Origin of the sequence: Halobacillus halophilus, from assembly GCF_020171985.1 — a bacterium.
Taxonomy (GTDB): domain Bacteria; phylum Bacillota; class Bacilli; order Bacillales; family Halobacillaceae; genus Halobacillus; species Halobacillus halophilus_A.
This window is the reverse complement of sequence record NZ_JAIVAL010000001.1, coordinates 807,402-865,072: the sequence shown is the minus strand read 5'-3', so window position 1 is coordinate 865,072 and position 57,671 is coordinate 807,402. Positions and strand designations below refer to the sequence as shown.

51 protein-coding genes, 1 pseudogene and 1 other annotated feature (2 of these 53 cut by a window edge) are annotated in these 57,671 nt (G+C 40.4%); of the genes and pseudogenes, 39 read left to right on the top strand and 13 right to left on the bottom strand.

The genetic code is table 11. From position 1 onward, the window contains the following. Nucleotides 1-248 carry the start of a GNAT family N-acetyltransferase gene (locus LCM11_RS04445; protein ID WP_224893025.1) on the bottom strand. It extends 400 nt beyond the left edge of the window, so only the first 248 of its 648 coding nucleotides appear in the window; it begins with the start codon at nucleotides 246-248; the stop codon falls past the left edge of the window. A gap of 252 nt (nucleotides 249-500) precedes the next feature. Further along, a complete protein-coding gene (locus LCM11_RS04440; RefSeq protein ID WP_224893024.1) occupies nucleotides 501-4,241 on the bottom strand; it encodes a transglycosylase domain-containing protein in 3,741 nt (1,246 codons plus the stop codon). A gap of 123 nt (nucleotides 4,242-4,364) precedes the next feature. After that, nucleotides 4,365-4,571 (top strand) — a binding site (T-box leader). An 80-nt stretch (nucleotides 4,572-4,651) separates the two neighbouring features. Here LCM11_RS04440 and tyrS point away from each other — a divergent pair. Together tyrS and LCM11_RS04430 are read left to right on the top strand one after the other, a co-directional pair. Next, the gene (gene tyrS / locus LCM11_RS04435; protein ID WP_224893023.1) at nucleotides 4,652-5,917 is read left to right on the top strand and encodes a tyrosine--tRNA ligase; all 1,266 of its coding nucleotides are present in this window, start codon (nucleotides 4,652-4,654) and stop codon (nucleotides 5,915-5,917) included. A gap of 125 nt (nucleotides 5,918-6,042) precedes the next feature. Then, nucleotides 6,043-6,627: a kinase gene (locus LCM11_RS04430; protein WP_224893022.1), complete on the top strand. Its 585-nt coding sequence runs from the start codon at nucleotides 6,043-6,045 to the stop codon at nucleotides 6,625-6,627. A 53-nt stretch (nucleotides 6,628-6,680) separates the two neighbouring features. Here the strand turns inward: LCM11_RS04430 and rpsD are convergent, their stop codons facing one another. Further along, entirely contained in the window at nucleotides 6,681-7,283 is a 603-nt protein-coding gene (gene rpsD, locus LCM11_RS04425; RefSeq protein WP_014644034.1) for a 30S ribosomal protein S4, read from the bottom strand. 450 nt (nucleotides 7,284-7,733) lie between these two features. Next, on the bottom strand, nucleotides 7,734-8,213 hold the full coding sequence (locus LCM11_RS04420) for a GAF domain-containing protein (RefSeq protein ID WP_224893021.1): 480 nt from the start codon (nucleotides 8,211-8,213) through the stop codon (nucleotides 7,734-7,736). A 123-nt stretch (nucleotides 8,214-8,336) separates the two neighbouring features. Here LCM11_RS04420 and refZ point away from each other — a divergent pair, with 123 nt between their 5' ends. Continuing rightward, nucleotides 8,337-8,939: a forespore capture DNA-binding protein RefZ gene (gene refZ, locus LCM11_RS04415; protein ID WP_224893020.1), complete on the top strand. Its 603-nt coding sequence runs from the start codon at nucleotides 8,337-8,339 to the stop codon at nucleotides 8,937-8,939. On the opposite strand, the gene hisJ is transcribed toward refZ, so the two are convergent. Further along, the gene (gene hisJ, locus LCM11_RS04410; RefSeq protein WP_224893019.1) at nucleotides 8,922-9,731 is read right to left on the bottom strand and encodes a histidinol-phosphatase HisJ; all 810 of its coding nucleotides are present in this window, start codon (nucleotides 9,729-9,731) and stop codon (nucleotides 8,922-8,924) included. The two genes, refZ and hisJ, sit on opposite strands and share 18 nt — an antisense overlap. A gap of 159 nt (nucleotides 9,732-9,890) precedes the next feature. Between hisJ and ezrA the strand changes: the two genes are divergently transcribed. The 5 genes from ezrA to LCM11_RS04385 all read left to right on the top strand — a co-directional run bounded on the left by ezrA (nucleotide 9,891) and on the right by LCM11_RS04385 (nucleotide 16,107). Then, entirely contained in the window at nucleotides 9,891-11,582 is a 1,692-nt protein-coding gene (ezrA, locus tag LCM11_RS04405) for a septation ring formation regulator EzrA (protein ID WP_224893018.1), read from the top strand. A gap of 10 nt (nucleotides 11,583-11,592) precedes the next feature. Beyond that, nucleotides 11,593-11,910: a hypothetical protein gene (locus LCM11_RS04400; RefSeq protein ID WP_224893017.1), complete on the top strand. Its 318-nt coding sequence runs from the start codon at nucleotides 11,593-11,595 to the stop codon at nucleotides 11,908-11,910. Nucleotides 11,911-12,037: 127 nt separating this feature from the next. Next, nucleotides 12,038-13,180 (top strand): cysteine desulfurase family protein, encoded by a 1,143-nt coding sequence (locus LCM11_RS04395; RefSeq protein WP_224893016.1) that lies wholly within the window; start codon nucleotides 12,038-12,040, stop codon nucleotides 13,178-13,180. Nucleotides 13,181-13,183: 3 nt separating this feature from the next. Further along, nucleotides 13,184-14,392 (top strand): tRNA uracil 4-sulfurtransferase ThiI, encoded by a 1,209-nt coding sequence (gene thiI, locus LCM11_RS04390; RefSeq protein ID WP_224893015.1) that lies wholly within the window; start codon nucleotides 13,184-13,186, stop codon nucleotides 14,390-14,392. A gap of 128 nt (nucleotides 14,393-14,520) precedes the next feature. After that, nucleotides 14,521-16,107: an amidohydrolase gene (locus tag LCM11_RS04385; RefSeq protein WP_224893014.1), complete on the top strand. Its 1,587-nt coding sequence runs from the start codon at nucleotides 14,521-14,523 to the stop codon at nucleotides 16,105-16,107. Between the two features lie 50 nt (nucleotides 16,108-16,157). Here LCM11_RS04385 and LCM11_RS04380 read toward each other — a convergent pair whose 3' ends face one another. Further along, nucleotides 16,158-16,961, bottom strand: coding sequence for an NAD kinase (locus tag LCM11_RS04380; protein ID WP_224893013.1), 804 nt, complete (start codon nucleotides 16,959-16,961; stop codon nucleotides 16,158-16,160). A gap of 237 nt (nucleotides 16,962-17,198) precedes the next feature. On the opposite strand from LCM11_RS04380, the gene LCM11_RS04375 reads away from it, so the two are divergent. From LCM11_RS04375 to LCM11_RS04360, 4 genes are all read left to right on the top strand, one after another. Further along, complete coding sequence (locus LCM11_RS04375; protein WP_224893012.1) at nucleotides 17,199-18,191, top strand: class I SAM-dependent methyltransferase; 993 nt, start codon at nucleotides 17,199-17,201, stop codon at nucleotides 18,189-18,191. Nucleotides 18,192-18,313: 122 nt separating this feature from the next. Continuing rightward, nucleotides 18,314-19,504: an acetate kinase gene (locus tag LCM11_RS04370; protein WP_224893011.1), complete on the top strand. Its 1,191-nt coding sequence runs from the start codon at nucleotides 18,314-18,316 to the stop codon at nucleotides 19,502-19,504. A 104-nt stretch (nucleotides 19,505-19,608) separates the two neighbouring features. Next, nucleotides 19,609-20,460 (top strand): EcsC family protein, encoded by an 852-nt coding sequence (locus LCM11_RS04365; protein WP_224893010.1) that lies wholly within the window; start codon nucleotides 19,609-19,611, stop codon nucleotides 20,458-20,460. Then, nucleotides 20,441-20,956, top strand: coding sequence for a molybdenum cofactor biosynthesis protein B (locus LCM11_RS04360; protein WP_224893009.1), 516 nt, complete (start codon nucleotides 20,441-20,443; stop codon nucleotides 20,954-20,956). The genes LCM11_RS04365 and LCM11_RS04360 overlap by 20 nt, the downstream gene beginning before the upstream one ends. A 34-nt stretch (nucleotides 20,957-20,990) precedes the next feature. On the opposite strand, the gene LCM11_RS04355 is transcribed toward LCM11_RS04360, so the two are convergent. Further along, nucleotides 20,991-21,449 carry a universal stress protein gene (locus LCM11_RS04355; protein ID WP_224893008.1) on the bottom strand — a complete coding sequence of 153 codons (459 nt, stop codon included), beginning with the start codon at nucleotides 21,447-21,449 and terminating at the stop codon, nucleotides 20,991-20,993. A gap of 117 nt (nucleotides 21,450-21,566) precedes the next feature. Here LCM11_RS04355 and LCM11_RS20365 point away from each other — a divergent pair, with 117 nt between their 5' ends. Next, nucleotides 21,567-21,692, top strand: a complete 126-nt coding sequence (locus LCM11_RS20365; protein WP_263622300.1) for a hypothetical protein — start codon at nucleotides 21,567-21,569, stop codon at nucleotides 21,690-21,692. A 61-nt stretch (nucleotides 21,693-21,753) separates the two neighbouring features. On the opposite strand, the gene LCM11_RS04350 is transcribed toward LCM11_RS20365, so the two are convergent. Then, nucleotides 21,754-23,073: a purine-cytosine permease family protein gene (locus LCM11_RS04350; protein WP_224893007.1), complete on the bottom strand. Its 1,320-nt coding sequence runs from the start codon at nucleotides 23,071-23,073 to the stop codon at nucleotides 21,754-21,756. Between the two features lie 108 nt (nucleotides 23,074-23,181). Here LCM11_RS04350 and LCM11_RS04345 point away from each other — a divergent pair, with 108 nt between their 5' ends. Together LCM11_RS04345 and ald are read left to right on the top strand one after the other, a co-directional pair. After that, the gene (locus LCM11_RS04345) at nucleotides 23,182-23,940 is read left to right on the top strand and encodes an SDR family oxidoreductase (protein WP_318246135.1); all 759 of its coding nucleotides are present in this window, start codon (nucleotides 23,182-23,184) and stop codon (nucleotides 23,938-23,940) included. 157 nt (nucleotides 23,941-24,097) lie between these two features. Continuing rightward, a complete protein-coding gene (gene ald, locus LCM11_RS04340) occupies nucleotides 24,098-25,216 on the top strand; it encodes an alanine dehydrogenase (RefSeq protein WP_224893005.1) in 1,119 nt (372 codons plus the stop codon). 681 nt (nucleotides 25,217-25,897) lie between these two features. Here ald and LCM11_RS04335 read toward each other — a convergent pair. Then, on the bottom strand, nucleotides 25,898-26,869 hold the full coding sequence (locus LCM11_RS04335; RefSeq protein WP_224893004.1) for a bile acid:sodium symporter family protein: 972 nt from the start codon (nucleotides 26,867-26,869) through the stop codon (nucleotides 25,898-25,900). Between the two features lie 239 nt (nucleotides 26,870-27,108). On the opposite strand from LCM11_RS04335, the gene LCM11_RS04330 reads away from it, so the two are divergent. From LCM11_RS04330 to LCM11_RS04300, 7 genes are all read left to right on the top strand, one after another. Further along, nucleotides 27,109-27,621 (top strand): DUF4178 domain-containing protein, encoded by a 513-nt coding sequence (locus tag LCM11_RS04330; RefSeq protein ID WP_224893003.1) that lies wholly within the window; start codon nucleotides 27,109-27,111, stop codon nucleotides 27,619-27,621. 17 nt (nucleotides 27,622-27,638) lie between these two features. Further along, nucleotides 27,639-28,310: a PspA/IM30 family protein gene (locus LCM11_RS04325; RefSeq protein ID WP_224893002.1), complete on the top strand. Its 672-nt coding sequence runs from the start codon at nucleotides 27,639-27,641 to the stop codon at nucleotides 28,308-28,310. Nucleotides 28,311-28,384: 74 nt separating this feature from the next. Beyond that, nucleotides 28,385-29,059 (top strand): DUF4247 domain-containing protein, encoded by a 675-nt coding sequence (locus LCM11_RS04320; RefSeq protein ID WP_224893001.1) that lies wholly within the window; start codon nucleotides 28,385-28,387, stop codon nucleotides 29,057-29,059. A 14-nt stretch (nucleotides 29,060-29,073) separates the two neighbouring features. Beyond that, nucleotides 29,074-29,469, top strand: a complete 396-nt coding sequence (locus tag LCM11_RS04315) for a DUF350 domain-containing protein (RefSeq protein WP_224893000.1) — start codon at nucleotides 29,074-29,076, stop codon at nucleotides 29,467-29,469. 100 nt (nucleotides 29,470-29,569) lie between these two features. Then, on the top strand, nucleotides 29,570-31,120 hold the full coding sequence (locus LCM11_RS04310) for a polyamine aminopropyltransferase (protein WP_224892999.1): 1,551 nt from the start codon (nucleotides 29,570-29,572) through the stop codon (nucleotides 31,118-31,120). A gap of 32 nt (nucleotides 31,121-31,152) precedes the next feature. Then, a complete protein-coding gene (locus LCM11_RS04305) occupies nucleotides 31,153-31,833 on the top strand; it encodes a metal-dependent hydrolase (protein ID WP_224892998.1) in 681 nt (226 codons plus the stop codon). A 154-nt stretch (nucleotides 31,834-31,987) separates the two neighbouring features. Next, nucleotides 31,988-33,301 (top strand): DRTGG domain-containing protein, encoded by a 1,314-nt coding sequence (locus LCM11_RS04300; RefSeq protein WP_224892997.1) that lies wholly within the window; start codon nucleotides 31,988-31,990, stop codon nucleotides 33,299-33,301. A gap of 35 nt (nucleotides 33,302-33,336) precedes the next feature. Here LCM11_RS04300 and LCM11_RS04295 read toward each other — a convergent pair whose 3' ends face one another. After that, nucleotides 33,337-33,639, bottom strand: coding sequence for a YtpI family protein (locus tag LCM11_RS04295; protein WP_224892996.1), 303 nt, complete (start codon nucleotides 33,637-33,639; stop codon nucleotides 33,337-33,339). A gap of 126 nt (nucleotides 33,640-33,765) precedes the next feature. Here LCM11_RS04295 and LCM11_RS04290 point away from each other — a divergent pair, with 126 nt between their 5' ends. After that, the gene (locus LCM11_RS04290) at nucleotides 33,766-34,713 is read left to right on the top strand and encodes a DHH family phosphoesterase (protein ID WP_224892995.1); all 948 of its coding nucleotides are present in this window, start codon (nucleotides 33,766-33,768) and stop codon (nucleotides 34,711-34,713) included. A gap of 25 nt (nucleotides 34,714-34,738) precedes the next feature. On the opposite strand, the gene ytrI is transcribed toward LCM11_RS04290, so the two are convergent. Both ytrI and LCM11_RS04280 read right to left on the bottom strand, forming a co-directional pair. After that, nucleotides 34,739-35,236 carry a sporulation membrane protein YtrI gene (ytrI, locus tag LCM11_RS04285; protein ID WP_224892994.1) on the bottom strand — a complete coding sequence of 166 codons (498 nt, stop codon included), beginning with the start codon at nucleotides 35,234-35,236 and terminating at the stop codon, nucleotides 34,739-34,741. Then, nucleotides 35,236-35,568: a YtrH family sporulation protein gene (locus LCM11_RS04280; RefSeq protein WP_014644003.1), complete on the bottom strand. Its 333-nt coding sequence runs from the start codon at nucleotides 35,566-35,568 to the stop codon at nucleotides 35,236-35,238. The genes ytrI and LCM11_RS04280 overlap by 1 nt, the downstream gene beginning before the upstream one ends. A 123-nt stretch (nucleotides 35,569-35,691) precedes the next feature. On the opposite strand from LCM11_RS04280, the gene dnaE reads away from it, so the two are divergent. From dnaE to LCM11_RS04240, 8 genes are all read left to right on the top strand, one after another. Beyond that, nucleotides 35,692-39,051, top strand: a complete 3,360-nt coding sequence (dnaE, locus tag LCM11_RS04275) for a DNA polymerase III subunit alpha (protein ID WP_224892993.1) — start codon at nucleotides 35,692-35,694, stop codon at nucleotides 39,049-39,051. 125 nt (nucleotides 39,052-39,176) lie between these two features. Beyond that, nucleotides 39,177-40,415, top strand: coding sequence for an NADP-dependent malic enzyme (locus LCM11_RS04270; protein WP_224892992.1), 1,239 nt, complete (start codon nucleotides 39,177-39,179; stop codon nucleotides 40,413-40,415). A gap of 83 nt (nucleotides 40,416-40,498) precedes the next feature. Continuing rightward, nucleotides 40,499-41,095 (top strand): FadR/GntR family transcriptional regulator, encoded by a 597-nt coding sequence (locus tag LCM11_RS04265; RefSeq protein WP_224892991.1) that lies wholly within the window; start codon nucleotides 40,499-40,501, stop codon nucleotides 41,093-41,095. A gap of 102 nt (nucleotides 41,096-41,197) precedes the next feature. Beyond that, the gene (gene accD / locus LCM11_RS04260) at nucleotides 41,198-42,058 is read left to right on the top strand and encodes an acetyl-CoA carboxylase, carboxyltransferase subunit beta (RefSeq protein ID WP_224892990.1); all 861 of its coding nucleotides are present in this window, start codon (nucleotides 41,198-41,200) and stop codon (nucleotides 42,056-42,058) included. Continuing rightward, on the top strand, nucleotides 42,055-43,017 hold the full coding sequence (locus LCM11_RS04255) for an acetyl-CoA carboxylase carboxyltransferase subunit alpha (protein ID WP_224892989.1): 963 nt from the start codon (nucleotides 42,055-42,057) through the stop codon (nucleotides 43,015-43,017). Before accD ends, LCM11_RS04255 begins: the two co-directional genes overlap by 4 nt. A gap of 243 nt (nucleotides 43,018-43,260) precedes the next feature. After that, on the top strand, nucleotides 43,261-44,220 hold the full coding sequence (gene pfkA / locus LCM11_RS04250; protein ID WP_224892988.1) for a 6-phosphofructokinase: 960 nt from the start codon (nucleotides 43,261-43,263) through the stop codon (nucleotides 44,218-44,220). A gap of 31 nt (nucleotides 44,221-44,251) precedes the next feature. After that, nucleotides 44,252-46,015: a pyruvate kinase gene (pyk, locus tag LCM11_RS04245; protein WP_224892987.1), complete on the top strand. Its 1,764-nt coding sequence runs from the start codon at nucleotides 44,252-44,254 to the stop codon at nucleotides 46,013-46,015. Nucleotides 46,016-46,303: 288 nt separating this feature from the next. Continuing rightward, nucleotides 46,304-46,696, top strand: a complete 393-nt coding sequence (locus tag LCM11_RS04240; protein ID WP_224892986.1) for an FxsA family protein — start codon at nucleotides 46,304-46,306, stop codon at nucleotides 46,694-46,696. A gap of 32 nt (nucleotides 46,697-46,728) precedes the next feature. Here LCM11_RS04240 and ytvI read toward each other — a convergent pair whose 3' ends face one another. Continuing rightward, on the bottom strand, nucleotides 46,729-47,838 hold the full coding sequence (ytvI, locus tag LCM11_RS04235; protein ID WP_224892985.1) for a sporulation integral membrane protein YtvI: 1,110 nt from the start codon (nucleotides 47,836-47,838) through the stop codon (nucleotides 46,729-46,731). Between the two features lie 249 nt (nucleotides 47,839-48,087). On the opposite strand from ytvI, the gene citZ reads away from it, so the two are divergent. The 8 genes and pseudogenes from citZ to polA form a co-directional block, all read left to right on the top strand. Further along, entirely contained in the window at nucleotides 48,088-49,203 is a 1,116-nt protein-coding gene (citZ, locus tag LCM11_RS04230) for a citrate synthase (RefSeq protein ID WP_224892984.1), read from the top strand. Between the two features lie 113 nt (nucleotides 49,204-49,316). Beyond that, on the top strand, nucleotides 49,317-50,591 hold the full coding sequence (gene icd, locus LCM11_RS04225; RefSeq protein WP_224892983.1) for an NADP-dependent isocitrate dehydrogenase: 1,275 nt from the start codon (nucleotides 49,317-49,319) through the stop codon (nucleotides 50,589-50,591). 27 nt (nucleotides 50,592-50,618) lie between these two features. After that, nucleotides 50,619-51,557 carry a malate dehydrogenase gene (mdh, locus tag LCM11_RS04220; protein WP_224892982.1) on the top strand — a complete coding sequence of 313 codons (939 nt, stop codon included), beginning with the start codon at nucleotides 50,619-50,621 and terminating at the stop codon, nucleotides 51,555-51,557. Between the two features lie 77 nt (nucleotides 51,558-51,634). Further along, the gene (locus tag LCM11_RS04215; RefSeq protein WP_224892981.1) at nucleotides 51,635-52,111 is read left to right on the top strand and encodes a MaoC family dehydratase; all 477 of its coding nucleotides are present in this window, start codon (nucleotides 51,635-51,637) and stop codon (nucleotides 52,109-52,111) included. Between the two features lie 102 nt (nucleotides 52,112-52,213). Next, nucleotides 52,214-52,870 (top strand): annotated as a pseudogene (locus tag LCM11_RS04210) (RNA-guided endonuclease TnpB family protein); the annotation flags it as partial. 280 nt (nucleotides 52,871-53,150) lie between these two features. Then, nucleotides 53,151-53,846 carry a response regulator transcription factor gene (locus LCM11_RS04205; RefSeq protein WP_224892980.1) on the top strand — a complete coding sequence of 232 codons (696 nt, stop codon included), beginning with the start codon at nucleotides 53,151-53,153 and terminating at the stop codon, nucleotides 53,844-53,846. Next, nucleotides 53,847-55,595, top strand: coding sequence for a two-component system histidine kinase PnpS (gene pnpS / locus LCM11_RS04200; RefSeq protein ID WP_224892979.1), 1,749 nt, complete (start codon nucleotides 53,847-53,849; stop codon nucleotides 55,593-55,595). 238 nt (nucleotides 55,596-55,833) lie between these two features. Continuing rightward, on the top strand, nucleotides 55,834-57,671 hold the 5' portion of the coding sequence (gene polA, locus LCM11_RS04195) for a DNA polymerase I (RefSeq protein ID WP_224892978.1). The gene runs 808 nt beyond the window's last position; 1,838 of the gene's 2,646 nt are visible here — the first part of the coding sequence; it begins with the start codon at nucleotides 55,834-55,836; its stop codon lies off the right edge, out of view.

The following is a 57,671-nucleotide window of genomic DNA, read 5'->3' as shown; positions in this document are numbered from 1 at the left end:
GGATCTGGATGGAGAAAAGTTACATATCCTACTATATTTTCGTTATGGCGTGCAATAATAATTCTTCCTTCTTCAAAGTCTGCTATGCTTTTAACAGCTTCAAATTGTTTTTCATAGGGGCGAAAGGCAATTAAGCCTTTATCAAATGTAAATTGACTTAACTCCTGAGAAGATAGGGGACCTTCAATTACCACAGGTCCGTACTCAGAATCGAACGTTTCATTATAATAGGTTTTTTCATGCTTCATTCAGTCACCACCTGGCGGAGAATAGTAGAAAAATATGGCTATTTTTTATTATACATGATATCTGTAAATTTTAAATTGTTAGAAAAGAAAATTCCTTGAATAGGGAAAAGAAGAGTTGTCAAAATAATGGAGTTAAAGGATAAGCTTTTTAGAGAGGGCTCACGATAAAGTTTATTCTCCAAATCAAAACCACCGGTCTTTAAAGACCGGTGGTTTCAGATCATGTTTTGTATTTTTTATGTCCTTCCATAACTAAGGACTAGTAGTATTATCTTCACTATTTTCACTCTCGGAACTATCCGATTCTTCCTCTGAGCTTTGATTTGAGGAAGAATCAGAGTTTTCCGAGGAATTATTGCTTGTGCTATTCTCTCCATCTGAACTAGACGTTTCACTATCCGTTGAGCTATCTTCAGTGCCGGAAGCTTGGCTCTCATTAGAATCCACTTCGTCTTCTGAAGATCCATCTGAACCAGAGCTATCGCCTGAGCCCGAGCCGGAACTATCGTCTGAACCAGAGCTATCGCCTGAACCAGAGCTATCGTCTGAACCTGAGCTATCGCCTGAACCAGAGCTGTCGCCTGAACCAGAGCCATCGGCTGAACCAGAGCTGTCGCCTGAACCAGAGCCATCGGCTGAACCAGAGCTATCGCCTGAACCAGAGCTATCGCCTGAGCCAGAGCTATCGCCTGAACCAGAGCCATCGCCTGAACCAGAGCTATCGCCTGAGCCAGAGCTATCGCCCGAGCCGGAACTATCGCCTGAGCCAGAGCTATCGCCTGAGCCGGAACTATCGCCTGAGCCAGAGCTATCGCCCGAGCCGGAACTATCGCCTGAGCCAGAGCTATCGCCTGAGCCGGAACTATTGTCTGAACCAGAGCTATCGCTCGAGCTGGAACTATCGTCTGAACCAGAACTATCACCTGAACCCGCATCATTTCCTGATTCATCACTGGATCCGCTGTTTGCATCGGAGTTACTATCGGCAGCAGAGTCATCCTCTGCATTAGAGTTGTCTTCTGATCCTGAGTTACCATTGGATTCGGAATTATTGTTCGAACTTGACTCATTGTTCTCTTCAGAATCCGAGCTGTCTTCAGATCGTCGCTCCGATTCACTTTCTTCACCTTCCGAATCAGAACGGTTTTGTGCTTCGCTTTCATTCCCGCTGCTTGACTCGGAATCATTATTTGAGCTTGAGTCCGTGTCAGGTGCTGGAGCTCCTGGACTGCCTATAGTTGTTGTATCGGAAAGAGAAGAATCCATACCGAAGTAGTCGACTGCTCGTACCGCGAATACTCCTTCGCCTAAACCACTGTAAGAGGTACTTGTTGTGCTTCCTACTTTAGAGAATGATCCACCTGAAGAAGAAGCGCGATAGATACGGTATCCTACTACATCGTCACTGGATGATGGTGCCCAGTCAACCGTCGAACCACTAGATGATACAGAACGGGGGGCAGAAGGAGACTGCCCGTCGTTATTTACACTAGAACTGGATGCTTTGGAAGCACTGGAAGAAGGTAGAGAAACTTGATTCCAATTATCAGAATTAGGAATTAATTCATCTAAGACCTCTTCACTCGTGTATCCATTTTCCTCTAGAAATTCTGGACTAAAGACTACTCCACCTTCACCAGTAACAAATTCTGATGGTGTATCAGGACCAGCTTCAACTAGTTCACCATCTACTTCCACAAAATTACCGCTTACTAGACTATTATCCTCTTCATTAGGGGCGTTTTCCTCAATATAAAGATCATCTCTGTCGAGTCCTACAGATTCACAAAGATCTGAAGGTAATAGCCCGGAAGTAGCACAGTATTCTTGTTCCACGATCCCTTCTGGCTTCTCAAAATCATTTTCAGGTATCATTAATTCGGGACGAATTTCAGATAGGGCATTTACTACGTTTGCCCAGGCCCCCTGGGTTCTACTACTGTATCCTGAGTCTAATTTTGCTACCTCGTTATATCCTGTCCACATACTGACGGTTACGTTAGGGTTTGTAGCCACGAACCAGGAATCTTTGTAATTTTGAGATGTTCCTGTTTTTCCAGCCCAGTCAACACCAGGGTTAATAAGTTTCCCTCTGACACTTGAAGCTGTGCCGTAGTCGAGAACATCGCGCATCATGTCAATGGTTAAATAAGAACTTTGAGGACTGAAGACTTCTGTTTCTTCTGTCTCGTGTTCAAATACGGTTTCACCATCTTTGGTTTCAATTTTTTCGATCATGTAGGCATCGACAAACTTACCATTGTTTCCAAACGTTCCATAGGCATTCGTGTTTTCTTCGACTGTGATTGCTTTTGTACCTAAGGCCATGGCTCTACTAATGTAATCTCCTTCATTCAAGTTGCTTATTCCCATTTTCTCTAGATAATTTTTGACCGGGTTTTGGTCTACTATCTTTTCATATTGTTTAACTGCTGGAATATTAAACGAATTGGCTAAAGCATAACGGGCTGAAACCAGGCCATGGTATGTTCCAGAATAGTTATTTACATTTTTGTCTTCAGTAGTATATTTATAGGGCACATCGGCTATAACAGTAGCCGGATGTCCTTCTCCCATATCAATGCTTGGTCCGTAGACCAGCAAGGGCTTCATCGTACTTCCAATCATTCTGGCTGCATAAGGATTTGTCGCATGGTTGACCTGAGACTTTTCGAAATCTCTGCCGCCAATAAATCCATAAATTTTTCCTGTGGCATTTTCCATGACTACGCTGCCAACTTCGACCGGGAGGGTTACTTCATATTTTTCGCCCTCAGCGTTTTCTTTAGTGATGGTTTTATCAGGTCCAAATCTGTCATCGTACTCATTTTTCACTTCCTGCATAGCGTCATACACTTCTTTATCTATGGTGGTTTTGATTTGATAACCACCGGAAGTTAATCGGCGTTCAGCAAGTTCTTCATACTCTTTCGCGAGTTCTTCATCTTCCTCAAGGTCTTTTTCACTATGTCCGTTTTCTTCTGCAAGCTGAACTTCTAATATACCTTGAGCTCTTCTCTTAATCTCATTGGTTAAGAAAGGATAGGTAATATTGGCAGATGTTGTAGAGTTTGCTAGATTCTCTTTAGTAATTTCAAAGTCTTTAGCTTCTTCATATTCCTGCTTTGTAATATACTCTGCTTCATACATACGATCTAGTACCTCATGCATACGATCCATGCCTGGCTCAAGCCCTTCTTCACTCTTAATGGAACCATCGTTATTAAAAGGAGTATAAGCGTAAGGAGCCTGAGGCAAACCGGCTATAAAAGCAGCCTGTGCAATGGACAGCTTTTCAGCTTCTACTCCAAATATTCCCTGAGCGGCAGTGGCCACGCCGGCAATGTTTTGACCATTTGCGTTACGGCCGAAGGGCACAATGTTCAAGTAAGCTTCCAATATTTCTTCTTTCTCAAAAAAGCGTTCAATACGAAGAGCAAGCAGCATTTCTTTCGCTTTTCTCTCAAAGGAGACTTCGTTTGTGAGGATTTGGTTTTTTACGAGCTGCTGGGTTAATGTACTTCCACCGGTTTTAACCGCTGAGTTTGAAACCTCCTGTACGACCGCACGCATAATCGCTTTAGGCACCACGCCCCTGTGTTCTTTAAAGTATTCATCTTCTGTTGCAATGACAGCATTTGTAACATTATCGCTTACCTCGTCCAGCTTTACTTCCTCACGATAAAGATCTGATCGGACCTTGCCTAACATTTCGTCTCCGGCAAAGAACATTTCTGAGGTTTCTGAATAGTTGTAAATGCTTTCCTGCATTTGTTCTTTACTCCGAACCTCTTCGTCCTTAACGAGAGATGCAAAGTAACCGGCTCCGACTCCTCCGGCAAAGAAGAGTCCTATTACACCGATAATAATAAAGAATAAAATGACATTCCAAACCACATCTGCAGTTATACGTGATTTTTTTTGAATGCTTCCTTTTTTCCATAATGATTTAAAATCCGTTTTATTTCGACCGCTATTTTTATTATTAGACATATGAGACCTCCTAAAAAATCCATTCCATATTATAACACAACGGAATGAAAGAGGACATAAATGGAGAGGATATTCTTATTGCTTTTCCTTTATGAGTGTGATAAAAATAGTACATAGTTAAATATGCGTGCGTTGAACGATTGGAGTAAAAAACAGATCACTGGTACAGAGACCTGACGGCTGGTGGAAGTCAGGCCACATTTGTTTTTGAATTACGGTCCGGAGCATTCTTCTGGTATGAATCAGAAGACGGTTATGAGTAGCCGTTATTGATACAAGTGGCACAAATGTGCAACAAGGGTGGTACCGCGACGAGATCTCGTCCCTTTCTAGAGGGATAATGAGGTCTTTTTTTTTATGCTCTACCAGCCATTTAACATACGCATACCAAGAAAAAGAGGAGTGATCACATGGAATTGCTGAAAGATTTACAACAAAGAGGCTTAATTAATCAAATAACGGATGAAGAAGGCTTGTCCTCCCACTTGAATGAGAAACAAGTTACCCTTTATTGTGGCTTTGATCCAACGGGTGCGAGTCTTCACATCGGGCATCTTCTTCCCATTCTTATGCTGAAGCGATTCCAGCAGGCCGGTCATCGTCCTATCGCGCTGGTAGGAGGGGGCACTGGAATGATCGGGGACCCGAGCGGCCGATCTTCAGAGCGTCAATTAAATGAGACTAGTGTGGTTCATGAATATAGTGAAAAAATCAAAGGACAGCTGGCTAAAATTCTAAACTTTGATGAAGGAGAAAATGCTGCAGTAGCTCGAAATAATTTCGAGTGGCTGTCTGAGATGACGATCATTGATTTTCTTAGGGACACAGGGAAACATTTTGGCGTTAATTACATGCTCTCCAAAGAATCCGTGGAATCAAGGATAGATCAAGGGATCAGCTTTACTGAGTTCAGCTACATGATCCTTCAGTCACTGGATTTTCAAAAGCTGAATCAGAAAGAAAATTGCACGCTGCAAATAGGCGGCAGTGATCAATGGGGGAATATCACAGCAGGATTAGAGCTGATTCGTCGTGCCCGAGGAGATGAAGAAGTGGAAGCCTATGGGTTAACTATGCCCCTTATTACAAAGGCTGATGGTTCGAAATTTGGAAAAACAGCTGGAGGAGCCATCTGGTTAGATGCTGAAGCTACTTCACCTTACGAATTCTACCAGTTCTGGATTAATGCAGATGATAGAGATGTCATTAAATTTCTCAAGTATTTTACTTTCCTAGGAATGGACGAAATTGCTGAATTAGAAAAAGAAGTGCAGAATCAGCCTGAGAAACGTGTCGCACAGCGGCGTCTTGCTGAGGAAATGACAATGCTTGTCCACGATAAAGAAGCTTTGGCTCAGGCCCAGAGAATTACGGAAGCTCTTTTCAGCGGAGATATTAAGTCTCTGTCAGGTGAAGAGATTGAGCAGGGTTTTAAAGATGTACCTGCATTTGTATCTTCTGAAAAAGCACCTCAGCTTGTTCAACTGCTGGTAGACGCCGGAATTTCCACTTCGAAACGCCAGGCACGGGAAGACATTAACAACGGTGCTGTATATATTAATGGTGAGCGAAATCAGGATGTAAACCATCAAATTAATGAAGAAAACCGTATTGAAGATCAATTCACTATTATTCGGAGAGGCAAGAAGAAATACTTCTTAGTCCGTTACGAATAAATTATTTTAAACTGCCTTTTTTATAAGCCTTAAGGGTTATGAAAGAGGCAGTTTTTTCTTTAGGTTAAATACTTTAAAGAAGTGCATGGTGGAAATGCGTACATATTAAGGAGGCTTGAGCAGATATGGATATGGACTTATACGAGATACTTCCTTCTCTCCCCTCTGATGAGATCTATATAATAGGAGTCGATGGTTTGAGCCGCTCGGGAAAAACTACAATTGTAAATCAGCTGGAGAGAAAGCTAAGTAAGAAAGGGATCGACTCCTGCACTATTCATATGGATAATCATATCGTTACAAAGAGTGAACGTTATCATACTGGATTTGAAGATTGGTATGAGTATTATCAGTTACAGTGGGAGGTCGAGTGGTTACGGGAACATCTGTTTGAAAAAGTCAGAAGCAGTTCTCATCTTATTCTTCCTTTTTATCATAACGAATCGGATGAGCGTGAATATAAAAAGGTGGATTTACCTTATGAGGGAGTAATTTTTATAGAAGGGGTTTTTCTCCAAAGAAAAGAGTGGAGGCCTTATTTTAACCACTTAATATTTTTAGATTGTCCGAGGAGCCGAAGATTTGGGCGAGAGGATCCAATTGCTCGAAAAAATAAGAAAAAATTCAGAAATAGGTATTGGAAAGCGGAGGAATATTATCTGCGAAATGTTAAACCTCATAAATCTGCTAATTTCGTGCTGCATACTTAAAAGTATAATCTAAAAAAAACCGCCGTTTAAAACGGCGGTTTTGATCAAAAAGATTAACGGGAATAGAATTCAACGATAAGAGCTTCATTGATTTCAGATGGAAGCTCAGAACGTTCTGGGTAACGAGAGTAAGTTCCTTCACGTTTATCTTCATCAAATGTAAGATATTCAGGTGTGAAGTTATTTACTTCGATAGCTTCTTCTACCACGTCAAGCTTCTGAGATTTTTCACGTAGGCTGATCACTTGATTAGGTACTACGCGGTAAGATGGAATATCAACACGTCCTCCATCTACAGTTACGTGACCGTGAGTAACTAGCTGACGAGCCTGGTTACGAGTACGAGCCAGACCTAGACGGTATACGATGTTGTCCAAGCGAGACTCAAGAAGAATCATGAAGTTCTCACCATGGATACCTTTCATATTACCAGCCTCTACGAATAGACGGCGGAATTGACGTTCAGTCAATCCATACATGAAACGAAGCTTCTGCTTCTCTTGAAGCTGAAGACCGAATTCAGATAGTTTTTTACGTTGGTTTGGACCGTGTTGTCCAGGTGCGTAAGGGCGTTTTTCTAGTTCCTTACCAGTTCCGCTTAAAGAAATACCATAGCGACGGGATTTTTTCCAGGTTGGACCTGTATAGCGTGCCATAGAGATTTCCTCCTTTTTATTTTATTTGCATAAAATAAAAACAGTGTGGCCTTTATACGTTGCTCATTATGTTTTCATGCACCATCGCTCCAGCAGCAGAGAGTTACACGATGCACCTCTATATAGAGGAACAAAATGATGACAACGCCGGTTCACATAGGCTGCCATTTATTTTACACAACGACAAGTATAATTTTTTTACGCCTATAAGTCAAGAGGCAGAAATGAAAAAGTAGTAATAAAGGGAAAGTAAACTTAGAATAGCTGCTAAGAAGAGGGAGGCAATTTTTCTATTGTTAGAATAGGAATTCTAGTGCCGATCACATTCGAGGTCATTTTTAATCATCATACAGGAATATATACATTAAAATGAAAGATAATTGATCTACTTGCCCGGTAACTGCTGAAAGTAGAGTGAAATTAAAAACCCGCTGGCAGCGGGTTTTTAATTTATAAATAGGATTGAAGTATATCGACAAACTTGGTTAGATATTTTTCATCCTGTTCATCAAATCTGCTTTTACTTGGACTGTCAATATCCAGAACTCCAAAGATTTCATTGTTCTTGAAAATAGGGATAACAATTTCCGATTGGCTGGCCGCGTCGCAGGCAATGTGCCCAGGAAATGCGTGCACATCTTCAATTCTCTGAACACTTCTTTCAGCTACCGCCGTACCGCAGACACCCTTACCAGATGGAATTCTTACGCAGGCTGGCATTCCTTGAAATGGTCCTAATATGAGCTGATCTTCCTTCCAGAGGTAAAAGCCTACCCAATTTACATCTTCCAGAAATTGATTTAATAATGAAGACGCATTGGAGAGGTTCGCTATAACATCAGGTTCATCTTCAAGTAAAGCTTGTAATTGTTTTAAAAGTAACTCATAATTTTTTTCTTTTGTTCCTGTATGTGAAGTGGATTGGAACATCATAAAGACCTCCTATAATGATTGATTCGACACCCTCACTTAAACTACTGTCGGTATTTGATGGACGATTCCATGCAGGAAAACCCTCCCACAGGTAGAATTACTCTATGAGGGGGAAAAATGATGAACCGACAGAATGTCACACGTGATAGAGTGTTGGATGTTGCCTGCCGTCTATTTTACAGCAAAGGTTTCAACGGAACCTCGGTTCGTGATATTGCTAGTGCTGCTAATGTAAACGTATCCTTAATCCATTATTACTTTAAGAGTAAGCAGGGGTTATTTGAGTCTCTGGCTATCAATTATTTTGAGCCTTATTTAGAAATTTTAGAGAGTATTCATTTTACTGATGCAAATGAGCGCGTAGAGACGCTAGTGAGAAAGATATTACATTATAAATTGTCTCATAATCAACTTTCCTGTTTAGTATATCGAGAACTTTCTTTAAATACAGTGTTTGCCCGGGAAATGCTTGTTACTTATTTAGCCAAAGAAGACCATTTATTATCCGCTATTTTATTCCAAAAATCATCGAAAATGGAGATCACTTTCAAAGAAAAGCTTAAAGTACTGCAATTGAAAGGGCTGCTAAATGCTCCATTTACGATGCCTCATGAATTCAGGGACCCATTTATTACTGAAGCTTCACTAAGTCATTTTGTGGAGGAGTACAGTCAGTCTATGTTAGAACAGGAAACCGTGCAGAAGTTAGCGGTTAAAGCTTAGGATTCTAGGATCTATTTCGCTAAAACCCTGCTTCAATCCAGACACTGCGTGAGCATCAGATCCATAAACTAACGGGAGCCCCATTGAAGAAGCTTGATCTGCTATAGACTTTGGCGGATATGTTTCTTTGCAATGGGGCTTTTGAAGTCCTGCCCCATTGTAATCTAGTTCCAGCCCCTGCTCTTTAAGTACTTTAAGAAATTGTTCAGCTCGTACCTCCCAGCCAGGTGGAGAGGGATATAAGTCTTTAAATTTCCTGATCAGCGTCATATGACCGATCCTCGATGGTTTATAAGCTCCTAAATCAGCTTCAGCGGATTTTCTTAAATTATTAAAGTAAGCTTGATACAAATGGTTGCTGCCACCCAGGTCATAAAGAGCCTCCTCATACATGTCAGGGCTGTAATCTATACAATACCATTGCCTATTTCCTTTAATAAAATGTACGGATAGTATGCTGTCATCTAATTCAGGTCCATATCTGTTTAAGAAAGTCTCCGTTTCTCTTTCATATCCTTCGATATAGTCCACTTCAAACCCTGCCTGAATAGAAATATCATCCTTGTATTCTTTTTGCAGACGATTAATATCGGATAGATAAGACTCAACTTCTGCGAGAGCCATTCCACTGTCTTTTTCAGGGACAGGATCAATGAACGAGGTTGGCAGAGGAGCATGCTCTGTGAATGTCATGGTGTCGTAGCCGATAGATATGGCTTTCTCTATATATGTTTTAAATGAATCTGCCGTTCCATGCGGGCAGTATGGAGTATGGATGTGACCGTCTCTCATTCTTAAATGCTCCTTTAGGATTGTATTTTTGGTCAGTAGGTTAATATTTTTGAAATATTTTAGCCAAAATCTCTAAATACATGGTATCATTATAAACAACTATTTTACATTTCGGAACGAAAGAATCCGTCGGACGGTGATTTTGTAAGGAGGCTATTTATGAAGTACATCATTGGAGTTATACTGCTTGTCATTGCGCTTTTTATCGCAGGGTTAATTTGGCGTAAGAAAGTCTATGATGCGGTGGACCGGTTAGAAAATTGGAAAATGGACATTACGAATAGACCGGTAACTGAAGAATTATCAAAAGTGAAGAACCTGAACCTATCAGGGGAAACCCAAGAGAAATTTGAAGCGTGGCGTGAGCAGTGGGATACGATCATAACTAAGGAGCTTACTGCAATTGAGAAAGATCTTTACGAGGCAGAAGAAGCTGCAGACCGTTATAAATGGAAGAAAGTCCAGAAAATATTGGATAGTACAGAGGATAAATTAGTAGCCATTGAGAACGATATTCAAAAAATTCTGGAAGAACTTAAGAGTCTGCTGGATTCAGAGGAAAACAGCCGAATTGAAATCGAATCCATTGGTCCCGAAATTAAGGAATTATCCCGCAAACTAATTCAGCACCGTAACCAGTTTGGCCAATCTGCTTCTTTGTTCGAGAAACGAGTAGAGCAGCTGGAACTGCAGTTGGGTACGTATGAAGAATTAGCCGAGCAGGGCAACTATATTGAGGCGAATAAACTGGTTCAGTCTATTCGTGAGGAATTGGTTATCCTACAGGAAGAAACCGAAACGTTCCCTGAACGTTATAAGAAAGTAAACTTGGAACTGCCGGAGCAGTTAAGAGAGCTTAAGCAAGGGATCGAAGAAATGAAAGCAGAAGGTTACCGAGTAGCTCATTTAGATTTGCTCCCTGAAATACATAGGTATGAACGTATTCTTACGGAAGCATTAGCCAGGTTAAATGAAAACGACCAAACAGATATAGAAGAATTAATTGTTGAAATTGAAACAAGAATTCAGGAAATCTATCAGATGCTCGAGAGAGAAGCTGTAGCTCATCAATATGTTGAGAAACAGTATGCACCTTTAAGGTCTCAGCTTGATAATCTCGAAGCTGTCTTTATGGAAACGGAAGAAGATATGGAAGAAATTGATGTTTCTTATCAAATGCAAGGGGAAGAAGCAGAATCCTATGAAGGATTGAAAAGCTGGTTTAGTCAGCTTAAGAAAAAGTTTATCAGCCTCGAGCATAAAAGACAGGATGGAGAGTCGGCTTATTCAGAGCTGCGACTGGAGCTTGAAGAAGCACGCCAGAATTTAATAGAACTTCAAGAGAAGCATCAGGAGTTTGATGAGAAAGTTCAGGCTTTAAGACGAGAGGAAATGGATGCAAAAACGAAGCTTTCTGATATGGAGCAGTTACTTTTAGAAACATATCGACGGTTAAAACGCAGCAACATACCAGGAATTCCATCTTCAATTTATGAAGACATGAAAATAGCCAGCGATAAAATTGATGAAGTTTTTGCATGTCTTGAAAGAGAGCCTTTGGATATGGCCGCCGTGCATAACCATTTAAACGATGCATCAACTATGACACAGGGGATTTATGATGAAGCTCAAAAAATTATGGACAGAGCCCGCTTGGCTGAGAGAGTTATCCAATACGCCAATCGCTATAGAAGCAAGTATCCAATTTTAGCAGCACGGTTATTGGAGGCAGAAAATAAATTTAGATCTTATCAGTACGAATCAGCCTTAGAGCTAGCATCTGAAGCTCTTAAGGAAGTCGATCCGGATGCCTTTTCACGCATAGAGGAAAAGGAACAAGTCATGGTATAGGGTGGTGCACATGAGAAAGATGCTAGTGATCGTTACAGCAAGTATTTGTGTGATGGTATGGGGGGCTGTGGTCATTGTTTACCTTTTTACCCCTGCACAGACTCTTGGTGCAAATGATCATAGTTTGGCGTCTAACTCCGGTAACCTGCTAAAGGAACAAAAGACCTTCAGTTATTATGAGAAAATAGATGATCGTAAAAAACTCTTATCCCAAAGTGAAACAGTAACGGGGCCCGTTGACATATCAGAAGCCTGGCTCAAAGACCTCGAGAAGGATGGCAAACTAAGTATTGATACGTTACTTGCAGCTTTGGATATAGAGGAATGAAAAGTTTTTAAAGGACACCTGCTGTGTTAAGCAGGTGTCCTTTTGTAGCTTGAGCTGTCTATTTATTTATAAAAGATGGTATGATAATATAATGGATTGCATTTTGAAATAAAGGAGTTCACCTTTTATGATTTACTTTGATAATAGTGCTACAACAAAGCCTCTTCCTGAAGTATTGGATAGTTACCAAAAGGTGGCTGGAGAACTCTTTGGTAACCCATCATCAGTCCATAGCTTCGGTGGTCAAGTAGAGCGCTTAATGCAGCAATCCCGTCATCAGGCAGCCCAACTATTAGGAGTAGAAGCTCAAGAAGTGATTTTCACTTCGGGAGGCACTGAGGGTAATAATATGGCGATAAAAGGAATTGCATTTATGCATCAATCAAGAGGAAAGCATATAATCACGTCTGAAATTGAACACCCTTCGGTCCTGGAAGCATTTCGCGCTTTGGAAACGTTAGGGTTTGAGGTCACATATATTGACGTAAATAAAGAAGGTAAGGTAGACCCTCAGAGTGTGGAAGATGCTCTGCGTAAAGACACCATACTTGTAAGTATTATGTCTGTAAATAATGAATTGGGAACTGTACAGCCCGTGAAGGAAATAGGGAGTAAACTTAAGCATTACCCCAAGGTATTTTTTCATGTGGATCATGTTCAGGGATTGGGAAAAATTCATATGCCCATAATGGAGTCAGGAGTTGACCTTTGCACAGTTTCAGGCCATAAAATCCACGGATTGAAAGGGTCAGGAGCTTTAATCATCAGAAAGAATGTTTCTCTTTTTCCTTTGCTGCATGGAGGCGATCAAGAGCTTGAACGGCGAGCGGGTACAGAAAATCTTCCGGCAAATGTTGCTTTTGTGAAAGCACTACGTTTAATCTTGGAAAAACAAAAACATTCGGGTGATCATTTATCTCAAATCCATCAATATATACGGTCAGAATTAAAGAAGATGGAACAGGTGGTCATCAATTCACCGGAGGATTCCGCTCCTCATATCATTAATTTTTCAATTCCTGGATTTAAACCTGAGGTGGTTATTCATTCCTTAGGAGAAAAAGAGATTTATATTTCTACAAAATCTGCATGCTCCTCCAGGGAACCAGAGGTTAGTGCAGTCTTAAAGGCATGCAACCTTGACTATGAGCGCACGAGTTCTGCTCTTCGAGTTAGTCTAAGTTACCAAAATACGAAAGAAGAAGCTGCTACGTTTATAGAAGCCCTTGAGAAAACGATTGAACAACTAAAAGAAACGATGAGGAGATAAACTATGAATTTCGATCATATTATGATTCGGTATGGAGAAATGGCTTTAAAAGGAAAGAAAAGAAAAATATTTGAGCAAAAGCTTCGGAATAATCTGTTCAAGAAACTTAAGGAATTTCCTTCTGTTCGAATCCAGAAAACAAGAGGCCGTATGTATATCTTGTTAAATGGTGAAAATCCGCAAGAAGTCATGGATAGATGCCAGGATATTTTTGGTATTCACAGCTTGAGTTTTGCTGTAAAAGTGGATAAAGAAGAAGAAGAAATGAAAAAAGCGGTATTGTTAGCCTTCCAGGATGCAGACCATGCGAAAACTTTTAAAATTTCAGCTAAGCGTTCAGATAAGGATTTTCCAATTGATTCTAAAGAGCTTAATCCTCTTTTGGGAGGATATATTCTCAGAAATACAGATGGGGTTACAGTAGATGTCCACCAGCCTGATGTAGAAATTAAGGTAGAAGTACGCCAGGAGGCAGCCTATATAACGGCTCAAGATTATCCTGGTGCAGGTGGTTTTCCAGTTGGTACGACTGGGCAGTCTCTGCTTATGCTTTCAGGTGGGATAGACAGCCCTGTTGCAGGCTACCTGACTATGAAGCGTGGAGTGGAACTTGAGGCTGTTCACTTTCATTCCCCTCCTTATACAAGTGAGCGAGCGAAACAAAAAGTGATTGATTTAGCACAAAAGCTATCCAATTACGGAAACTCGGTTAAGGTTCATGTCGTTCCATTTACAGCTATTCAGCAAAAGATTCATCAAGAAATGCCCGATGGCTATAGTATGACAATTATGAGACGAATGATGCTTCGAATTAGTGAAAAGCTTGCAGCTAGGCGAGGGATATTGTCTATGACTACGGGAGAAAGCCTGGGTCAAGTAGCGAGTCAAACGATGGAAAGTATGAATACCATCAATGAAGTGACGAACTACCCCGTTCTACGGCCACTTATTTCTATGGATAAAGTTGAAATTATTGATATTGCTAGAAAAATTGATACCTATGATATTTCGATCCGTCCTTACGAAGATTGTTGTACTGTATTTGTACCGAAATCCCCCAAAACGATGCCTACAAGAAAAAATGCAAATTACTATGAATCAAACAGTGACTTTAGTGCAGACATTGAAAAGGCTCTCGATGAGACTTATATTGTAGAAGTTGACCATTTAGCAGGAAAAGACCAAAAAAATGACTTTAGTGACTTATTATAGTTTAATAATGATAAGAAGAAGATGCTCAGAATAATAGTGAAGCATCTTCTTTCTATATATGGAGCTCATGATATATGATGAATATATAGAACAAGAAGGAAACAGATAATTGGGGAGGATGGATAGACATGAAGCTTTGGTACGGTGGAAAAATCTATACGATGGAAAGAGAAGGCGTCTGGGTAGAAGCCGTTGTTACAAAGAATGGAAAGATACTGGAGATAGGGGATACTCAAGATCTATATAAAACCTATAAGAATGAAATTACAGAAGAACATGATCTAAAAGGTGCGGTTATGTATCCAGGATTCACGGACAGCCACCTCCATATAATCGGGCATGGAGAACGTTTGATGCGCCTGGATTTAACATTCATGAAATCAGCTGAAGAAGTGAAGCAGGCTTTGAAACTTCATGCGGAACAATTAAATCCTGGAGAGTGGATTATTGGTGATGGATGGAATGAAAATCAATGGGAAAATAAACGAATTATACATAAAGACGAACTGGACGAAATATCTTCCCAGCATCCAATGATGCTCACAAGAGTGTGCAGGCATGCGGTACTTGCCAATTCTGAGGCTATGAAGCTTGCCGGAATTGATAAAAACACACCTGATCCACAAGGTGGTGTGATCGTGAGGGATAATGAAGGAAACGCTACTGGTTTCTTCCATGAGAAGGCTCAGGATATGATTAAAAGAGCAATGCCGGAAGTAACGAAAGACTATTTAAGAAAGGCTACAGAGCTTGCTGTTAGGGATATGCATAAATACGGCCTCGTTGGAGGACATAGCGAAGACCTTAATTATTATGGGGGATTTAAAAAAACCTTCGACGCCTATACCGATGTGATTGATGGTTCAAAATTGAAGTTTAGAGCTCATTTACTTGTTCATAATGGAGTGGTAGAACAAATGGACGAAGAGTCTCTTGGCTACAAGAAAGGAACTGATTTTGTAGAGTTAGGCGCGCTGAAGATTTTTTCAGATGGGGCTCTTGGCGGGAGGACTGCCTGGTTGTCGGAAGCTTATTCAGATGATCCGGGGAACTTTGGTGTCCCTATCCACACTCAGGAGCAGTTGACTTCATTAGTTAAGAAAGCACGTAAACGTATGATGCCTATAGCCGTTCATGCAATTGGAGATCGGGCAGTAGAAGCGGTTATTCAAGCCATAGAAGATGAACCGCTTCCTACAGGAGAAAGAGATCGAATCATACATGCTCAGATTTTAAGACCAGATTTAATTCAGAAATTAAAAAATATGAATGTCGTACTAGATATACAGCCCACTTTTGTAGCTTCTGATTTTCCCTGGGTTATGGAACGGATAGGAAATGTAAGACTTAAAAATTCTTATTCCTGGAAGACTCTTATGGATGCTGGGATCATGTGTGCAGGGGGATCTGACGCTCCTATTGAAGAAATTAATCCTTTATTGGGCATTCGTGCTGCTGTAGATCGAAGAGCAACCTACGATCATTTGGTGTATCAAGTAGAAGAAAAACTTTCGGTCTTTGAAGCCATATCCTTATACACGAAAGGAAGTGCTATGGCCATTGCAAGAGAGGATTCGCAAGGGGTGATACAGTCAGGTTATAATGCGGATTTTACTATACTTGACCGCGATCTTTTTGCACTAAAGCCTCATGAATTGGCCGATGCTACTGTTACGATGACTGTAATAGATGAAGAGGTTGTCTACCAACGTTAAAAAATCCGGAGCGGGATCTGCCGCTCCGGATTTAACTTATTACAGTATTTTTATAGGAAGGTGCGCTTGACACGGTCCCAATAAGAATTATTTTTCAACTTGACGGTTTTTACTACCTGGTCACTTAGGCGAACTGTAACATCATAGATATTACGAATTGAGAAAGCCTCATTATCCATCCCGATAATCGGATAGTCATTTCCATCCTGTCGAACATGGAGTTTTAATGTGCGCTCACCGCTTAATATAAAAGAAGAGCCCAGGGTTCTAAAGCGATTGTTGTTTAAGGAAGCTAACTCACTAACTTGGAAACATGGTAATTTGGGATCTACTACAGCCCCTTTTGTGGACTTATTATAACCGGTACTTCCAGTAGGAGTGGCTACAATTAGTCCATCTCCCCTGAATGTTTCGAAGAGTAGGTCATCAATATAGACATCTATGTCAATGGATTTAATTAAAGTGGACCGCACACTGCATTCATTTAAACAATAGAAAGTGGATTCATTATTGACAGTTGCTTCAATAATTGGAAATCTACGAACTTCAACTTCGGCATTTTCCATTGCTTCTACCATTTCATCATGATGATCTATACTAAAGTCACAATAAAGCCCTGCTTCATTTTGACTTCGTATTCCAACATAGAGGCAATCTTGTCTGAATCCAGTATTTCGCACAGCCTGCAGAAATGTCCCATCACCGCCGACGGCAATAATAATGTTCGCATTTTTCGAATCTTCCACGATAGAAAAGTCTTTATCTCTTGCTAATTGATAGAGTGGTTTAAGTTTCTCATCCAGTTCCTGGTTCGGGTGATAATAAAAGTATAGGTTTCTACGTTGTTCAGCCATAAAACTTCCTCCTTATGTATTCTTTATCGTCATTTTATCATTATAATGCTCTTCCCGCACACAATTTTCAAACTAATCGGTAAAGTAGCGTATTGTTGAAACCCGCTGCATTATTCGATATGGTGGGGGTAGAGTTTAATTCGGAACAGCGCAATTACAATCAAGCTGGCGCATTACTGGTTAAAGTAAATGCGTCAATTTCTTGTTTGACCAGGCAGGCTGAAAAGGAGAATGAAGATGAAGCAAGAACAGGTAGAAAAACTATTTCAGTGGGTAGATGAAACAGCTGATATGATTTCTCAAGATATGAATATTACTTATTTGGAAGCCATCGCTGAAACATTAGACATTTTGTTCAATGGACAGCCTTTTAAGGATATGAGCAAAGAACTTCAAACGAAGCTTACCAATGAGCTTACGAAGATCAATAAGGATAATTTTGAAAAAGAAGAAATCCGAAAAGCCGTACAACTTGCTATCTTAAAAGGTATGAAAGGAGCGACACAGCAGCAGCATTTAATCACTCCTGATTCTGTAGCAATGTTTATGGGCTATTTGGCTTCTAAACTTTTTGATAACGAAGAAAACCTGAAGTTATTTGATCCTGCCTCAGGTTCAGGAAACTTAATTACTTCTGTAATGAACCAGCTTGAAATGCCATTAACAGCATACGCAAGTGAGGTGGACCCTACACTCATACAGTTAGCCGTAACCAATGCCAACTTACAAAAGAATAATATTGAGTTCTTCCACCAGGACAGTTTGCAGCCATTTTTGATGGAGCCTGTGGATTTTGTGCTGGCTGATCTTCCGGTAGGTTATTATCCCGATGATGTCCAGGCATCACGTTATCAGCTAAGAGCGGAAGAGGGGCACTCCTATGCGCATCACTTGTTCATTGAACAAGGATTGAACTACACAAAAGAGGGCGGATATTTAATGTTTATCGTCCCGAACTTCTTATTTGAAAGTGACCAGTCGAGGGAGCTGAATGCATTTTTAAGGGAAAATGCTCATATAGTCGGTATGCTACAGCTTTCCGATTCGTTATTTAAAAATGAGAAACATGGTAAAAGTATCCTGATCCTTCAAAAGAAAGGTCCAGAAACTAAGCCGCCGAAGCAGGCTCTGCTTGTCAAGCTTCCGTCCTTTAAAAATCCAAACGCTATGGGTGACATTCTCGGTCAAATGAATCAATGGTTTGATGAATATAAAACTGCACAATTGTGAGAAAATAACGAATATAAGAAGTAAACGTTATCATGTTCTTTCTATCTTGAAAATGAGGGAAACGGGTGGTTAAATGGTAGTGGTAGAAACATACGAACCTAATTGTAAGGGGATGAGCAACGTTGAGTAATAAAATTCTTGCTATAAATGCAGGCAGTTCATCACTAAAATTTCAATTGATTGACATGCCTGAGGAAACTGTAATTACTAAAGGGCTAGTAGAACGTATCGGACTTGAGGATGCGGTATTTACAATTGAAGTGAATGATGAAAAAGATAAGACAGTGACTGATATTCCAGATCACGGAGAAGCTGTGAAAATTCTTCTTGATAAACTGACATCTAATGGAGTAATCGATTCTTTAGATGAAATTAATGGTGTTGGCCACCGTGTAGTTCACGGAGGAGAACGTTTTAGTGAATCTGTGTTAATAACGGACCAAGTCATTAAGGAAATTGAGGAAGTGTCAGATCTTGCCCCGTTGCATAATCCGGCAAACCTAACTGGAATTCGCGCATTCCGTGAGGTTCTTCCGGAAGTCCCTCACGTTGCGGTATTTGATACAGCATTCCATCAGTCCATGCCGGAACAATCCTATCTTTACAGCCTTCCTTATGAATATTATGAGGAGTATGGCATACGTAAATACGGTTTCCACGGTACATCTCATAAATATGTATCGGAGCGTGCGGCAGAGATGATGGGCCGCCCTGTAGAACAACTGCGACTGTTATCGTGCCATTTAGGTAATGGAGCAAGTATCGCGGCAATCGAAGGTGGTAAATCAATTGATACATCCATGGGCTTCACACCACTTGCAGGTGTTACGATGGGAACTCGTTCCGGAAACATTGACCCTGCTCTCATACCTTTCATTATGGAGAAAACAGGAAAAACAGCGAATGAAGTTATGAATGTATTAAATAAAGAAAGTGGTATGCTGGCTCTTTCCGGTTTTTCTAGTGACCTTCGGGACATAGAGATCCGTGCGAGTGAAGGTGATGAGCGTGCGGAGCTGGCTCTTGAAGTGTTTGCTGCACGTATCCACAAATATATTGGTTCCTATGCCGCTCGTATGCACGGAATTGATGGAATTATTTTCACTGCCGGTGTGGGTGAAAACAGTTATACCATGCGGGAGCGCGTATTAAAAGGTCTGGAGTTTATGGGAGTTTACTGGGACCCATCTCTAAATCAGATTCGCGGAAAAGAAGCATTCGTTAACTACCCTCATTCACCTGTGAAAGTGATGGTCATCCCGACCAATGAAGAGGTTATGATAGCTCGTGATACAGTAGAAAAAGGTCTATAAATATTTAGTAGCAATGGCGTCTGAATCAATCAGAGAGCCATTGCTTTTTTTTGAACATTCAGGCTACAATAATAATAAGAGTGAACCGGTGGGGAGTGTTGTTCATGACTTATGAACGCGTAGCAAAAGATATTGATAGTTGGCTTGAGCAGTACCGGATGTACCAGCCTAACGATTTTGAAATGCTTTATGATGATTGGATACGCCAGAGTTTTTATAATTTGGATCCAGAGGTAAAGGAAAAGTTTTTTTCAAAACTCGACGCCTGGTTTTTTCATACGCACGCTTTTTTGCAAGGCACGTCCTTTCAAAATGAAGCGAGGCAGCGGATTTTATCTGTAGGCAGGGTATTCTCAGAAGAAATTGAGAATATTACAGACATGAATAGGATGCTTAGTGTAGATCAGCTAAGTTACATAGCTCAGCAGCAAATTGCAAGGGGCAGGCTTTACTCCTTTGCACAAGGCGGGCTGACAGGTACAGGAGGATGGCTGTTACTCGGACTTGACTATCCTTTAATGATGGTTATGAATATCCGTGCCGTGCAGTTGATTGGTTTGACTTTCGGCCATGAAATGAATCATCCTTATGAAATGATGATTTCTTTAAAAGTTTTTCACGCGGCTACTCTGCCTAAACGGCTTCAGGTTCACGCGTGGAATGAATTGATGGGTGAAGTGAGTCGTAATGAACATCCTTATGTTTTTGAAGGGAACGATCAGCTAACAAATGAATCATGGCTTGAGCAGCCTATTAAACAATGTTTCAAATCGATGTTCATTTTAATGTTCCGTAAAAAAATCTTTCAGGGTCTTCCTTTTATAAGTATAGCAATAGGTGCTTATTCTAATTATCATTTAACAAGACAGGTAACTGAATTTGCAATGAAATTTTATCAATATCGGTACTTACTGGATCATAAGGAGGAAGAGAGTGATGGCAGTCGAAGATCATAAGAGAGAAGCTCCTTCATCGGTAAGGTGCATGGTTCTTACCATAAGTGATACTCGAAATACGGATACAGATAAGAGCGGAAAGATTATTATCGAAAAACTTACAGAGCAATCTGAGCATAAGGTTAATGAATATAAGATTGTTAAGGATGATCAAACAAGAATAGCAGAGGCTGTTAAGCAAGGATTGGATAACCCGGATATTGACGTAGTTCTCTTAAATGGAGGAACGGGTATTGCGGATCGAGATGTTACGATTGAAGCAGTTCAAGCTTTAATCACAAAAGAGATCCCCGGATTCGGTGAACTGTTCCGGATGCTGAGCTACAACGAAGATATTGGTTCAGCTGCACTTTTATCACGAGCAACAGCGGGAGTTAGTGAAAAAACAGCTGTTTTTTCAATGCCAGGATCAAGCGGCGCGGTAAAATTGGCTATGGACCGTCTGATACTGCCGGAAATTTCACATGTTGTCCGAGAAATTAATAAAGAAGAATAAAAATAACCCCCATCTTAGTTGATGGGGGTTATTTTTATTCTTCTACAACTGACTTTTCCGGACGTACAACAAGGACATCACAGGTGGCGTAACGGGTAATATGCTCAGAAACACTTCCAATGAAAAAGCGTTCCATGGCATTTAGACCGGTAGCCCCGCATATGATAAGGTCTGCATTATGTTTTGGGGCCACATCTTTAGCAATTTTTATTTTTGGGGAACCATACTCAACAACTACTTGTACGTTGGTAACGCCTGCTTTTTCCGCTTTAGACTTATAATCATTTAATAAATCCGTTGCGTACTTTTCCGCGCGTATGGCCAAAGAACGATCGTAAGCCTCTACCGTAGCAAAAGCTCGAGTGTCTACTACATGTGCTAGAACCAGTTTAGCATCATTTCGATTAGCAATATCAATTGCTTTTTTGAAAGCACCCTCTGCTGTTTCTGAACCATCCACTGCTACAACAATATCTTTGTACTCGAATGTCATTATGAATGCCCCCTTCCTGTTTCTCACCTTTATTATATCATGTTCTATTTTGATTTAGACTTATAATTCAAGCATAATTTGGGGAGTTTTGTGAACTTTAAGAAAGAGGTGAGAAAAATGAAGAAACCAGAAAATCCTATAGAACGTGAACAAAAGTTAGAGAGAGAAATGACTGCACCACTGAATGAAAGTTATCAGTCCATAAATAAGAACGAGACAAAGAAAAAGTCAAGCCAATCATAATAAAATCCCACCACCTCCGATTAAGGAGGGGTGGGATTATTGGGTTTTATTACTGATCTTACTAGCCCCACGACTTATGTCTCATAAACCAGGGATAGGTAACCATTAATATTGTAAATGTGATAAACCCAGGCGACCAGTTGTCAGGAAAAATGAAATACATGAAGCTTCCAAGTATGATAAAAATCAAAGCATACGGGTTAATACTTGACGTTTTAGTTAACTGCTCAATAGCTTTCTGATCCAGATGCAGCCGTTTAACGATTAGATAATCACCAGAAATGACTGCAGAAATGGGTATGATCAAACCTCCGAGTAATGAAATATAAGATTCAGCTTCATTGACCAGGGAAGGGAAGCCACTTAATAAGACCCCAAGGAATCCAAACAGAACCGCACTTTGAACACGAGTCAGACGGCTGAAAGTATTTAATAAACTATATCCTCCGGTATAAGCATTGCTAATGTTAATCGAAATCATGGACACTACTGCGGTTAACGTGATTACGCCAATAATAACAGGGGAATTTGTTTGACCGCTTGAAGATACATAAGGGTTAATATCATGGAATAAATAGGCGGATGCACACCCGATTAAGGCGGTAATAAAGAAGCCGATTCCATTTCCTATAAGCAATCCCCAGAACCCGTGAGCCGGTGTTTTTGCATAGCGTGTCATATCAGCTGAAGCACTTACGCCAGAGACGTATTGTACAAAAGCCAAGCTGGCGTAGAAAAACATAGTAGTTATGGAACCCTGAATAGGTTCCAGTTGGAATGTAAACCATGCGGTCTCCCCATGATTTGTAGTAAAGTATATATATAAAATTATAAACTCTCCAAGTAAAAGAAAAGGAAGAAAGTAAGTGGTGGCTTTTTTTACAGCATCAAAACCTATTATAGCGAGGATTACCATCAGGATAGATAAAGGGATTGAGAACAGTAAAAAAGGCACCTCTTGACCTGTCATCCTAATGAAAAGCTGCTGAATGACATATGTACCGCCTATGGTCTGTACGCTAAACCAATAGAGAGAGGTTATACTTCGAATAGGAGATGAAAGAAATCGGGCTCCCTGCACTCCGAGAATGGTGCGTATGGCATATTGCGCAGGGATTCCTAAACGAGCTCCGGGTAACGATAAATAAGAGACAAACAAAAAACCCAAAATTGCTCCAAGACATGTTGTAAGAACACCGTTCCAAAAGGATAAACCGCCTTCCAGCACGGCCAGGGCAGGTACGAGAAAGTTTCCTGCGTTAGCCGCTACGGCAATTTGGATAAATGCAAAGCGATACCATGACGTATTTTGTCTTATTTTGGGCACCGCTTCTAAACCGATTGTTTCAATTAACTCTTTACGTGAGGCAGCTGCCTTCATTTCATCCACGTCCTCTCTGCCGCATTTTATTGTACCTAAGGCAGGAGGCCTTGTAAATAAATAGTAGGGAAGTCAAAGATCAATGGGAGTTCAATGGGGGGATTGACAATGAGGCATGCGATTATAACTGCTGGATCTAAAGGTTTGGGCAGGAAAGTTACGGAGCAGTTTATTGAAAAAAACATTTCAGTGACGGTCACTTATTTAAATGATAAAAAATCAGCCATGACGTTGTATGATGAATTCCCGGAAAAGAAGGACAAGATCCATATCGTGAAAGCTGATGTTACAGAACTACAGGATTTACAGACGTTGATTCAAGAAACCATTCAAAGGTTTGGAAGAATTGATTATTTAATTAATAATGCAGGACCTTATATATTTGAACGTAAAAAATTGATGGATTATTCTACGGAAGAGTGGAACTCTATGGTCAAAGGAAATCTTGATGCCGTTTTCCATTTAATGAAACTGACGGTTCCTTACATGCGAGCGCAATGCTTTGGACGAATTATTAATTATGGTTTTCAAGGAGCCGGTTCGGCTTCTGGCTGGATTTATCGGTCTGCATTTGCTGCTGCAAAAGTTGGTCTTGTATCTCTTACAAAAACGGTCGCTTACGAAGAAGCTGAACACGGTATTACTTCTAATATGGTGTGTCCTGGAAATATTGTGGGTGAGTGGAAAGAATCCTCAATTGAGAATGGTCGAAAAACCAAGGATGATTGTACTCCGATTGGACGACCGGGAACGGGGGAGGATATAGCCCGCACTATTGATTTCTTATGTCATAAAGATTCGGATATGATAACGGGAACTATATTTGAGGTTACAGGCGGTGTCGATGTGATCCACAGGCACAGGTAGAAAACTGAATATTTCAACATTTGATAAAAGGTAACCATTGGCGTACTGTTTTGTTACAATGAAAGGGCTTACAAAATAAACATCTACTTTCTATTGAATAATCATGTTATAGTGGAAATCGATAAATAGAGAGAATGGAATAGGAGGTTGAACGGCCTTGAAAATTGGAGTGCCAAGAGAAATTAAAAATAATGAAAACCGAGTAGCGATGACACCCGCAGGAGTTGTAACTTTGACCAATGCAGGTCATGAAGTTTTTGTAGAAACTAATGCAGGAGCTGGCTCAAGTTTTACTGATGCTCAATACAAAGAAGCGGGAGCAAGCATTGTATATTCTGCCAAGGAAGCATGGAGTCAGCAAATGGTGATGAAGGTTAAAGAACCACTTCCTGAAGAGTATGAATATTTCTTTGATGGTCTTATATTATTTACTTACTTGCACCTGGCACCTGAGCCTGAACTTACGAAAGCTTTAGTTAAGAAAAAAGTAATTGCGATTGCCTATGAAACGGTGCAGGCCCCCAATGGATCTCTGCCGCTTCTTACCCCTATGAGTGAGGTAGCTGGAAGAATGGCTTCTCAAATTGGAGCTCAATTTCTGGAAAGCTCTCATGGCGGTAAAGGCATTCTTCTCGGTGGAATTCCAGGAGTACGTAGAGGTCGAGTAACAGTTATTGGAGGCGGTGTTGTCGGAACTAATGCGGCAAAGATTGCCATGGGCCTTGGTGCGGATGTTACTATTATTGATTTAAACCCGGAAAGATTAAGGCAGTTGGATGATATTTTCGGATCGGATATTAATACTCTGATGTCGAACCCCTTAAATCTTCAAGAATCATTGGCAGAGTCTGATCTGGTAATTGGAGCGGTGCTCATACCCGGGGCTAAGGCTCCGAAACTGGTCACTGAAGATATGGTTAAATCGATGAAGGAAGGATCCGTTATCGTAGACGTTGCTATTGATCAAGGCGGTATCTTTGAAACAACGGATCGAATTACTACACACGATAATCCTACTTATGAAAGACATGGTGTGCTCCATTACGCTGTGGCTAATATGCCAGGAGCTGTTCCTAGAACATCAACTATTGGATTGACGAATGTAACCGTTCCTTATGCCTTACAGTTAGCTAATAAAGGGTATAAAAAAGCCTGCCAGGAGAATGAGTCTCTCTTTAAAGGAATAAATACACTTGAAGGTTACGTTACTTACCTTGCCGTTGCTGAAGCCCAGGGGCTCGAATATGCGGATGCGAAAGATTTAATTCATCAGTAAATAAACGAAAAAGAAGCGAAGGGATAATGCTCCCTTCGCTTCTTCTATGTTGATTATTTTTTCATCATAGTCCCTGTTAAAGATAAGCTCCCGTTTGTTGAAGACTTGATTTCGAGATAAATCGGGTCCGTTACTTAATATAGAGAAGGGATGGCTGCGGAAACAACTCGCTTTCCTGCGGGGGAACTGGCAAGTCTCCTCGCTCGTTTCACTCCCTGCGGGGTCTCGCCTAGCTCCTTCTCCCGCGGGAGTCTCGTCGTTTCCTCCGCCACCCCAGCCATTTCACATGAACGGACCCTGGCAGTAGAAAAAGCAGGAAGCTTTAATCGTCTTAAACGCTTCTATAGCGCCGCTTATACCTTTGATAGACTCTGTATTTAGCGTTAATCATATAGGTTATTCTTCCTCATATGAAGGCCATTACGTAAAGGTTCGTGCTCCCCATAATCGTAAAGGGGCGGAAGGGAACGGTGAAGACTCCTGCGGGATGAACATGATCGGTGAGATCCCGCAGGGCTGTTAAGCCCGAGGAAGCTCAGCACATGCCCGCGGAAAGCGAGCCGTTCCCAGGAGCCCCTTTCTCCACACAATATCTCGAAACTGAGTCTTCAACTAATCGGCCCTTTAGTTTAATAATGTGGTTATGGAAAAAGTTGCTGGTACCTTATCAAATATTTTCTCTTAAGAGGCTGAATGCATGGTTTTTGTTTCTTTGTTCTTGCGACTTCTCTCTTTTTGCTTTCGGAAAAAGGTAGCTATAATTGGTCCGGATATGTTGTGCCATACACTGAAAATCGCACTTGGAACGGCAGCAAGAGGGCTGAAGTGAACGGCGGCCAAAGAAGCACCAAGACCGGAATTCTGCATGCCGACTTCTATCGAAACTGCTCGTTTCTTAGCAGGTTCCATATTGAAGATTTTTCCTAATAGATATCCTGTTAAATATCCTAGTGCATTATGAAGGACCACGATCGCAAAAATGACTGCACCCGTTTCAGCAATTTGAACTTGATTGACACTGACGACGGCCGCTACAATAGCCACAATAGCGATTACCGATACGAGTGGAAGGGCCTTTATTCCTGCCTCTACTTTTCTGCCAAGTAAAGCTTTCACTCCAAGTCCCAGAAGAATTGGGAAAAGGACAATCTGTAAGATTGATAGAAATAGATCCCCTGCTGACACCGGCAGCCATTGACTGGCAAACAGCCATACTAGAAAAGGCGTAAATATTGGAGCGAGCAAGGTAGATACAGCAGTGATAGAAACAGACAGAGCTGTGTCTCCTTTAGATAAATATGTCATCACGTTTGAAGAAGTTCCTCCAGGACAGCATCCTACTAGAATAACTCCAACGGCTACTTCTGTAGACACTGGGAGAATTGTGACAAGGAAGAAAGCGAGCAACGGCATAAGTATAAATTGTGCTCCTACTCCTATGGCCACATCCTTGGGTCTTTTAAATACTTCCTGAAAGTCTTTTTTAGATAAAGTAAGTCCCATTCCGAACATAATGATCCCTAATAAAGGCACAATATAGGGAGCGATCCATGTGAAACCTGATGGAATAAAAAATGATAATACCGCAAACAGTAACACCCAGATTGCAAAGGTTTTCCCTACAAAGTTACTCGCTTGTTCTAAAACCTTCATATATTTCCACTCCTTTATAAATTATTTGAATTTTGATTATACGCGACATTTTCAATTTTCAAAGATATGAATAAGGGAAAAAAATGAAAAAAATAATATTGGAGAAATGCGCTAAGCAGGCATTTAGATCAAAAGTCTGATACGATAATAAGAGAAAAATTTTTAAAAAGTGAAACCAAAGGGTATTCAGGCACGTAAATAGAAGTACACAGGGTCATATAGAAAGGTGAGGTGAGTATTTGGGATTCTTTTCTAGATTGTTTTCCAACCAAAAGAAGCAAGCTCCTGAAGTTGAGGAACGAACCGTACTGAATATTCAGATAGGCGATATTCTCTCATACGATCTTGTCGATTATGAGGTAGTGGGTAAGATCACTTACCGGGACGGGTCATATGAGTGGTTTGCTTATCAGTTGTTAGAGGGCCAGTCTACTAAATGGCTTTCGGCGGAAATGGATGATGAGCTTGAGCTTGGCATGTATGAAACGATTAAGCTGCCGGTATCCACCCCTTTTCCAAAACAGCTTCAATATGATGGAAAAACCTATAATAAAGATGAAGAAGGCGAAGCGCGGGTTACAGGGGAAGGCAGAAGTAAGAATATTAATGGACGAACTACTCATTACGCTGATTATCTTTCAGATGATGAAGAAACTTATCTGAGTCTAGAAGAATGGGGTAGTGAAGTAGAAGTAAGTTACGGTTATGATATTGAAGCTTATGAGATTAAAATAATTGCTGGTTCCAAATAATGAAGGAGGAATTTTAAATGTTTAAATTTTTCAAACGTGTTAAAACAGTAGTGGGTTCAGAGTTAAATTCGATGCTTGATAAAGCAGAAGATCCTGTGAAGATGCTGGACCAATTTATGAGAGATATGGAAAACGATATCCGCGAAGCGGAAAGTGCAGTTGCTAAACAAATTGCCAATGAGAAAATGCTGAAGCGCAAGTATGATGATGCCCAGGCAATTGTAGATAAACGCATGCAGCAGGCTGAGCAAGCTATTGAAGCAGGAAACGAAGATTTAGCCCGCCGTGCTCTTGAAGATAAAAAGAATCACCAGGACCAGGCCGAGCAACTAAAAGCGTCCTGGGAGCGTGCGCAAACTGATTCCAGTAATTTGCGCCAAAAATTGGACGAAATGAAGAAAGAATATCAGGAAATGAAACTGAAAAAAGATTCACTTAAAGCGCGTGCAGAATCCGCGAAGACTCGTACGAAGATGAATCGTACTATGTCCAATATCGGCGGGGACGAGTCTCGTCAAGGCTTTGAGCGCATGGAAGAGAAGGTTATGCAGCATGAAGCAGAAGCTGAAACTAGCGAAGATATGTCTTCTGAAAGCCGCTCCCTCGATGACGAGTTTGAAGAATTGAATAATAATGACAGTGTAGATAACGAACTGGAAGAATTAAAGAAGAAGATGAATAAAGAATAACCAGTATGCAAATGATACTCCGTGCCTGACTCCTCGTCAGGCACGGATATTTTCAAAAGAGGGGAGGAGCTGCATTGAGAGAATATGGAGGTATATTTGTTGTTGGTATAATAGCAATCGTTCTTTTGTTTAACGTTTTTGGAAATGGGAACCCAATGAGAGGTATATCAGGATCAAATATAGAAGATACATATGGAGAACTGCCGAGTGAACCTGACCGTTCTGAAATTTTAAATAAAATTGAAAATTCGGAAGCGGATTCAATTGAAGATTTAATCCAAGAAAACTTTCCTTTATTGGACACTGTACGATCTGACCAGGGAACTACTTCACGCATATACATGACCAGAGAATTGACTCTTACAGAAGTAGCGGATGCTTTATCTGGTGCTATAACGCCCGAAGAAATCAGTGAAAGACAGGAGGATAAGCAAGCACTCGTTTATACGGACCACTTTGTAATTATTCAAGATAGTAAAGAAGAACCAGACGTTATAACTATTGAACTGGCTTCTGATCAATTTGTTAGAAACCATTATTCACCAGGTTTCTTTAATGGGATGTTCACGGCTATCCTGTTAAACCGAATGTTGGGTTCAAACGACTGGTATAACCGAAGAAGCAATACATGCAGACAATCAGGGAACTGCTATGGCGGATACGGGATGTACGGAAATTATAATACAGGAACTTCAGGGTCTCTTCGTGGGTCTTCAACTCGCGGTGGAGGGCCAGGAACAGGAAAATAAAGGAGGTAATCAGCATGGAACCGTTTTTAGCTACATTGGGATATTTTGTTATTGCTGTAATAGTAGTATTGATTGGACTTTTAGTATTTGAATGGTTAACACGACAGTATAAAGACTGGGATGAAGTAAAAAAAGGCAACCAGGCTATAGCCATGTCCATATCTGGGAAGATTATTGGGATTTGTATAGTTCTTTCGTTTGCTATTTATCACAGCTTTACCGTTTGGGATACACTAATTTGGGGCGCTTATGGAGTCATCCTTCAAATGATTGCTTATCTATTATTTGAAATGCTCACTCGTAAATTCTCAGTTGAAACTCAACTTAAAGCTAATAATACGGCAGTAGGCATCATTTCGATGGGTGTGTCCATAGGTCTTGCTTTTGTAATTGGAGCGTCAATTACATAGAGAAAAATGGGATATAGGGAAGCCACTATGAGTACCAGCATAGTGGCTTTTTTGAGGGATAACATCAGAGTCCGAAATTTACGGGTTGGAGTGAACAAATTTGGATACAAACGGCAAGAGAAAAAGTCATCTAATCTATTGGGCTTCAGGAATCGTTTCTATATGTGGAATTATATTTGAGGTGCTGTTCGGAGCACTTGGCTCCTATATCCTTGGAGATGGGGTGAAACAGTACACCCTGACCATCAGTTTATTTCTAACTGGCATGGGTGTGGGGGCTAGTATCAGTGAGCGTGTTATGAAAAACCTGATTATTACGTTTATATGGATTGAATTCATGGTGGCACTTATAGGTGGTTTTTCAAGCTTTACTATGTTTGGGATGACGGCATTCGCTCCCTCAGGTACGGATGCGTTGTTTTTGTATCTTATTACTTTTACCATCGGGGGATTGACTGGTCTTGAACTGCCGATATTAATTCGAAAAGCTAATGAAATTGGAGTAGAACTGAACCGGAGTACAGCTAGAGTGTTGTTTTCTGATTATGCAGGAGGGCTAATAGGAGGATTGTTATTTGCCTTCTATCTGCGGCCACAAATGGGTATGGTTAAAAGCGCCTTTTTTGTAGCCTGTATCAATTTATCGGTAGCTTTAGTAGTATTATATTTATTTAGATCCGAAATTAAACGCTTAGTTCTTCACACAAGTGCAGCTGTTTTTATTGCGATTCTTTTAATTGGTGGTTTATTCTTCGGGGAAGAATTAGCGTTTTCCTTCGAACAGAAGTTATATAAAGATCCAATTATTCACATGGAGGAAAGTGCCTATCAAAAAATAGTCGTGACAAAAGAGCAGGGAGACACTCGTTTATATTTAAATGGTTCGCTGCAATTTAGTTCATCGGATGAATACCGCTACCACGAAACGCTGATCCATCCCCCTGTTGCTAATGCAGAAACTAAGGAAAATGTACTCGTCCTTGGCGGGGGAGATGGAATTGCCGTGAAGGAATTATTAAAGTATGACAAAATCAAAAATATTACGGTAGTGGATTTAGATCCTGCGGTAACAACGTTAGCGAAGAATAATTATCATTTATTACAATTAAACCAAGGGGCGCTATCAGATGAACGTGTTCAGGTACGAAATGAAGATGCTTTCGAATTCTTAGAAGAGTCTGAGGATTGGTATGACATTATTATTTCCGACTTGCCAGACCCCAATAATGAGAGTTTAAATAAACTTTACACTAGAGAGTTTTATTCATTGCTTCGAAATCATCTGGAGCCTGGGGGTACAGCGATGGTTCAGGCCACCAGTCCTGTTTTCGCTCCCAGCGTTTACTGGACGATAAGTAAAACAATAGAATCGACTGGATTACATACAGCCAATTTTCATGTGGATATCCCAAGTTTCGGAAACTGGGGATTTGTTATGGCAAGCAGGGAGCCAATCAAAGTTGGAGAGATTTCTATTCAAGCAGAAACAAAATTTCTAACAGATGAAGTGTTAAAGTCTATGACAGTGTTTGGAAAAGATGAAGACCGGGAAATCGTAAACCGTGAAGGGGAAGTTGTCCCCTTAAAGCCAAATACATTAATAGATCCTCATTTAATACAAAAGTATGAAAGTGCCTGGCAAAACTATTAAAAGAGGAAAAATAATGATTAAGGAGTGGTAAAGTGAAAGTATCTTATCATGGACATTCTGTAGTAAAGGTAGAAGCAAATGGTAAAACGATTTTAATTGATCCGTTTATTTCTGAAAATGGAAACACAGATCTTAATGCAGATGAAGTGAGCCCGGATGTCATTTTACTCACACATGGTCACAATGATCACGTAGGAGACACCTTCGAGATTGCGAAACGCAATAATTGCCAAATTGTTGCTCCGTTTGAGCTCGCTACTTACCTTGGAAACAAAGGGTTAAACGCCCACCCAATGTATATAGGGGGAGGTCATGAGTTTGACTTTGGTCATGTGAAATTTACTCAGGCGTTTCATGGTTCATCCTATACAGAAGAAGATGGAACAATTGTTTATACCGGAATGCCAACAGGCATCCTCTTAACGATTGAAGGAAAAACTATTTTCCATGCAGGCGATACAGGTCTATTCTCTGATATGAAAATGATAGGAGAACGTAATAACATCGACCTTGCTTTCCTGCCAATTGGTGATAATTTTACTATGGGTCCTGACGATGCCCTGACCGCTGCAGAATGGCTGCAGGCTAAACAGGTGGTTCCTATTCACTACAACACTTTTGAATTGATTAATCAGGACGGGAAAGGTTTCGCTGATCAAGTGAAGCCCGGCAAAGGAATGGCTCTCGAACCTGGAGACACTTTAGACCTTTAATATCAACTAAATGCAGCCTTCCGTCTATGATAGACGGAAGGTTTTTTTATAAAACTAAATCATATCCCTACAGAAATTGCGAAGTAACTGTATCACTTGTATAATAACAATAACAAGATTATTAATTAGTACAGTTAGAAAGAATGGTGGGCGTATGGCTACAAAACATGAACAGATTCTGGAGTATATTGAAACATTAGAGGTCGGAAGTAAAATTTCCGTCCGGCGTATCGCTAAAGCCCTGAATGTTAGTGAGGGAACAGCATACCGTGCAATTAAAGAGGCTGAAAATCAAAATTTAGTTAGTACCATGGAGCGGGTTGGCACCATTCGAATTGAAAAGAAAAAAAAGGAGGATATTGAACGACTCACCTTCGCAGAGATTCTGAATATTGTGGATGGTCAGGTACTTGGTGGTAGAGAAGGGCTCTATAAGACGTTAAGTAAATTCGTTATCGGAGCCATGAAGCTCGATGCAATGATGCGTTATACAGAGGCGGGCTCTCTGCTAATTGTGGGGAATAGGACCAATGCACATGAATTAGCTATCAAAGAAGGTGCAGCTGTCCTCATAACTGGAGGTTTTGATACAACCGATCAAGTGAAGCAATTAGCAGACGAGAAAGAACTTCCTGTTATTTCCACCAGCTACGATACGTTTACAGTAGCTACAATGATTAACCGTGCGATTTATGATCAATTAATAAAAAAAGAAATTGTTTTAATTGATGATATTTATACTTCTTTTCAAGAAACTAAGTTTCTTATGGTAGATGATCAAGTGGAAAAATGGCACGTGTTTAATAACGAGACAAAGCACAGCCGGTATCCAGTCGTAGATAAACATAATCGAGTGGTCGGAATAGTTACGTCTAAAGATGTTATTGGAAAAGACAGTTCCATGAGAATTGACAAAGTTATGACTCGGAACCCGATGACCGTCCATGTAAGAACCTCTTTAGCAAACGCTGCTCACGTGATGGTTTGGGAAGGGATTGAATTAATGCCAGTTGTGGATCCTTCTCATAAATTGCAGGGAATTATATCCCGCCAGGATGTACTGAAAGCTTTGCAGCAGATTCAGAGACAACCGCAAGTTGGAGAGACGATTGATGATTTAGCCACGAATCAACTTGAAATTGTTAAGAATGAAGAGGATGAACATGTACTTAAAACAATGGTCACTCCGCAAATGACAAATCAACTGGGCACTATGTCTTATGGGGTGTTTATTTCTCTGATAACAGAATCCTCAAGCAGACTGTTAAGAAAATATAAAAAGGGAGATCTTGTAGTAGAAAATATTTCTGTCTATTTTATAAAGCCCGTACAAATTGAAAGCGAAGTCATTATTTCCCCTAATATCTTAGAAGTAGGTCGTAAATTCGCTAAAGTAGACATAGAAGTTCACCATGAAGGAGCTATTGTAGGAAAGGCTTTATTGATGGCTCAGTTAATTGATCGATAAAAAAAAGTCGCTGCAATTAAGCAGCGGCTTTTGATTTAAGATTGAACACTAGCCTGATGTTTTTGAAATTCATTACGGTAATGTTTTGCGGCCTTCCATCCTTCTTTAGTTTGGAAAACTCCAAGTGCAAGAAATAGAATGCCAATAAATAAAGAAAGTCTTGTCTCATAAAACATATATTGGTTGATTCCAAAAAAGAAGATGAAACTTCCTAAAAATACTTTTGATTTACTATTCAAATAATCTTGGGTTAAAGGATCTTTGGTCCTCACGATCATAACCTTGTAATAAATGTAAAGAACTAAGGACACCAAAATTAGAACAGGAAATATTATCACAATGTATCGACTCCTGAAGTAGAATTTTTTCTCCTTTATTGTAGCTTGTTTTCATTAAAATGGCTACCTGTCGAAAGAAATATATGATTTAATTATATAAGGTTAAGTATAGAGAGGGTTTTGTTAATGAGTATAAAAGCTATTGCAGAAGCGATAAAAGAATATTCAACTATTATTATCCATCGGCACATAAGACCTGATCCTGATGCTTATGGCTCCCAGGCAGGACTAGCAGAGATGATTAAGGCAAGTTTCCCTGATAAGAATATCTTAATTACAGGGGAAGAAGAACCTTCCTTACATTTTTTTGCAAGGATGGACTCTGTCCCTGATGAAGCATATCAAGGTGCATTGGTAATTGTTTGTGATACCGCTAATCAGGCACGAATAGATGATCAAAGATACAAAGACGGGGATCTTCTCATAAAGATTGACCACCATCCAGAGGTGGATCGATATGGTGATATCCAATGGGTGGATACAACGGCAAGTTCCACATGTGAAATGATTTATCATTTGTACACTCAGTGGAGTAAGGAATTATTTACTTTAAATGAACAAGCCGCCCGATTAATCTATGGGGGTATTGTAGGGGATACCGGGCGTTTTTTATTTCCGAGTACTACTCACAGAACACTGACGTATGCGGCAGAGTTAGTAAATTATGAATTTGACCGTCCAGCTCTTTATAATGAACTATATAAAACCCCTGTTAAAGTCGCTAAACTTAAAGGGTACGTACTTCAGAACTTCACCGTCACCCAAGCTGGGTGCTCTACCGTAGCATTACCTAAGCGAGTATTGGAAGACTTTGAAGTGACGGCTTCAGAAACTAGTATGCTGGTAGGGTTGTTAGGCGATATCGAGGGTGTAATAGCGTGGGCGTTCTTTGTAGAAGAAGACAATATTATCAGGGTTAGACTTCGTTCTAAAGGACCGATTATTAATGAAATAGCGGTGAAGCATGACGGAGGAGGACATCCTATGGCTGCGGGAGCTTCTGCTTCCACATGGGAGGAAACGGAAGAGATTGCGAGAGAGCTTGAAGAGGTTTGTATGAACTATAAAAACTAGCAGGGTTTCCCCTGCCGGTTTTTGTTTAACGTACAAGTTTAATTTCCAGATCAATTTTTATAACCTGCGATGCAATGAGCTTTGCTACTTTTAGCTCGTAAGTAAAATCGTCAACTACATAATTTTTATTTTCTATCGTTGATATTATTAGATCAACTTGATCAGCCACTACTTTTAAGTCTTTGCCAGGTACTGATGTAAGCTGTTCCTTGACTAGGGTAGTAAGCTGATGCTGAGTAAGAAGGTCTATCTCTAACTTTTTTGCATTTGTGTAAGAAACGGAAATATCCACTACAGTTAGTGGCTGGTTTTCCGTTTCTTCTTTTTGATTATTGAGCATTCCTTCGTATTTGGCTTCCATCTCGCTTAATTTTGCATTAAGTTCGATATGTTCCTCCGTATATTTCTCCTGCAGCTGTCCATATATGAATAGAAAAAATAAGTATCCAATAACGGCTCCAAATACCATCCCTGCAAAAAAACGCCTCCACTCTTTCTTCCTATACAGTGGCGGGATATGCATCAGGTCACTTCCTCTCCAAGCAGCCACTCAAATAATAATAGTGCTGCTTTGACACCTCCCATAGCTGCTACGATGATCATGACTTGTTTGAATAAGTCAAAAGTAGATCCATCAAAAATTCCTTTTTCAAAGTTACTTATCGCATCGAACGTACCGCCAATAGCCGCAACAATCGCCCATATTCTAAGTCCTTTTGCGATACGGAACATGGCAGTTAAAGGGGCTTCTCCTGTCACATAACTTCCAATACTCCCGATAATCGTACCTCCTACAATAACTCCAAAAGCGATAAAGAAGCATTGAGTCATGGATATAATTAAGCGGTCGTCCATCTTGTCCCTCATTTCGCCAGCTTGTTTTAATATTGTTATTATGAAAATATGGTTTGTACACAGTAAATATGCAGGAGGCTTTTAAGTCTCCTCCTATCCCGCTATAATTGAGAAGGAAAGAAGGTGAAGACGGTGACTTTTACTCATTTAAATGTTCAAAGCGGATTTAGTTTAATGAAGAGTACCGTGAAAATTGAGTCCCTTGCAGAGAGGGCAAGCGAGCTGGGTTTTCACGCTTTAGCTCTGACCGATGAAGAAGTGATGAGCGGAAGTGTGGCATTTTATCAAGCTTGTCAAAAGCGAGGTATTAAGCCAATTATAGGTATGAAGACCAGCCTGTTCTTAGACGGAGGAGATTTTCCTGTAACTTTTCTGGCTAAGAACTATAAGGGCTATCAGAATTTAATGAGATTAAGTTCTTACATACAAACACAAAAAGAGTCTTTGCCTTTATCCTATATGAATTCATATAAAGATGGTCTGATCGCAATAATTATGACCTCTTCCTCTCCCTGGGCTGAACCGCTTTCCAGACGTGAGTTCGATGAACTGGAACATGGGCTGGAGCATTGGATATCCATTTTTTCGTCAGATGACCTTTATCTAAGTATAAAAGACCGTGATCTTCATTCAGAAAAACAGATTCATCAGCCATTAAAAGAGTGGACATCAAATAAACGTCTCTCAGTAGTTGCTCTAGGAGAAGTTAAATATCTAAAACAAGAGGATGCTGCATCCTATCAAGCGCTTCGGGCTATAGAAGAAGGAAAACGACTGTCATCAGATACAGAAGAAAGAGTTCAGCATGAATATTTAAAATCAAGTGAGGAGATGGAAAATGTATTTAAAGACTGGTGGCCTGAAGTCATCGAGCAGTCTTCAAAGATTGCTGATAAATGTGATCTTCAAATGTCACTGGACCAGCAGTTAATTCCTTCTTATCCAGTTCCTGAAGGTGAAAGCGCGGACGACTATCTAATGAAATTGTGTTATGAAGCATTAGAAGAAAAGTATCAAAAGAGAACAGTCGAGGCAAAGAAGCGATTGGAGCATGAATTAAATGTTATTACCTCGATGGATTTTAGTGATTATTTTCTTATTGTCTGGGATTTTATAGCTTATGCACGACGTCAGGGTATTCATGCAGGACCGGGCAGGGGGTCGGCAGCTGGTTCGATCGTCGCTTATCTTCTGAACATTACTCAAATTGATCCTCTACAGTATAACTTGTTATTTGAGAGGTTTTTAAACCCTGAACGGGTTACTATGCCAGATATAGATATTGACTTTCCTGATCATAGAAGAGATGAAGTCATAGAGTATGTCAGCCGTAAATATGGAGAAAAACATGTAGCGCAAATCTGCACATTTGGTACATTCGCTGCAAGGAGTGTTTTAAGAGAGCTGTTTAAAGTGATGGCAATAGATGAAAACGACTCGGCTTATATTTTGAAACATATTCCGAAGGGCACAAGTGACGGACTCGTTCAAGTTGTGCAAAGGTCAGAACCTTTAAAAGAATATATAAGAAGTTCTCTTCCATTAAAAAAATTATTTCATATAGCTGCCAAACTTGAAGGGCTTCCTCGTCATGTTTCTACCCATGCTGCAGGGGTCGTCATTAGCCAAAAACCTTTAGTGAATTATACAGCCCTTATGAATGGACAGGGCGAGGTCTATCTTACACAAATGGCTATGGGTGATTTGGAAAAGATAGGGTTGTTAAAAATTGATTTTCTTGGGCTGAGGAACCTTACTTTTTTAGAAAAAATGGAAAGTAAAATAAGAAAATTTGAAAATCATGACTTTTCTATTTCTCATATTCCATTAACGGATGCACCTACTTTTTCCTTATTAAAGGAAGGAAGAACGAACGGTGTTTTCCAACTTGAATCACAGGGCATGAAGAGTGTGTTGAGAAGGTTAAAACCTTCTCATTTTGAAGATGTTGTGGCTGTTAATGCTCTATATCGGCCAGGCCCTATGGATTATATACCTGTTTATATAAATCGAAAGCATCAAAAAGAAGAAATACAATACCCCCATCCAGATTTAAAACCGATTTTAGCCTCTACTTTTGGGGTATTGGTTTATCAAGAGCAGATCATGCAAGTAGCGCAAAAAGTTGCTGGATATAGTCTGGGCCAGGCAGATTTATTAAGAAGGGGAGTAAGTAAGAAACAGTCTCAGGTGTTAAAGCAGCAAAGAAATGAATTTATAGCCGGTGCTTTAAAGAATGGGTATGAAGAGAAAGTGGCTTACGAACTTTTTGATTGGATCGTAAAGTTTTCTAATTATGGGTTCAATCGAAGTCATGCTGTGGCATACAGCTTTATCTCCTATCAACTGGCGTACCTTAAGGCTCATTATCCTTCTTACTTTATGGCAGAATTGATTAATGCAAATAGCGGGGATCGGGAGAAGCTTGCTGCTTATATTCGTGAAGCCCGCGAGCTTAAGGTTACCGTGAAAGCTCCTTCTATTAATAGAAGCTACATGGCTACCCAGAGTGAAGGGAGTGGGATACGGATTGGGTTGTTGGCTATAAAAGGAGTGGGATATCAGGCTGCTCAGGCTATTCTTGAGGAAAGAAAAAAGGGTGCTTATAAACATCTAAATGATTTTTGCTTAAGAGTTATTTCCGGTTCAGTCAACCGTTCTGTTATTGAAGCACTCGTTATAGCGGGCGCTTTTGATGAACTCAATACAAACCGGGCCAGCCTGCTTGCAAGTATTGACCAGGCACTTGAACAAGGAGAGCTTTTTAAAGAATTTCAGGATCATCCAGGTATGTTCAGTGAAGATATAGATATGAAGGAGCAGGTAAGCGTAGAGCCGTTTCCAATTTTAAGAAAATTAGCTATGGAGAAAGAGGTGCTTGGAACATACCTATCCGAGCACCCGTTGGAATACCATCGCAAATCGCTTCGGAAAAAAGGGGTTTTATCTTTACAGCAATCATTATTGACGAGCAGGTCCAGGAAAATCGCAACGGCCGCTGTAGTAGAAGCTATAAAAGAAATTAGAACAAAACGGGGAGATCCGATGGCTTTTATGACGATTAGTGATGAAACAGCGGAAATGGAAACTGTGCTCTTTCCAGAAGTCTACAGAGGTGCAAAAACCTGGCTGAATGAACAAATGCTGATCATCGTCTCAGGCAAACTAGAAGAAAGAAATGACCGTAAGCAGCTGCTCATTTCTGAAATTTCCAGTTTTGAGATGGAAAGTCTGCCTTCGGAAACAAAGGATCGTTTGTTTGTAAAATTGGATAAATCCATGGAATACCAGGCATTGGAACACTTAACGGAAGCCGCAAAGTATTTCCCGGGTAATACCCCTGTATTGTTATTCAGAACAGAAGAGAGAAAAACCTATCAACTGGATGAAAGTTATTCTTTGAATCCATCCAGAGAATGTCTTCAAATGCTGGAGCAATATTTTGGACCCTCCTCAGTGGCTCTGCGTCGCAACAAGACATGACCATGTCTCAGTCCATGCTTTTGTATTTCCTTTACACTAGCAAGTCATCTGTTATAATTAAGAAGTTAATGGTGGTCTGACCACCTGGAGCGGTTTATACTAATTGGTTAAAGGAGCGTGTAGTCGTGTCGAATTTGCGAGATGAAGCACTGCATATACATCGTGTCAATAAAGGAAAACTGGAAACTCATTCTAAGGTCCCTGTAAGGAATGCCAAGGATTTAAGTCTGGCTTATTCACCGGGTGTTGCTGAGCCCTGCAAGGAAATTTATGATCATCAGGAAACCGTCTATGACTACACCATGAAAGGGAATATGGTCGCTGTTGTGAGTGATGGGTCTGCAGTACTTGGTCTTGGTAATATTGGCCCTGAAGCTGCACTGCCTGTTATGGAAGGAAAAGCAGCATTATTTAAAAGTTTTGCCGGGGTAGATGCTTTTCCAATCTGTCTAAACACAAGAGATGTTGATCAGATTGTTCAAACCGTGAAGCTTATGGAACCAACTTTTGGTGGCGTGAATTTAGAAGATATCGCTGCTCCAAATTGCTTTATCATAGAAGATCGACTCAAGAAAGAAACTAATATACCTATCTTTCATGATGATCAGCACGGCACAGCGATTGTAACGGTTGCTGGTTTAATGAACGCCTTAAAAGTAACTGGGAAGTCTTTCTCTGATATTAAAGTAGTGGCAAATGGAGCTGGTGCAGCAGGTATTGCCATCATTAAGCTTCTCTACCATTTTGGTGTACGGGACATCATCATGTGCGATTCTAAAGGTGCAATCTTTGAGGGACGCGATTACGGCATGAATGATGTGAAAGACGAAATAGCTAAGATCACAAATAAAGATCGGTTAGAAGGAAAGCTTTCTGAAGTAATGGAAGGGGCCGACGTGTTTATAGGTGTTTCGGTAGGCGGACTATTATCTAAAGAAATGGTTTCTCGCATGAATGATGACTCTATTATTTTCGCCATGGCTAATCCGGAACCCGAAATTATGCCGGAAGACGCAAAAGAAGCAGGGGCTCGTGTAATTGGGACAGGTCGCTCAGACTTTCCTAATCAGGTAAATAATGTGTTAGCATTCCCTGGTATATTCCGCGGAGCTCTAGATGTACGTGCGACTCGAATTAATGAAAAAATGAAAATAGCTGCGGCAGAGGCCATTGCTTCTCTTGTAAGTGAAGAGGAATTGAACGAAGATTACGTGATTCCTGCGCCTTTTGATACGCGTGTTGCTCCTGCAGTAGCAGCAAGTGTTGCAAAAGCTGCTATGGAATCTGGTGTTGCCAGACATCATGTAGACCCTGAAGAAGTTGCAGAAAAAACTAGACAAATGACTTTAATTGAAGAGCAATAATACAATGGGAGAAAGGCATCCGCTTTTCTCTTGTTACATATATTTGAATTGCTCTTCAACTGAAAAAGGGGTGTACAAAGTTCGTGACCCGATCACATCAAGGGAAAGTGTATGAAGGTGTTTTATATCAACTAAAGTCTTATATTGATGAAAATCAATTAAAATCAGGGGATAAATTACCTTCAGAGCGCGAGTTAAGTGATCAGTTAAATGTAGGCAGATCATCGATTAGAGAAGCTTTTCGCGCCATGGAGCTCCTCGGTTTAATAGAGACTAAGCGCGGCGAGGGTACTTTTATCCGTGCTTATCGTCCCTATCATATGGTTGAATTATTATCGAGTTTCCTTTTAAATGAGTCAAGGACCAGGGAAGAATTATTGACGGCTAAACAAATGCTTGAGAAGGAAGCCTTGTTTATCCTTGTCGGAAAGGTCCCGGAAGGGCAGAGAGTGAAACTGGAGCAAATAATACTCAAAGAAAAGGCGAAAGAGAGATACCAGTCTTTCTTTACTTTCTTATTTGAACTTTGTGACCGCCCACTGCTATTATCAATGTGGCAATTCATATCCGGATTCGCAATTGCAAGAGAGGAAATCGAATATGAAGCTGGTTGGTATAAACAAGTGATAGAGATAATAAAAAATGGAAATAAAAAAGATATACTTATGCTTTATCCTTAAGTGTAGTTTGTCGTAATGGATCGGCAAATAAAGGGTGATTATAGCAGTGCTATTTTGTATATTAGATAGAAAGGAAGCTTTGTCCCAAAGGAGGAACTCACCTTGCTAAGAGATTTTTTCAGCAAGAAAAAACGCTATGCATCCATCCCGCGACAAGAAGCGAAAAAGGATGTACCTGAAGGTCTTATGCAAAAGTGTCCAAATTGTCAAAAGATCTTTTATAGAAAAGAATTAAATCGAAATATGAATGTTTGTCCTCATTGTGATCATCATCACCGTTTAAATGCTTATGAAAGGTTGGAGCATATATTTGATGAGGGTACTTTTGAAGAATGGGACAAGCATATGATTTCAAGCAATCCATTAGGCTTTCCTGATTACGAGGAGAAGCTTGAAAAAGATCGCTTGAAATCAGACTTAAACGAAGCCGTAGTTACTGGCAGAGTTCAATTGAACGGCTTAGATACAGCAGTAGCTATTATGGATGCCCGTTTTCGCATGGGAAGTATGGGGTCTGTAGTTGGTGAGAAAATTACGAATGCTATCGAGAAAGCCAGGAAAGAAAAAATTCCATTCATTATTTTTACTGCTTCTGGCGGTGCTAGAATGCAGGAAGGTGTACTGAGTTTAATGCAGATGGGAAAAACTTCCGTAGCTCTGCAGAGGCTGCACGCAGAAGGCGGGTTGTTCATCTCCGTTATGACTCATCCTACAACTGGAGGGGTCTCAGCGAGCTTTGCTTCACTAGGGGATTATAATTTCGCGGAGCCTGGTGCATTAATTGGTTTTGCAGGTAGAAGAATCATTGAGCAGACTATTCGCGAGAAATTACCAGACGACTTTCAGACTGCTGAATTTTTGCTCGAACATGGCCAGCTGGATCGTGTGCTGCATCGTCATGAATTGAAGAAAACACTTGGAATGGTCTTAGAAATTCACCATTCAGGAGGTGAAAAAACGTGAAGCATATTCTTGAGTTTGAGAAACCGGTAATTGAGCTGCGCGAAAAAATTGCAGAACTGAGACGCATGACTGAAAACAGCGAAATGGATTTGAGTGAAGAAATTATAACCTTAGAGAAACGATTGGAAAAGCTGGAAGTTGATGTTTATGATCGTATGCAGCCTTGGGACCGAGTACAAATGGCAAGACACCCTGAGCGTCCGACAACTCTTGACTATATTGAATACATCTTCTCCGACTTTCTGGAGCTTCACGGGGACCGATTATACGGGGATGACGCTGCACTCGTTGCGGGTATTGCTAAATTCCAGGGAACTCCTGTTACAGTAATTGGACATCAGCGTGGAAAAGATACTAAAGAAAATATTAGAAGAAACTTTGGTATGCCTCATCCTGAAGGGTATCGGAAAGCTCTGCGTTTAATGAAACAAGCGGATAAATTTAACCGTCCAATTATTACTTTCATTGATACGAAGGGAGCATATCCCGGAAAGGCAGCAGAAGAGCGTGGACAAAGCGAAGCTATTGCACGTAACCTTATGGAAATGGCTGGCTTTAACGTTCCCATTATCTGTGTTGTCATCGGGGAAGGAGGAAGTGGGGGAGCGCTTGGTCTCGGAATAGGGGACCGAATTTATATGCTTGAGAACTCGACTTACTCTGTAATTTCTCCTGAAGGTGCGTCATCGATACTTTGGAAAGACGCAGGACTGGCCCAGCAGGCTGCTGAATCTATGAAGATTACGTCCTATGATTTAAAAGAATTAAACGTTATTGATGAAGTTATTCCTGAAGTTAGAGGTGGAGCTCATCGCGATGTAGAATATCAAGCAAGTGAAATTGAAAAAGTTATTGCGTCCTCATTAAAAGAGCTTTCATCCATGGAAAATAGCCAATTATTAGAAGAACGGTTTAATAAATATAAAAGTATTGGCGATTATGCTTTTCTTGATTTATAATGAACACGGTATAAACGAATATCAGCTAATATGAAGAAGTCGCACATTAAGAAGTGCGACTTTTCCCATCTTAGGAGGATGGTAACGCTATCAGAACGAATTTTTAAGGCAAAAGCCACGTATCTTTAACATTTTACTTATTTGTACAAACTAGATGTAAGAGAGGGTCTTGTGGCTTCAGAAGGTTTCAAATGCTCGATGATTGGGCACAAACCAATTAGTAAATAATTTGAGGTGATTCTAATGAAAAAAATTGGTGTACTTACAAGCGGCGGCGACGCTCCGGGTATGAATGCTGCTATTCGTGCCGTAGTGCGTAAAGCAATCTACCACAATGTAGAAGTCTACGGCATTAAGTATGGATACCAGGGATTAATCGATGGCAGTATTGATAAAATGGAACTAGGCTCCGTCGGTGATATTATTCAGCGAGGAGGTACGAAGCTGTATTCAGCTCGCTGTGAAGAATTTAAGACCGAGGAAGGTCAGCTGAAGGGCATTGAACAGATGAAGAAGCATGGCATAGAAGGGCTAATCGCCATTGGTGGTGACGGAACCTTTATGGGTGCTAAGAAACTGACTGAAAAAGGTTATCCTTGTATTGGTGTACCGGGAACCATAGATAATGATATTCCAGGAACCGATTTTACCATTGGTTTTGATACGGCTTTAAACACGATTATTGATGCTATTGACAAGATCCGTGATACGGCTACCTCCCATGAACGCACCTATGTTATTGAAGTCATGGGACGGAATGCGGGAGACCTGGCTTTATGGGCTGGACTGGCCGATGGAGCGGAGAGCGTGTTAATACCGGAATTTGAAGATGAATTTAATGACGTTATTGACCGCTTAAAGCGTGGACATGAACGTGGAAAGCGTCACAGCATCATAATCGTCGCAGAAGGAGTTGGAAGTGGTGTTGATTTTGGGCGCAAGATTAAAGAAGCCACAGATCTAGAGACGCGCGTTACTGTTTTGGGACATACCCAGCGAGGCGGCTCTCCGTCAGCCTCAGACCGTGTCCTTGCCAGCCGTCTGGGTGCTCATGCTGTAGACCTTCTATTGAACGGAAAATCAGGACGCATGGTTGGTATACAACAAAACAAATTAGTCGATCATGATATAGTAGAAATTCTCAACACCAAGCATCAAGTGGATCTAGATATGTATCGTCTTTCTAAAGAATTATCTATATAATATGAATGATGTATCAGAGGAGGAAATAAGTATGTTTAGAAAAACAAAAATCGTTAGTACGATTGGCCCCGCTTCTGAATCAGTTGAGAAATTAAGTCAACTAATAGAAGCAGGAATGAATGTCGCTCGTTTAAATTTCTCTCATGGAGATTTCGAAGAGCATGGAGCTCGTATTAAAAATATTCGTGAGGCTTCTGCCTCCACAGGTAAAACGGTAGCTATATTGTTAGACACCAAAGGTCCTGAAATACGTACAGGTACGCTTAAAGAAGAAGAAGTTTACCTGGAAAAAGGATCTACTGTCTATGTTTCAATGGAAGATATCCAAGGGGATGCAGAGCGCATCTCAGTCACGTATCCAGGGTTGATCAATGATGTTCAGCCAGGATCAAAAATATTACTCGATGATGGTTTGGTGGAGTTACTTGTAGAGGAAATCCACACTAAAAATAACGAAATCAAAACGACTGTCTTAAACAATGGTCCGTTGAAAAACAAAAAAGGTGTCAACGTACCTAATGTAAGTGTTAACTTACCGGGAATTACGGATAAAGATGCGAAGGATATTGAGTTTGGAATTGAACAGGGAGTAGACTTTATTGCTGCTTCTTTCGTACGTCGTGCTTCAGACGTTCTTGAAATCAAAGAACTATTAGAGAAGCACGGAGCACTGGATATCCAAATCATCCCTAAAATTGAAAATCAGGAAGGCGTTGATAACATCGACGAAATCCTGGAAGTAAGTGACGGTCTAATGGTAGCACGGGGAGATTTAGGTGTTGAGATTCCAGCTGAAGATGTCCCTCTTGTTCAGAAAAAGCTGATTCATAAATGTAATAAGGCTGGTAAACCAGTTATTACCGCTACACAGATGTTAGACTCTATGCAAAGAAACCCTCGCCCAACACGTGCAGAGGCCTCAGACGTTGCGAACGCCATCTTTGATGGAACAGATGCGATTATGCTTTCTGGTGAAACAGCAGCGGGTGATTATCCTGTTGAATCCGTTCAAACAATGCACAATATTGCTAGCAAAACGGAAACAGGTTTAAATTATAAAGCGATTCTTGATGAGCGTTCTAGACACAGTGATATGACGATTACGGATGCTATCAGTCAATCTGTTACTCATACAGCTATCAATCTAGATGTAAATGCTGTGGTGACTCCAACAGAAAGCGGTCATACCGCACGCATGATTTCAAAATATCGTCCAAGAGCACCAATCGTGGCCATCACTTCCAGTGAAGCTGTAAACCGTAAGCTTTCTCTTGTATGGGGAGTCTATGCCGTGATGGGGCCACGCGCTCATTCTACAGATGACATGCTGGATGTAGCTGTTGAACGCAGCTTAGCATCCGGAGTTGCTACCCGTGGTGACCGTGTCATTATCACCGGTGGAGTACCGGTAGGTGAAAGTGGCACAACAAACCTTATGAAAGTTCATGTCATAGGAGATGTACTGGTCAAAGGCCAAGGCGTAGGTCAAAAAAGCGCTTATGGACGAGCTGTGGTAGCTAAAGATTCTCAAGAAGCAATCCACCGTGTAGTGGACGGGGATATTCTTGTGACACATGGTACAGATCGTGACATGATGCCTGCTATAGAAAAAGCCGCTGGCCTGGTTACAGTAGAAGGCGGGTTAACTTCGCATGCAGCAGTTGTAGGCTTAAGTCTGGGAATTCCTGTTATCGTAGGTGTTAAAGATGCTCTTAATATAATTTCTGACGGGAATGACATTACTATAGACAGTTCACGCGGAGATATTTATGAAGGGCATGCAAGTGTCCTGTAAAGACTAAAAGAAGGGAAGTGTCATCACTTCCCTTCTTTTTTTATTAGCTTATCTAAATGTTGTAATTAATTTTATACAGAGAGATTTTTTATTCAGTCTTGAAGTGGAATATTCAGATTCTGAACAATTAAAATTCAAAAAAAATCTAGTTTAGGTAAACTGGATCTTTTTTGACACTCACAGTCATGTTAACTAAGCGGAGGAGGGTCTTCCCTCTAATGTACTTAACTTTAAAAGTACTTGAACTCCAAGTATAATAGAAGAAAAGATCTGGAAAGGGACGATAATATGTTTCGCTGGTTATTACTGTTTATTCTGATTGTCCCAGCACTTGAGATCGGCTTACTCATTGGGGCTGGAAACTGGATAGGACCCTGGTGGGTTATTTTACTGATTATCCTTACAGGCGCTATAGGAGCGTGGCTTGCGAAACAGCAAGGGTTAGAAACGATCAGAAACTTCCAAAATTCAATGTCGAGCGGACAAATGCCTCAGGATACTTTACTGGATGGTGCCTGTATATTGGTAGGAGGAGCAGTATTACTCACTCCTGGATTTATTACGGATGCCATAGGGTTTTTATTATTAATTCCTCCAACTAGAGCACCCATTAAACGTCTTATTAAGAAAGTAATTTCTAAAATGATGGATAAAGGCACCGTCACGATTTATAGAAGGTAGACTTCCCCCTCATTACACTAAGTAATGGGGGATTAGTTTCCTTTAATAAAATTCCACGTTAAATTAAAAATTCCAGTCGTATAAAGAATCCTTATAAAAACAATAACTATAGGGCTAAGTATCATTCCATATAAGCCGAAAATTTGAAAACCGAGAAACATACCCGCTAATAATAAGATTGGCGGTACTCCAAAATGGTTAGCAAGTATTTTAGGCTCCAGTGTCTGTCTAACGATCAGGACTATCATGTATATGATCGAAAGACCAATGGTCATCTGGAATTGTCCTGTTATGAACTGGTAAAAAATCCACGGAATAAAGATACTTCCAGTCCCAATATAGGGAATGATATCTACTACAGAAGCCGCCATGGTAATCGCAAGTGCATTGGGGACTTGAATAATAAATAAACCCAGCCCTATGATTACAGTAGATACCGCTACAAGAATAACCTGGGCTCTGATGATACCTTGAAAGCTTAACTTGAGTTCCATTGGAAATCTCCTGGTTTTCTCAAGATAATGGACGGGTATGATACGATTAAGGCTATAAATAATCACTTCCCAATCCTTACATATAAAGAATATGGCCAGCACTAAAATTAGCATAGTGGTAATAGAGGAAGGCAGGCTGGTTAATCCACGAAGTAAGCTTTGAAATAAGGTTTCTAATAAGTGAACACCCGTAGCAGCTGCCTTTACTTTTATTAGATCTATATAATCAAAAATAGAGCTTTGCTGCTCAGGGGATAATTTAAGAATGACTTGTTCAACTTTATTAAGTATAGGGGTAAACCAGATGGTGATCTGGTCGATCGAATAGTTCACCAGGTTACCAAAATTTATGGGAGCTGCTAATGCTAAACGCTGGATACCCTTAATTAATTCAGCGATGACTAGTGTAAGTAGAGAAGCAGTAAGAAGTGTTAGTAAGAACAACAGAGATAATACGGCCAGGGTTCTGGGGAAATGTAATCTTTTCTCGAGAAGTTGAATAAAGGGTTGAAGAGCACCAGATATTAAAAAGGCAATGAGAAATGGGTATAAATATTTCCAAACTCCAATAATTAAAAATATAATGGACAGCATAAGAGTGACTACGAATAGGAAGCGGAAGAACTGGTGAAAAAAAGGGTTGTCCATGTAAACCTCACTTTCTAGTGAATTTTTCACTCAGGGTCAGCTTTTTATTGAAAAGGTTATTTTAAAAAAGAAATTTCCTGTGAAATTTCGATAAATTCCCTTAAATTAAACGGTTTCAATTCACATTCAACTCAGAATACTTTATAATTGTCTTTGGGGTTCATTTCCTAATTATTTCATATAAGTATAATAAGCGTTTTCTAGCCGCTCGGGCCGAAAACATCGGAAATTTTTAAAAGGAGAGATTGTATGTCATCAACCAAAGGTCTTGAAGGAATTACAGCAACTGAATCATCGATCAGTTCAATTATTGACGATAAATTAACCTACGTAGGTTACGATATCGATGATCTAGCAAATAACTCAAGCTTTGAAGAGGTTATCTATCTTCTTTGGAATCAGAAACTTCCAAACAAAGATGAACTGAATCAATTTAAATCTGATTTAATCTCGAACATGGACATCCCTCAGGAAGTAGTGGAGCACCTCAAGTCTTATGATCTATCTACTGTACATCCAATGGCTGCTTTACGCACGGCAGTTTCCATGCTGGGCATTCATGATCCTGAGTCAGATGTAATGGAAGATCAGGCAAATAAAGACAAAGCTCTTCGAATTCAAGCAAAAATGCCTACAGTTGTTACGGCATTTGCTCGTATCCGTAATGGAGAAGAACCAGTTTCTCCTAAAAAAGAATTAAGTTTTGCAGCTAACTTCTTGTATATGCTGAATGGTAAAGATCCAGAAGATATTGAGGTTGAAGCGTTTAACAAAGCATTAGTATTACATGCAGACCATGAATTAAATGCTTCAACGTTTACGGCTCGTGTCTGCGTGGCGACACTATCCGACATTTACTCAGGAGTGACAGCCGCAATCGGTGCATTGAAAGGACCTCTTCATGGTGGGGCCAATGAGCGTGTTATGAAGATGCTTACGGAAATTGGCAGCGTTGAAAATGCAATCCCTGCTATAGAGAGTAAGCTTGAAAACAAAGAAAAAATCATGGGTATGGGTCATAGAGTTTATAAATCCGGAGATCCCCGCGCTAAGCACTTAAAAGAAATGTCACGTGAGTTGACCAAGCTGACAGGGCACTCTAAATACTACGAGATGTCTATTAAAATTGAAGATTACATTAAAGAAAATAAAGGGCTTCCAGCGAATGTGGATTTCTATTCTGCATCGGTTTATCACAGCCTTGGAATCGATCACGACATTTTTACACCGATTTTCGCGGTTAGCCGCGTTTCCGGATGGTTAGCCCACATACTTGAGCAGTATTCAGATAACCGCCTGATTCGTCCTCGTGCTGAATATGTAGGACCTAAGGGGCAGACTTATACACCAATTGACGAACGATAAGAGAGGAAACGCTGGACTTCCTCTTCTCTTTGCTTTTGCTTCTATATAATTTAACGTATGATAGAAGAGGATATAACATCCCATTTTATGAAATAAATTTAGGAGGGTATATTTTGACACAATCTGAGAAAATCACAGTAGAACAAAACGGAGAATTGAACGTACCTAATCGTCCAATCATCCCTTATATTGAAGGTGACGGTATTGGGCCTGATATTTGGGCAGCTGCCAGCCGTGTAATCGAAGCTGCAGTGGATAAAGCCTATAATGGAGAAAAATCTATTGAGTGGAAAGAAGTATATGCTGGTCAGAAATCTTATGATAAAAGCGGAGAGTGGCTTCCTGATGCTACCCTGGATACCATCCGCGATTATAAAATTGCGATTAAGGGACCTCTTACGACTCCAATAGGCGGTGGAATCCGTTCACTTAACGTTGCTCTACGTCAAGAGCTTGATCTATTCACCTGCCTGCGTCCAGTACGTTATGTAGAAGGTGTACCATCTCCTGTTAAACGTCCGGAAGACACAGACATGGTAATCTTCCGTGAGAACACTGAAGATATTTATGCAGGAATCGAATGGCAAAAAGGCACTCCTGAAGTTAAAAAAGTTATAGATTTTCTACAAAATGAAATGGGTGTACATAATATCCGTTTCCCAGAAACTTCTGGAATCGGTATTAAGCCGGTTTCTGAAGAGGGTACGAAACGACTAGTTCGTGCATCTATTGATTATGCATTGAATGAAGGTCGTAAAAACGTAACACTAGTTCATAAAGGAAATATCATGAAATTCACCGAAGGTTCCTTTAAGGCATGGGGTTACGAAGTGGCTGAAGAAGAATATGGTGATAAAGTATTCACGTGGCTGGAATATGACCGAATCGTTGAAAAAGATGGAAAAGAAGCAGCTAATAAAGCACAGGATGCTGCAGAAGCAGAAGGTAAAATCATCGTGAAAGATGCGATTGCAGACATTTTCCTACAACAGATTTTAACTCGTCCGAAAGAGTTTGATGTAGTCGCTACTATGAACCTTAACGGGGACTATGTTTCAGATGCGCTTGCAGCTCAGGTTGGCGGAATAGGAATTGCACCTGGTGCTAACATTAACTTTGAAACAGGCCATGCTATTTTTGAAGCTACACATGGTACAGCACCTAAATATGCAGGTATGGATAAAGTAAATCCATCCTCAGTAATTCTGTCTGGTGTACTTATGCTTGAGCACCTTGGTTGGAGAGAAGCGGCAGACTTAATTTCTCAATCCATGGATAAAACCATCGGGAGCAAAGTGGTAACGTATGACTTTGCACGAATGATGGATGGTGCTAAAGAAGTGAAGTGCTCTCAGTTCGGTGACGAACTAATTAAGAATATGGACTAATCACTGATTAAAAAGGAGCTGGGTAATATGGCTATTCGCAGAAATAAAATATCCGTGATCGGTGCCGGCTTTACGGGTGCGACTACTGCACTTATGGCAGCCCAGAAAGAATTGGGAGACGTTGTACTAGTCGATGTCCCTGATATGGAAGATCCTACTAAGGGGAAAGCTTTAGATATGTTAGAAGCGAGTCCTGTACAAGGGTTTGATGCCAAAGTAAAAGGAACTTCTAATTATGAAGACACCAAAGGCTCTGATCTGGTGATTATTACAGCGGGAATTGCTCGAAAGCCTGGCATGAGCCGCGATGATCTTGTTGCGACGAACTCAAAAATTATGAAAAGTGTAACAAAAGAGATCGTGAAGCATTCTCCGGACTGCTATATTATTGTATTAACTAATCCGGTTGATGCGATGACGTACTCTGTATTTCAGGAAGCAGGACTGCCGAAGAACCGTGTTATTGGTCAATCTGGAGTCCTGGATACTTCGCGCTTCCGCACCTTTGTAGCGGAAGAACTGAATGTTTCCATAAAAGATGTCACTGGTTTTGTCCTGGGTGGTCATGGTGACGACATGGTCCCATTAACTCGCTATTCTTTTGCGGGCGGCATTCCGCTTGAAAGATTAATTTCTAAAGAGCGCCTTGATGCGATAGTGGAACGTACAAGAAAGGGAGGCGGAGAGATTGTAGGTCTGCTTGGTAACGGCAGCGCCTACTACGCGCCTGCTGCTTCTCTTGTACAAATGGCGGAGGCGATCTTAAAAGACCAGCGCCGTATATTGCCAGCTATTGCATATTTAGAAGGCGAATATGGATACGACGGCATTTATCTAGGAGTTCCTACCATCCTTGGTGGAAATGGAATTGAAGAAGTCATCGAGCTCGAATTAACGGAAGATGAAAAGCAGCAGCTTGATCAATCAGCAGACTCTGTTAAAAATGTGTTAAATGTATTAAAATAAGAGTGAAAAGGATTCGGGGTTATCCTCGAATCCTTTTTTACACAACTAACAGAAAACGCTTTCAAAGAGGTGGTTTAATGTTAAGTAAAAAGAGAAAATTAGGAAAGAAGATGAACGACTTACAAGTGGGCGATGTATTCACAACTTCTTCAACAGTTGAAGATCGTGATCTACTTATGTATTTAGGACTTACAGATGATGCGAATCCTCTGTATATTCAGCACGACTATGCCTCGCAGACTCCATTTAAACGTCCTATTGTGCCCACGGTTATGGTGTTTGGTATGGTTTCTTCCATAATATCCATGCACCTTCCTGGACCAGGCAGTCATATTGTTTCTCAGGAAATCGCATATCCGAAACCTGTTTACCACTATGCTGAAGTTCGCTTTAGAGCTGAGGTTTCATCTGTGAATAAAGACAAGCACCTTGTTACGATCCAAGTCACTGGCTATGATGAGGAGGGAGATGAAGTAGTTCAGGGAACATTAGAAGTCAAGCCGCCATATGAACCCAATTCAATGAATGCTCACTCTCTTGAAAACTTTTATTAAAGTTGTTTTGAGGCCTTACTGAGAGGCCTCTTTATCATTCATCAGCAGAAGACTCCCTCTTCAACTGCCGTGTCGAAGACCGTTGGTAAGGGGGAGATGAATGCCGGAAAATATTCTGTATCGATTCTAGTTAAAACAGATATTCAGGAACTTCCTAAATCCAACGCTTATGTTGGCCTTGATCTCGGATTGAAAGACTTCGCTGTGCTCTCGAATGGCACCACCTATCAAAACCCACGATACCTACGTAAGACCGAAAAGAAACTAGCCAAAGCTCAACGTATCCATTCCCGAAGGGAAGAGGGATCTTAGAATTGGCATAAGCAACGTATTAAAGTAGCTAGACTTCACGAGAAGATAGCGAACCCCCGTAAAGATTATCTGCATAAGATTTCTACCGAAATCATCAAAAACCACGATGTGATCGGGGTAGAAAATCTCCACATTTCCAATATGCTCAAAAACCGAATATGATCCAAATCGATTCGTGATGTGAGCTGGTCGATGTTCACCTCTATGCTCGAATACAAAGCCGAATGATACGGAAAACCATTGGTACTCGTATCAAAAGTTTTTGCGAGTTCTCAGCTGTGTTCCAAGTGCGGATACCAAAACAATGAGGTAAAGAATCTCGCTGTTCGAACGTGGAACTACCCGAATTGTGGCTCCCGCCACGACCGCGATCTAAAGGCGAGTTTCAATATATTGAAGGAAATTAAAAGAATCCATCCAACCGTCGGTGCGACGGGGCTAGCCTAATCATTTGAACGAACCGTTAGGTTCGTGCTCTTAGGAATCCCCCAACTTCAAGGAGTGTCAGCGAGTAAGTGGAGGTAGTTCAATGTGCGAAACACAAAAGGATGTACTTCTATTTTAAGAGTATCATCGTGTATGGATAAAAAAGCTTAAGGGACGTAAGAATAACTAAATTAAGCAAATGAATGATTTATTAAGTTTAAGTAAAAATTATTAACATCCATATCCAAATTGTAAAGTTCATTGTATTATGAAATTAACTTGTAGGTTGGGGTGATGAGAAGTGGATCAGAAGATTTTGATTGTTGACGATGAAGAATCCATCGTAACGTTACTGAAATATAATATAGAACAGGCCGGTTTTGAGACAGAAGTTGCTTATACAGGTACAGATGCTTTAGAAAAAGCCTCTGTTACTTCTTTCGATTTAATTGTACTGGACGTTATGCTGCCAGGGATGGATGGAATGGAAGTGTGTAAGAAGCTTCGTCAAATGCAGGTAGATACACCCATTTTAATGCTTACTGCAAAAGATGATGAATTTGATAAAGTTCTTGGTTTAGAATTAGGTGCTGATGATTATTTAACTAAACCGTTTAGTCCAAGAGAAGTTGTAGCCAGGATTAAAGCTATCTTACGCAGGATGCTACGTGAACCGGCAGAAGTCGATGAGACTCACATAAAAATTGCTGGATTATCTATTTATCCAGAACAATATGAAGCGACGATTAATGAAGAACCTCTGACTTTTACGCCAAAAGAATTTGAACTTCTTCTTTACTTAGCTAATAACCTTGGACGTGTCCTTTCAAGAGATCAACTACTCCGGGCTGTCTGGAATTATGATTTTGCTGGTGATACAAGGATTGTAGATGTACATGTAAGTCATTTACGAGAAAAGATAGAACCTGAGACTAAAAAACCCGTCTATATTAAAACTATTCGTGGACTTGGATATAAAATGGAGGAGCCAAAATAGATGTCATCTAATACGAGACCATTAATTACCTACACAATTTTAGTTGTTATTGTGATGGTGGGTCTTGGAATTCTTTTGGCTCAGCTCACACGAACCTATTTCATCAATATATTTGAAGACCGTGTAGCCGTTGAGAGTCAGTACTTTTCTACTTATCTTGAGAGATATGCGCAGGATAAGGATATTAGTCAGGAAGAACTCTTTAATTTCAGTGAACAACTGAACACAGGTATGGTGTTTGAATCTGACAATGGTGAAATACTAGTGGATACTGTCGAAGTGATTCCCATCATATCGGAAGATGAAAAACAGAGAGTCTTAAATAGCAGCGATAACAGCGGCTCGCAAGAGGGTAAATTGATCGGAGATTTGTTTTACTATAAAACGAATATAGAAGTGAATAATACAGATGGAACGTTAACTCTTCTTTCCCCCGTTAAGTCGCTTACTAATATTACAAAGAATATTTGGCTGTTAATAGGAGTCACTTTATTCCTGGGTCTCCTGGTGATATTTGTTATAGGATTTAATGTGTTTTCTAAATATATCCGTCCGATTCGTTCAGCCGCCAACGTGGCCACTGAGCTTGCAAAAGGGAATTACAAGGCCCGGACGTATGAGGGGCACTTCGGGGAAGCGGGGCAACTCAGCCGCTCCATTAATATTTTAGCTAGAAACCTTCAGGAGATGACCAGTACTCAGGGGATGCAGGAAAATCAGCTCGAAGCTGTTATTAACAATATGGGTAACGGGCTTGTTCTGATTGATGAAAAAGGATATATTCTTTTGGTAAACCGCGCCTTTTTGGAAACGTTTAAAGGAGATCCATCTGAGTATATCAGTTATTTATACCATGATGCCATACCTTATACAGCCATACACGAAACTGTAAAGAAGATCTATATGTTTGAGGAAACCGTTAGTGAAACGTTTGTTTTGCCGGTGAAAATAGATCGTAAACACCTGGAAGTGACGGGAGCACCTATCTTTAGTGAAGATCGTAAGTGGAAAGGTGTTGTACTGGTTTTTCATGATATAACAGAACTTAAACAATTAGAGCAAATGAGAAAAGACTTTGTAGCCAACGTGTCTCATGAGTTGAAAACTCCAATTACTTCTATAAGGGGTTTTTCTGAAACGCTTTTAGATGGAGCGATGAAAGATGAGGCTATGCTCGAACAGTTCCTGCAGATCATTCTAAAAGAAAGCGGGAGGCTTCAATCGCTTATACAAGACCTTCTGGAACTTTCTAAGTTAGAAAGGGAAGATTTTAATCTAAGTATTGAGCAAGTAGATATTCAACAGCTGCTATCCGATCTTCTTCCTATAGTTCAACAGCATGCTGATCAAAAAGAAGTTCATCTAACCACTGAGGTAGAAGGCAACACCATTATTGAAGGAGATTCCAGTCGATTAAAACAAGTCTTCATGAATTTATTGACCAACGCGATTAATTACACCAAAGTAGATGGAAATGTGTCGTTGACTTTTAAAGAATTTGACAATCGAGTGTTAGTCTCCGTAGCAGATAATGGTGTAGGGATCCCTGAGGAAGAGGTTTCCCGCATTTTTGAACGGTTTTACCGCGTGGACAAAGCGAGGAGCAGGAATTCAGGAGGTACGGGACTGGGTCTTGCTATTGTAAAGCACATTGTCGAAGCTCACCACGGAAATGTCCACGTAGATAGTGTGGTAGATGAAGGCACAACCTTTCATGTGGAAATTCCTAAGCAATTTACACAATCTTAACAATTGTTTAAATGTACATTCATATTTCTTTGATAGGATTACTATGAAACCCTTTCATCCAAGGTGTTTTCTCTTTTAGGCAGAAGCTTCCCTCGCTTCTGCCTCTTTTTTGTTCCACAAGTTCTTTAAAAGTTGAACCATTCTATAAATTGTGAGTATAACGGCTGTCTTTTTTTCTTCTCAGTACCAAACATGGTAGAATGAACAAAAAGACGTTTATTATTGAAGGAGTGAGTTCATGGCTGAAAAGGTTGTATTAATTGATGGAAACAGCATAGCCTATCGTGCATTTTTTGCATTGCCTCTATTAAATAACGATAAAGGTGTATATACAAACGCGGTATATGGCTTTACTACGATGCTATTGAAGATATTAGAGGAAGATCAGCCGGACCATTTACTAGTGGCGTTCGACGCTGGAAAAACAACGTTCAGGCACGAAACGTATAGTGAATATAAGGGCGGACGGCAGAAGACTCCTCCTGAATTATCCGAACAGTTTCCAGTTCTAAAGGAACTCCTTGATGCTTTCGGTGCTAAGTATTATCAGCTAAATCAATATGAAGCTGATGATATTATTGGTACAATCGCTCATCAAGCCGGACAGGATGGATATGAAGTGAAAGTAATTTCCGGGGATAAAGACTTACTACAACTGGTGACGGATCGGGTAAGTGTGAGCCTGACGAAGAAGGGGATTACAAATGTGGATACATACGATCCTTCTTTTATGGAAGAAAAAATGGGGGTTCGTCCTGACCAGATTATCGATTTGAAAGCACTCATGGGAGATAGTTCTGATAATATTCCAGGTGTTCCCGGCGTAGGGGAGAAAACAGCTGTAAAACTGCTCAAGCAATTCGATACCATTGACCAGCTCTATGATAATCTCGACCAGGTTAGTGGTAAAAAATTAAAAGAGAAGCTGGAAAATCATAAAGAAGATGCGTACATGAGCCGCAAGCTTGTCACGATTGAGAGAGAGGCTCCTATAGAAATAGAATTAAAAGATTTAGGTTATGAAGGCTATCAATCCACTCAGGTCAGCCACCTGTTCAAAGACCTGGGTTTTCAATCATTATTGTCAAGAGTGCAAGAAGGCGGTACAGAGGACGAAAGTGGAGCGGCTGAACCTTTTCCAGATATTAAAGTGGAAGTTGTAGAAGATTTAGAAGACGACATGTTTACCGGGAAGGAAGCATTAGTTGTTGAGATGCTTTACGACAACTACCACCAGGCCGAAGTTGAAGGAATTGCAATTGTTAATGAATCGAATAAGTATGTGATTTCGATGAACAACGCAAAAAATTCAACAGGTTTTAAGAAATGGGCCGAAGATGGTGAAAAAGAAAAATGGGTGTTTGATGCTAAACGTACAGTCGTAGCTCTTATGCGTCATGGTGTAAATATTAAAGGTATTCAATTTGATCTCTTATTAGCTTCTTATCTAATTAATCCAGCGGAAAACCATCATGACATTCCAGCTATCAGTCATCGGATGGGAGAAAGCAAAGTTAAATATGACGAAGAGGTTTATGGAAAAGGCGCTAAAGTGAAGCGTCCTGAAGATGATGAAGTCTTTTATGAACATATTAGCAGGAAAGCAGACATGGTCTATAAACTTAAAGACACAGTAGAAAATGAATTGAAAAATAAAGAACAGTACAATTTGTATATGGATTTAGAGATGCCTCTTGCTTTAATTCTAGGGAGAATGGAGCATAGAGGAGTACGTGTAGACCAAGAACGTTTAGAGGAAATGGGAGCTGAATTGGAAAGCAGACTTAGTGCAATAGAGAAAGATATTTTTGAGCTTGCCGGAGAATCTTTCAATTTGAACTCTCCAAAACAACTCGGTCCTATATTGTTCGAAAAGCTGAACTTGCCAGTTATTAAGAAAACGAAGACCGGGTATTCGACCTCTGCTGATGTACTTGAACAATTAGAAGACCAGCATGAAATTATTTCCAAAATTCTAATGTATCGTCAGTTGGGTAAACTGAAGTCCACTTACATTGAAGGACTGCTTAAGGTGATTAACGAGGATACTCATAAGATCCATACACGTTTTAATCA

Coding starts and splice junctions, on each gene's coding strand:
- LCM11_RS04440 (WP_224893024.1), bottom strand. CDS start 4,241: ATGTCTAATAATAAAAATAGCGGTCGAAATAAAACGGATTTTAAATCA.
- tyrS (WP_224893023.1), top strand. CDS start 4,652: ATGGAATTGCTGAAAGATTTACAACAAAGAGGCTTAATTAATCAAATA.
- LCM11_RS04430 (WP_224893022.1), top strand. CDS start 6,043: ATGGATATGGACTTATACGAGATACTTCCTTCTCTCCCCTCTGATGAG.
- rpsD (WP_014644034.1), bottom strand. CDS start 7,283: ATGGCACGCTATACAGGTCCAACCTGGAAAAAATCCCGTCGCTATGGT.
- LCM11_RS04420 (WP_224893021.1), bottom strand. CDS start 8,213: ATGTTCCAATCCACTTCACATACAGGAACAAAAGAAAAAAATTATGAG.
- refZ (WP_224893020.1), top strand. CDS start 8,337: ATGAACCGACAGAATGTCACACGTGATAGAGTGTTGGATGTTGCCTGC.
- hisJ (WP_224893019.1), bottom strand. CDS start 9,731: ATGAGAGACGGTCACATCCATACTCCATACTGCCCGCATGGAACGGCA.
- ezrA (WP_224893018.1), top strand. CDS start 9,891: ATGAAGTACATCATTGGAGTTATACTGCTTGTCATTGCGCTTTTTATC.
- LCM11_RS04400 (WP_224893017.1), top strand. CDS start 11,593: ATGAGAAAGATGCTAGTGATCGTTACAGCAAGTATTTGTGTGATGGTA.
- LCM11_RS04395 (WP_224893016.1), top strand. CDS start 12,038: ATGATTTACTTTGATAATAGTGCTACAACAAAGCCTCTTCCTGAAGTA.
- thiI (WP_224893015.1), top strand. CDS start 13,184: ATGAATTTCGATCATATTATGATTCGGTATGGAGAAATGGCTTTAAAA.
- LCM11_RS04385 (WP_224893014.1), top strand. CDS start 14,521: ATGAAGCTTTGGTACGGTGGAAAAATCTATACGATGGAAAGAGAAGGC.
- LCM11_RS04380 (WP_224893013.1), bottom strand. CDS start 16,961: ATGGCTGAACAACGTAGAAACCTATACTTTTATTATCACCCGAACCAG.
- LCM11_RS04375 (WP_224893012.1), top strand. CDS start 17,199: ATGAAGCAAGAACAGGTAGAAAAACTATTTCAGTGGGTAGATGAAACA.
- LCM11_RS04365 (WP_224893010.1), top strand. CDS start 19,609: ATGACTTATGAACGCGTAGCAAAAGATATTGATAGTTGGCTTGAGCAG.
- LCM11_RS04360 (WP_224893009.1), top strand. CDS start 20,441: ATGGCAGTCGAAGATCATAAGAGAGAAGCTCCTTCATCGGTAAGGTGC.
- LCM11_RS04355 (WP_224893008.1), bottom strand. CDS start 21,449: ATGACATTCGAGTACAAAGATATTGTTGTAGCAGTGGATGGTTCAGAA.
- LCM11_RS20365 (WP_263622300.1), top strand. CDS start 21,567: ATGAAGAAACCAGAAAATCCTATAGAACGTGAACAAAAGTTAGAGAGA.
- LCM11_RS04350 (WP_224893007.1), bottom strand. CDS start 23,073: ATGAAGGCAGCTGCCTCACGTAAAGAGTTAATTGAAACAATCGGTTTA.
- LCM11_RS04345 (WP_318246135.1), top strand. CDS start 23,182: ATGAGGCATGCGATTATAACTGCTGGATCTAAAGGTTTGGGCAGGAAA.
- LCM11_RS04335 (WP_224893004.1), bottom strand. CDS start 26,869: ATGAAGGTTTTAGAACAAGCGAGTAACTTTGTAGGGAAAACCTTTGCA.
- LCM11_RS04325 (WP_224893002.1), top strand. CDS start 27,639: ATGTTTAAATTTTTCAAACGTGTTAAAACAGTAGTGGGTTCAGAGTTA.
- LCM11_RS04315 (WP_224893000.1), top strand. CDS start 29,074: ATGGAACCGTTTTTAGCTACATTGGGATATTTTGTTATTGCTGTAATA.
- LCM11_RS04300 (WP_224892997.1), top strand. CDS start 31,988: ATGGCTACAAAACATGAACAGATTCTGGAGTATATTGAAACATTAGAG.
- LCM11_RS04290 (WP_224892995.1), top strand. CDS start 33,766: ATGAGTATAAAAGCTATTGCAGAAGCGATAAAAGAATATTCAACTATT.
- ytrI (WP_224892994.1), bottom strand. CDS start 35,236: ATGCATATCCCGCCACTGTATAGGAAGAAAGAGTGGAGGCGTTTTTTT.
- LCM11_RS04280 (WP_014644003.1), bottom strand. CDS start 35,568: ATGGACGACCGCTTAATTATATCCATGACTCAATGCTTCTTTATCGCT.
- pfkA (WP_224892988.1), top strand. CDS start 43,261: ATGAAAAAAATTGGTGTACTTACAAGCGGCGGCGACGCTCCGGGTATG.
- pyk (WP_224892987.1), top strand. CDS start 44,252: ATGTTTAGAAAAACAAAAATCGTTAGTACGATTGGCCCCGCTTCTGAA.
- LCM11_RS04240 (WP_224892986.1), top strand. CDS start 46,304: ATGTTTCGCTGGTTATTACTGTTTATTCTGATTGTCCCAGCACTTGAG.
- ytvI (WP_224892985.1), bottom strand. CDS start 47,838: ATGGACAACCCTTTTTTTCACCAGTTCTTCCGCTTCCTATTCGTAGTC.
- citZ (WP_224892984.1), top strand. CDS start 48,088: ATGTCATCAACCAAAGGTCTTGAAGGAATTACAGCAACTGAATCATCG.
- mdh (WP_224892982.1), top strand. CDS start 50,619: ATGGCTATTCGCAGAAATAAAATATCCGTGATCGGTGCCGGCTTTACG.
- LCM11_RS04215 (WP_224892981.1), top strand. CDS start 51,635: ATGTTAAGTAAAAAGAGAAAATTAGGAAAGAAGATGAACGACTTACAA.
- pnpS (WP_224892979.1), top strand. CDS start 53,847: ATGTCATCTAATACGAGACCATTAATTACCTACACAATTTTAGTTGTT.